A 57,671-nucleotide genomic window follows, 5' to 3' on the forward strand; every position below is an offset into this window, starting at 1 on the left:
GTTTTGATCGGTGCCACGATGCCGCTTTATGATAGTGGACTTCGTGCCGCCCAGCTTAAGAGTGCTGAATCGACACGCAATGCCGCGACTGAAACGTTCCGTAAGGTTCAGCTTGATGCGGTTGCAGAAATCGTTCTTGCATCCAATCTTCTTAAAACGTCTCTGGCTGCTAACAAAGCTGCGGGTGTTCTGGTTCAGACGTCTGCCACAGCATATGATGCAGCGCTTGAATCTTATAAGAATGGGCTAGGCACGATTACGATTGTCAATGAAGCCAACAATGCATTGCTTGATGCAAAGCTGGCGCACACGGATGCTCACGCTGCCTCACTAATTGCGGCTGCGAATCTGGCTTTTTTCACCGGAGCTTTGACATCAAGTTCAAGCGCAGGTGCGAGCTTGCCGGGAGTTTCAGCAGGGCAATGAAGACTGTCTAAAGGCGGGGTGAAATGGCAAAATACTGGGTAGCAGCAGGAATTATTCTGCTTTTTGCGATTGCCGCCTTTGTGTTCTGGTTTCTGATACGACACAAAAAAGGCTGGTCGAGAAACATTTTAGCTCATCTGACATTCGTTGCTGCGATGTTTGGACTTATTATGACGTTCAGGCAAGTCGCTTACATGCTGCTTGTTGATTATAAGATAACGGCGATTACGCCCGAAGTAATCAACACGGTATCGACTTTCGTTATGGCATTGATTGCCATGCAGCAGCTATTCCAGTTGATTAATCGCCTCACGCACAGTCAGATTGCACGTGGAAATGATGTGACTTCTGCGCGTATGGTTGCCCGTATTTTAAAGCTGGCGCTATTTCTCTTCATTATGCTGCTTTTTGGCGAGCAATTTGGGATTGGCCTATCCGGCTTACTTGCTTTTGGCGGTATCGGTGGTATCGCGATTGGTGTTGCCGGAAAAGATGTACTCAGTAACCTCTTCTCTGGGGTGATGCTTTATTTCGATCGGCCGTTTAGCATCGGTGACTGGATAAGTTCGCCTGATCGAAACATTGAAGGTACAGTTGTTGAGATCGGCTGGCGGCTGACAAAGATTAAGACCTTTGATAATCGCCCGCTTTATGTGCCTAATGCCGCATTTTCTACCATCAGCGTTGAAAATCCGGGGCGCATGACCAACCGGCGCATCAGTACGACGATTGGCTTGCGTTATGAAGACGGCGATAAAGTTTCTGGCGTTATTGACGACATAAGATCAATGCTCAAAGCCAATGAAAAGATCGATCAGACACAAAGTCTGCTGATATATTTTAATGAGTTCGCAGATTCCTCACTCAACATCATGGTCTATTGCTTCACAAAAACAACCATTTGGGCGGATTGGCTTGAAGCGCAGCAAGAGGTTTATCTCAAGATTATCGAGATTGTGCATGCTCATGGAGCAGATTTCGCGTTCTCGTCTGAAACTCTTTACATTCAGCCGGATAAAGCCGCCGAACAGAAGCCAGTTGAAGCATAATCATTTTAAAGCAGTCTGTTGAGCTTCAATACTCACTTCCTTTCTAAGGCTTTGGCTCAGCAGTTGTGAGAAGGGAGGCGATAAAGAGAACATTTTTGGAAATGTTTGGAAAAGCTACTCCAACTGCATCATGCCGTAGGTAAAGCTATCTGATTATGCTGCTTCCCGCAAAAGTGTAGCAAAAGCCTCGGCTGGTGTCTTAAATCCAAGACACTTGCGCGGCGTTGCATTGAGATCATGGGCGAGGGCGGTCAACTGCGCCTGGCTAACTTGTGTCAGGTCCGTGTTGCTGGGCAAATACCGTCGGATGCGCTTGTTGATGTTCTCAATCGCACCTTTTTGCCATGGTGAGTTTGGATCACAGAACCATGTTTGAGATCCTATCCCATTCTGTAGATAGGACCACTCTGTAAACTCAGTACCACGATCAAAGGTGATTGATCGGCGGGCCGTTTGGGGCAGGAGTTGGAGTACCCTAATCACCCCATCCATCACTGGTCGGGACTGACGATCATTGTTGCGTAGCAACACAGTAAAGCGGCTTACCCGCTCGACCAGAGACGTCACATTGGCTTTGCCGAACCTCTTGCGAAACTGGATGAGGTCGCACTCCCAGTGTCCGAACTGCTTGCGCCTGGCAACTATATCCGGGCGGTGTAAGATGCTGAGTTCTGGTGGAAAGCGGCGCCCATGATGACGCCGGGCATGGCGTGGGCGTCGTTTGGCACGACGTTCCGGCAGATACTTCCAAAGCCCTTCTTGGCGTCCGTCGGTGGAATACACAAACTGATAGATCGTTTCATGACTGACAGAGATGGGATGCCGCTCCAACCGCATTCTCCCGGCAATCTGTTGCGGTGACCACCCATCGCTGATGTGCTGGATCACGGACTGCCGGAGATGATCATAACGAATAAGTTTTCGTTGCTTCGAGCGACGCTCACGGCATTTCTGGTCAGCAATCGTACAATAATAGCCGTTTAAATCCTCGATCTCATCATCGGTAAACTGATTGCGTTTGAGTTCACGAAAAATGGTCGAGCGATGCCTTCCAAGCCTCTCAGCAATAACGTCAACCGAAAGCTTTGCAGTGCGCCAGCGCGCTATTCTGCGGCGTTCATCCAAATCAATATGCGAATAGGTGCGGTCCATGACAGGTTCCTTGCATTGGATAACTCATTGTTATCATTTGCAAGTCGCACTTCAAGCTAGAACCCACCCCGGCTACATATCCAAATCAGATAATGTAAATTATGGAACTATAAGTTTTGATCGTAACTGAGCTACGCTAGCGAATTCCCGAAAGAGCGCTGACATGGTTACAGTGCATTATTACGCGGCGGCCAATTTAATTGCACCGGCGACCCATTCATTCAGGCTCTTGCCGGCAGCAGCAGCAGCGGCGACGGCTGCGGCATGGTCGGTTGGGTCGATGCGTACATTAAAGCGCCCTGAAAACTGGCGATGCGGCTCAATGCCTTTTTCTTTACAAAGCTCAAAAAACACTTCAAGCGATTTGCGGCCTTCTTCGACCAAATCCTGCACATTGTTGGCGTAAAAATCAGCGCCGCCAATCATACCGATAAACTCACCACGAAACATCTCAATGTCAGGATCAAAGGTGATAACAGCCTTTTCTCCAATAATTTCCATAACATTTCTCATGGTTTTACTCCGTTTTCTTCGAGCCACTTTCTAACGCTGGCTACCGCACCCTTGTCAGTGTCCGGTGAAGGATGTGGTCTATGAAACACCCTGATTTCACCAAAGAGATAGACGCCTATGCGCGAACCTTCGCGTTCACTCACTTCCGCACCCAGTGCAATAAACAGAGCTTCAATCTCACTCCATTTAATCGAACCGCTGACAGGTCGAACGAATATCAGTTCCAATGTTGTTCGATGCCGCTTTTTCATGAGGGTTAGTACCATGAATTGGTACCACATTCAAGGATTTTAATACTAGGTGCCTTCAAGCAAACTCCTATTAAAAAAACCCCGCTTCATGATCGCAGTACCACCAGTTACTGCAGATTGTTCAGCCATTATAAAGAATTAGTCTACAGGATTCTCTACCTCGTCATTCTCAGCGATTGTAACAAAGGCTGTGATGACGCGGGGTGGTGGTATTCAGACAGAACCGTCCGTTCGGCTTTCTGTTTAGCCGCTATGACCGCAAATGCTTTCTGTTTGTCTTGGTTTTCTGCGACCGCCGCTTCAATTGCCGGGCAGACGATGACTGATAGATAGTTTCTCCAGCATTGCCAAGCTATTGAGCTCGCAGGCTGTGCACATCAAAACGCAATGATATCGCCGGGGCGCGTTTATCTACTGATAGGATATTGCTCTCCACGTGAAATCATCGCCTACCGAGTAATACTTCTTAAATCGACTTCGACTTTCGCGGTAAGAAGATAATGTTTCAAGAGTAGTCTTCGATCAGTTCTTCATCAAGAATCTGACGAACAGTCTTATCTGATACTTTTCCCGAAAGACCTTCTTCGACGCGAGTTTCAACCATCGCTTTTAATTCTTGCCAAGCCTTATCGGCCTCGATGTCTCCTGGAAACAACCGTTCTAAAGCATATTGTTTAATGGTTTTTTCTTGCAAAGCGGCAAGAGTTTTCACGCTCTGATGCCGCTTATCGGATATATCAATCGTAAGGCGGCTCATGGGCAATTTCCATATATTTTTACAAATCCAGATTAGCACACTTGTGCAAAAAACACTATGGCGCGAATTTTGAGACGTCGATCCAGAATGTTCAAATCAATTAGCCTGAAAAATTAATAAAGCACATCAAAGTCGAAGATGCGCAGAAGCAGAAAAGAATGAGTTACGGAGGCAACGCTGGCTCAACCAACCGGAGTATAACCGCGTTTCAATTTTTGGCGATGTAAGCGATCAAGTGCAGAGCAAGCCTCATGCGCATTCTCAAATGATTGGCATTTTGATTGACCCAAACTGCCTATGCGTCCCCAGTTACGTGATAGCACCCAGACGCCAAAAAGATCGGGCTCCACAGACAAACCATAAAAACGGGCCATGTTCTGTGATGGATCTCGTCGCTGCAAATCGACGTGCCTTGAAACTGAGTGGTTCATGCAAAGGAATGTGATTCATCGCTGATATAATATCCAATGAATGTTTTGAATCATTCGGCGCCAATGGATTCAAAATAGTGTTGTATTGACGTCGGTGGCATATGCGCCATCTGGAATTTTATATCGCATATGCAGAATAGGACGGCTCAGTTCGCGAACAACAATTTCTTCGTAAATAATACATGGCTGCAAGCAGCATGAGTTTGACTTGCGCATTTGGATGGGCAACAGGCAGATCACATTTGTTACGCAACTGATCTTATTTTTGAATCCATTCGATGTTTCTGCGCTTGCATCTTGCTCACCTTTCCGCATAACGTCTTTGTTGAGGCAGAACGCATCTGCCTTGGGGCGTGGAAACCTCATACTTGCGGTTTTGTGCTGGCCGTTACAGCACTGACTCTTTGACCTTATGGTCGGGGAGCCTGTGGCGTATGCAACAGGCCTCCGGCTAAAGGCCACAGGGATCGTCAAGTACGATTTTCCAACTCCCCGATCACCAAGGGGTCAATGAGCATATGAAGCGGGGGCGTCCCGCAGATGCTCCTGGAAACCGGCTTTAAGACACGCCCTATTCGGCATTTCCAAAGCTTGCGTTTTCTACCCCTTTCGTCTCGGCGGGAGGATAGAATGAATATTTGCATGCCATCACAAAGAGCGGAAATTCATTGCATTACTGCGCTTTTCGAAAATGTCTTTTTAAATCCAGAATACCTGACACCACCACGAGAAAAATGTCACGGCAGCCATCATCCCGACCAATCTTATTATTCGTGCGCAAACGAAATCTGTAACTCATATAATCGGCCAGGGTCGTCAGATATCCGCTCAAACCGTTCAATCTATTCGCCAGACGCGAGGCTTTACTATTATTCACAGAATGCCCTTACGATCACCGGGGACAACGCCCGATGAGATATCAAAGCGTCGGCGAGATTGGTTGTTACTTAAAGCTTTCCCGGTTCCGCGCGTTGTCAACTGGCATGAAACTGGGTGTGGCGTGGTATCTTGCAAATATCAAAGCAACGGATTTTTGCACGCGCTTGCAGGACCTGAATGTCTATATGCAAGGCGCTCCTCCCCTCCAGAATACTGGTTAGGGCCGCAGTAAAACGCACCCAGTCATTTAGTAGTCCCAAAATTCTAAACGGTTGTCGAGAATACCGATCGACCGATCGGTTTCGTGCGTTCTTTTGAGCACTATTCAGACAGCCATTTGCCCGAATATTTCTATGAGGTCATGATGACGATACAAAAATACATAGCCCGCTTCCTTGTCACTTTGACATTGCTCCTCGGCGTCAGTGTTACGCCTGGAATTGCGCAAAATTTTGATGAATTAAAACTGGTATTGAAAGAGGGCTTTAAACCGCTGTCACTACCGCTCCAAACGGATTGGGGATCAATCAGCACTTTCGACCTTCCAAAAAGGTCGGCAAATTCCTTGAGCCCGCGAGATGAGTACTTCAGACGCCATAAAATCAAGATTGAACGACCTGCCGATCCGCTCGACACATTTGGTTTTAAAAATTATATGATGAGCAAAGACGGCACACAGGCGTGCCGGTATCTTGTAGAGCTGATGAAATACACCACCTGCCCACCGCTCAAAGCTGCATTCGTCAACCCACAAAACATCACTGAATTCATCGTCGTGTCAGATGAAATTCGCTCGGGCTATATTTCTAAAACGCTCATCGAGAAAACTCTGTTACCAGGTGCCCTGAAACAACTCGAGGAAACGGCAAGTCAGCAATCGGATGAAGACGGTGTCGTCAAAACTGCCGCGCTCATTGAGCCACCATATTTTGAGCTACCGAGGTATAACCCGCAGATCGTCTATACAATGCAAATGACGTTCCGCAATAATGCTGAAACAGCGCGTTATTATAATCAGAGCGTCTTTGTTCTCACTAGAAATGGCTATCTCGGAGTCAATCTTTTCAACACCAAATTTATGGATAAAAAGCTTTTGCTGCAGTTCATTGACAATCTCATAAAAGTTGCCGAACCCAATCGTTATGCCAGTGCTTCAGTCTTTGATTTTAACAAAGCCGATATAACCGCGGAAGATTTCCTGATGTTTGAGTGATGCTGCTTATCGCGTCAGTATCAAATCGATCATTGGATGCGGTCATCCACAGCATCACGACACGTGACATTTCCAGCTCATCGCCGCTCGCAAAGCACAGCAAGTGAAGCGACACCTTTGAGCATATTCCAACACGACCAGGACGTTTTGATATGATCATTACAGAAGACATCAAAGTTGGCAGCGGTGTTTATCACTTCATGGCCATCACCGGAGCAATTGTTGCTACAGATCAGCGTAGCGATACACATGTGAGCGGCCAAACCAATGTCAGTGTCAATGACGGTCGCGGCAGTGGCTCTCATTCAATATCCTCATCTGTGAACGTGGTGCGTGATGTGTGGTTCAAACAAGAAAATGGGGAAGAGCATCACGTTCGCATCCACCGTGATATGCCCATGCGACCGGGTCATCTGGTCGCCTTAATTGCGGTTGGTGGGCGCTGCATTGAGGGAAATGCGGATACTGAATTGGTCTTCTTCAACAAGGATGCCAACAACAAAACAATATTGAGCGGCACAGCAATCCATAAACGCGTTAACATCCTTTATTGGCTGGGTTGTTTTGTACCAATCGCATTGGCGATCTTCGTTGCCTGGAGCATGTTTATTGGGGTGCCGGTGAACAAGTTCGGTTTGTTCGTGACAATCTTTGGCGGAGGTTTCCTCACCAATCGCGTTTGTAATTACATTCGCCGCCGTCGATTTGACGCCATGCTCAAAGCAAGTGAAGCTTTCATCCAAAGCGTGCGCATACGCATGGAGGCAAATAAATAGCATGAAAGCATGACGGGATCATTTATATCACTTTCAAAAAGTCGCCACGCCAAGCGCTCCAACAGCTCTCCCGGCAATCAAAGGCCGAACTAATCGCGGTCGACCTGTGCTTGGCGCGTGGCGGGCTTTTAGTCGGCCGCCGACATGCCAACAATCTTATTAATGCCGTCAGGAATGCACTTGGGGAGATCGCGTCGAATTAGACGTAGAGCTGCTCGATTATTGTTCAATGTCGCGACGCCCAATCCCGACAAGAGAGGAGACGATCCGGCACGCCAGACCTATCTCACAGGTCTCCCCGTGCCCCCCATTTTCACGATCTAATACTACCCCTGCCCCAATATGGCCAACGATTTATGATTGTATTAGTTTTTATTCTTACGACTTCTCGGGGACAAAGCTACCTCTGTCGCGGTATCTAAGTAAATAATTAACATCATCCCAATCGGGATGATTTATCACATAAGCAAATGAACAATGCGAGAAAAGAACCGATCAGGATCTTTGACCGAGGTATGAATTACTGTTTAGCGCCCCACGCAACCCATCGTAAAGGGTATCTCATTCGCCGTCATCAAAGATAGAACAGCAAGAAAGGCGTTATCTTCGTCAAAATGTCATTTCTTAAAAGAATCAATATTCATAAATGGATCGGAGGAAATAATTTCTTCTGAAGGCAGAAGTTCATGAAGCTTCAAGACTGAAAGTAAGATTGCCTGTGAACCGGTTGCTACACGAAGATCAATATCACTCTCAACGAGACCGGAGAAAATGGTATTTGAATAAAGAGCGCGTGAAAGAGCAACGTTCATGCGCGCAATCCCCATTTCATCCTCCAGACCGTTAATACGGGACGGCGTTTTCCCGCCGGAGGTCAAAGACGCACCGATTGAAACAAACACATGATCCGCTTCTTTGCCCTGAATATCTTCCGGCAAGCCGGCAAATTTCAATCGTGCAGCGTGCTCCGCCCCCATGCATTCAAAAATGGCCGACAACTGCTTTTTGCTAAACGCAACGACAGCCGCAGATCCCCCTTGATCAAGTGCGGCAATAGCCGCATTGGAAACTGCGCGCGCCTCGGCCATCACGACACCATTGATCTTTTTGGACATCGGCACATAGCGCATGCCAGACAAGCGTTTGCCATGTTGAATAGTCTGAACAGCGGAATCGTACCTAAAGATACTGGGCCAAGCCATAAGATCAGCATTCTGCGCGCGGTAATTGCGCATCAGAATAACTTTTGGAATACCAGACCTTTCAGCCCAATCCAAAACAGATCCTTCTTTAGCAATCTGGAAGATATCGCCAACAACAAGAAGAGCGACTTCCGGATCTAAGAATTCATCTCGCATCTCAATAAGAGAGGCTTCATCGATAATCGTTATATGATGACCTTCTCTTTCAAAGGACTTCGTTCTTCGAACAGGCGCACCATCACGGCGCTTGACGATCATATGATCATCAAAACGGTCAATAGAGACATCAATACCGTTCTCTTTCTTAGCCATAGCCGTGCGAAGATTATTCTCAATCACATCAAGAGAACCGCCGCCGCCAATAACCTTAACGGTCGCGCCCGAATAAGTCATTGATGACATAAAGAGGGTAATCATCGTCGTCTTGCCGGAACCAGGACCACCAGCAAGAACAACTGGTGAGCCAGAAATCAACGTCTCTAAAACATTAACATAAGCGTTCGACGGATAAGAAAGACCCTGACCTCTGCGAATATCAAATTTTTCAACACGAATAGTATTATCCGTTATGACGCGACTATCCACAGGCAAAGGTGGACGTTTAGCCTTTAAAATCTCCGGAAATATTTTCGCGCGGCTTTCATCGTATCTCTTTGGATAAACAGGATCTCGAACAACATATTTCGCAATCAATGAGCCGCTCGATGAATAAGCAACACGATGTGAATCAAGAGAAATCACATTCGGGCGATTCATCCAGTTTTTAGTTGCATAATCACGATTGCGATTAAACTTATCGAGATCAACAGAAAGCCTCTCTGGCATAGAATTTACATAAAAATCAGCATTCTTCGGATCTATACCAGACTTATAGAAGTGCAAACGAATAGCCGCGTCAATAAAGTCCGGTTCAGCCATTTTGGCAACCAGACTATAAAAATCAGCATTATCAACGCCGTCACCCACAAGGGCGCCGTCGTCAACAAATTTGTTGCGCACTTCAATTCCCGCAGCTTTGCGGACTGAAACCAGCTCATTTGGCTTGGAAACAACCATTTCCTCACTGTCGCTGGAAACGATATCTCTGCGGACAATCTCTCCTGCCTCAAGAACCTCGGCGTCTTTCAGGACAAGCCTTTCAACGCCGTCAACAATCTCGGTCGCAAAAAGATCGGCAAAAGCTGCCTGCACTCCCGAGATCAAATTGACCTTAGGCGGATTGATCTTCAGCCATGCAAATCCCTTCTGAATAAAGGCATAACGATCATTAAACTGGTCAACATAAGCACGCAAATCATCGATTGAAGAACGCAATTTGGAGCGATGCTTCACCAAACGATGGCCGACATATTTCTGATATTGCTTAGACGTTCCGCTAAATGTCCAAGGATAAGACGTTGTGTAAAGGCTTCCTGGCATACGCTGGGAAAGCTTCTTCACACCCTTATGCGACTTGTTCCAATCACCAATCTGAGTATGTGCTTCAGACGTAAGAGCACGGACAGAATACAGGTCAGACTTTGCCTTGTCAAAGCGAGAAATGCGCGCAGACAAAATCCGCTGGATCACTCCGTATGAGCGATCGAGACGGCGCTGCATCTCTCTTCTGGAGGCCGTCGAGTAAGCCCTTGAGGGCTCAACATCAACGGCACGATTGACCAAAGGCATGCGTCCTACCGCGCTCCAACAACGAATTTCGCAATCATTAAATAGCCAAAATGCGGGAATTTCAGGGCCCAAATTCGGGTTATTTATGGACAAAATACAATAATAGGATACCAAAATCAACCCGGATTGAGTTCAGATTGGTCCAAAACGCATCTCGTCGATTTAAAGAATATCCAAGTAGAGTTAAAAAAGCAATGGATTTATGTATAAAAATTAAAAAGCGGATAGGGAGAGTTTTTATCGAAATGGAATCAGCGGAAAGAATTATCTTTTGGAAAATTTCCGCATCAAAAAAAAATTTCGAAAAGCTATCCGTTTTTTTAAAAATTTCTATTAATGACCTAAGATAAGTTTTTTTACTTATATTTTTACGAATTCTGCTTCAATTTCCGGAATATTTTTTGAAAACGGAAAATCTTACAAGAATATCATAGCTTTCAGCACAGGGCTCTTATGGCCAAAAGAAAGGGCTTCATGAGAAATACTGCGCGGAGCGCAAAGAAAGCCCGGAAAAGTGGGTTTTTGGCCGTTTAAGAGCATAAGTAAAGAGCTCAGTAAACCTCGCAATAAGGGTATCTGTTTTTGATCCATATACTTCGAAAAACGGGATCAAAAAACGGACCTAAAATTAGGTCGATTTAAGAGAAATTGGGATATGTGAGGTGTGTTTTTACCCAATTTCGGAGGGCTCAATACCGCAAAAGTGCCGCTGCGTGGCACTTTAGCTGAATTTCGAAGGGCTGAATAACGCCAATCTGATGCAAGGCTCAGATTGGCGAGAATGACAGGGCTCAATACCGCAAAAGTGGCGCTGCGAGCCACTTTTGCTATTCGTATTTCGGCCCATGAGGAGCTTATTAGTCTGCGTTTTTGGGCGGTTTCTCACCACAAAAACACGCTATCGCGTGGCAGACAAGTACTTACAATTTTAGAGGCTGGCGAAAATTCGCCATTTTTATACTTTGCAAGGATAGACCGGTTGGGTGAGGCTTAGCCTGTTCAACGCAGACTGCCAAGCATCTGTTTACGGGCGAATGCATGTTGGCGACTGAGAGTACTTACTTTAACGTGCGGCAAGCGAGCGATGTGTAAGCTCCTTACAAGCATTTACGATTTGGCGGCATAGTGAAATAGGATTTCCCCGCCTTCATAATTTTGAAAGTGTTGGCTTTTGAAGTGGCTATAGCTGCCGATCCGCCCCCGTTTCGTGTGCCAACCCACATGCCGGAAATATCTGATTGCATGCAGATTTGTTCAAAGCGGAATATGTTTCGAGTTTATGATATTTTTAAAGGCTGATCTGAAACCGGGCATTTTACATAAGGCGCAGTTGGCAAAACGAAGGCGTAAACATCTTACGAACAATTTCAGTTTTTTGCGAGCGATTCAGATTTGTGCCGATTGGCCGTCAAGCCAATTGGGATGTTGCTGAATGAAGCAGCTTATTGATTGAATGATTGATTGGTCGGGACACGTGTTGGTTTGGCGACGGACAGGATTTGCGAGTTGGTTTATTTTTGAAGAGTCGATCTGCGATCTCTTAATAGTTAGATTTCCCGAAAAAAGAAAAGATTGGCGCGCTCAAGAGATTGTCAAAGCGCGCAGTCATTAATTGGTTTGAGTGAGAGGTTTTGCGGTTTCAGCCTTGCTGAGGCCAAGGCATTTGCTCGTCCAAAATTATAAGGAATTATGAAATGCGAATAATTGGAATGTTTGATCAGCGGGGCAATAGCATCGTGGGTCAAATGGAACTGATCGGGCACACGATCGATCTTGTATTCTGGCCGCGTGAAAAGAAAAGCGAATTCAGCCCGGATTACGATATTTATAAAAAGAGCTTTATCGTTGGATCTGCCTGGCGACGAAAGACGCTCGATACAGAGCAGAATTATCTCTCCGTTAAATTCGATGATCCGACTTTTGTCGCACCATTTTATGCGCGGCTGCTCGATAAGGATGCAGACGGCAAATTTGCTCTCATCTGGCAGCGTCCGAAAGCCACGCCTGTTTAAACCGTTCCGGTATTCACTGATATCACCATTGTCATCCGCATGCGTGCGTCTGACCATCTGTCGATAATATTTCCATTCATCGACTGCTCTGAGGCAACAAGGCCATTAACTCCGCCGCCTGAATGAATCAGGCCGCAGGCTATTCCGCCTCCCCTTCCAAGAAGATTGATCGCGCAATCCACCTAATCCTGTCTGGAGCAGACATGCTTCCAGCGTGCTTTCGCGCGCGGTTCGTCAGCACTCACATCAACAACAAAACAAACCAAGAAATAGAAAGACCGAAATTTATGCCTACTGAAAATAAAACTATCCAGATCACCATTTCCTTTGATGCTGGCAATGAGCCGCAATCCGCAAACATGCGCATCCAACTCGGGGAAGCAAGCCTCGTGCTGCCGCTCGCCCCTGGGCTTCGCTTTGAGGGTGAAAAACCACTGAGCATCAGCCTGTCCTTCCCCAACCATTTTATTCTCAATCAGGAAACAATCGATGCAAGCGTTTCGTCAAAATCAGCAATCACCGAAGAAACATCACACACGAAAGCCTCTGAGAACAAAGCAGACAAAAAGCAATTGCTTCTACCGTCTGCCCGTTCACAGACAGCTTCATCAAAATACCAAACACAATGGCCAGTCATCGGCGGTGATGACCTCATCCTCGACACGGCCGATATTCTGAGTTCAAACGCATTCGCGGAGAAATTCAGTCCCGGCATAAAGCGAGACATTTATATCGCTGGCTGCCCTGGTCTCAAGGATCTCAAAAAGCAGCTCAGCATTCCGATCTTCAAAATCGGCGAATGCGGCGAAGGCCGAATTGCTGATCGTATCAAGCAGCAGAGCAAAGACCAGTATGGATCTTATTATCAGATCGATGGTGACTGGCCGGTGCAGGATGAAGGCTATGATGAATATTCAGCTCTTCAGATCTATCTGCCAGAGACCCTTCACGAGAATAGCCCGGTTCGTGCTTTAACGCGCGGTCTGTCGGTCACACTCCCCCAGGGCATGAGCCGACAGCAGTTCAGCTCTGGCTTTCAAAAGCGGCTTGCGTCCTGCAGCTGGCTCAAATGGCGTAACACCGAAGATGCCATTGGGCATTTTGAGCGCAAGAATATCAATCAGGATATTATTGATCGTTACACCGATTATGGCATTGGCGGTCGAACGGACATGACCCAGGCCGTTGAGCTTTACTGCATCCGCAATGAAAACCCCGACGACTGCAAGCGGCTCATCGCAATCATTGAGAATGTCATTCTCGCACATATGGGTTTGATTTAAACAAACAGACAGGCGACAGATAGATTTCTGCCGCCTGTCGTTTACAACCGGATGGCGTTGCAATGATGTTTAATAAATTTGCGGCCACCTTATTGCCGCACCACTGGTGGAGCACAGATAGCCCTTCATTGAGCCGTAGAAGTCGCTCAGAGGGCGATTTAACGTTCGTATGCCGAATTTATCAGTCGTGCATCAATGTCGCGCCAGCGGGCAAAATAGGCGAAATCGATCGGAGTGCCAATACGACCACGGCTCAAAGAAGAGGCTGCCGAAATTGAGCAGTTGAAATCCTGATGCTGCCTTCGTCGTGTACCAATCGAATAATATTGTTGTAATGATTAATGGAAACACAGGTTAATAATGAAACCGCAACTGAGCAATTTCCAAACTCTGAGAATTGCCCGTTCCACTGACACGATAGACCATTCGGTCTTCCTGAGAGATGCGACGCGACCACCAGCCAGTTAAATCGCCTTTTAATGGTTCAGGTTTACCAGTTCCCTGAAATGGTGTTCTCTGACACTGTTTGATCAGTTCATTGATACGGTCGCGCATCTTATTGTTGGTATTTACCCAGTACAAATAATCTTCCCAAGCTTGTTCCGAAAAAACAAGCCTCACTTGATCAACTCACGTTCTTCGCCGTTTCCAGCATCGAGCTCAGCGATAGAAGTGCGCAAACGCGCAGCGTTGTGCGGCGTTGACAAGAGGTGAAGCGTTTCATTTACCGCGTTCCATGTTTCCAAGGAAACCACAACAACGGACTCACCATTCTTACGTGTCACGACGACTTCCTGTTTGTCATTGATTGCGCGGTCCATCACGTTTTTCAGTTGAGCACGCGCGTCCGAGTAAGTCATTACATCCATGACAGCAATCCTTTCGTGTTGCACCAAATACGTACAATATATGGTACAATTTAAGCCAGACTTCAAGCGCGTCAAAAGCTGCATTGACAACGTCACCTGGGGGTATTGGACTTGTCCCGTTTTATTTCCGCCTCTTTATCTCTTTTCGGCGGCTTTTTGCTCGAATTGAGCGGGCGACATTCCTCCAAGTGTCGAATATCTTCTGTGTAGATTGTAAAATCCGTTGATGTATTTGAACGGGGCATCTGTCAGCTGTTTACGTGTTTGCCACGTATGTCGCCAAATCAGCTCCGCCTTGAGTGTTTTGAAGAATGTTTCTGAGACAGCATTATCCCAGCAATTTCCTTTTCCACTCATTGAGACCCGGAATTCGAGCTGCCTTAACCGTTTCTGATAGTCATGAGCACAATATTGACTGGTGTTGTCACGTTAAGTTTATTTGGCCGGAAAGGTCAGCGGCTCGTAGATATTCAGGCGACACCGGCCGCAATTTTCCATGCGTCGAAGGCCTCGAGGCGATGGTATCGAATTGTTTGTGCGGCTCGGCGACGGGACGGAATTGAAAAGCAATTGCGGGTAGCTGAGTACATGGAGACGAACCGTTGCAACATGCCTGGTGATCGGTGGCCTTGCATGGTTCGTTCCCGTTTTCGAAACGACAGATGGCTATTCTCGGCACGATTATTGAGGCCCTTGTGCGACCAATGCTCAAGGCCGGGTGCCACTTCTGCTTTTGCTGCACTGTACGAGCGGAGCTTATCAGTGATGATCCGTTTGGGAGCGAAGCCATAGCGCTTCATTAACGCCACGAGCATTCGCTTTGCTGCCCCTTTATCTCGCCGCTTCTGCAAGATTTCTTCGAGAACGATGCCGTTTTGATCCACCGTACGCCAGAGCCAGAATTTCTTTCCAGAGCATTGGACGACCACTTCGTCCAAATACCAAATATCGCCAGGGCGCGCCTGACGACGCCGCAAGTTGTGTGCGATCTGAGGTCCAAACTTGGCGATCCAACGACGAACTGTTTCGTATGAAACGTCGATACCACGCTCAAGCAGCATTTCCTCAACCTCACGCAGACTAAGGTTAAACTGTAGGTAAAGCCAAACCGCGTGTGAAATGATCTGCGGTGTAAAACGGTGACGCTTGAAGATGATATCTGACGACTGCATCGTCAAAATTTACGCCCAACCCGTCAGTCAGGCAAATGCAGCCCTGTTAACGTGACAACACCCGTGCGCCCCATCCGAGTACGTGGGGCAAATCCGGTAGGATGTTTCTGATTTTGAGTTGGAGACAGAGTTTACTTTACCAGCCACGTTTGTATTTGGTTTATTTTTGGTAGCAGGTGGATTTAGCGGCTGGCTGCTGATTGAGCGTCAGAAAACTGATGATTATCGTTTGCTTGCTTGAATAGAAATGTGGATCGCAAAAAGCCCTGAAGTTTGAAATCAGGGCTTTATTTATTTGATCGGATATCTCGAAATATTCGCCGACCGTTACGCGGCAGGCTTGCGGCCGAGGCCTAATTTAAGCGCGATCTTTGAGCGTTCTTTTGAGTATCCTGGTGCAACCATGGGGTAATCGTGCGGAAGAGAGAAGTGCGCACGGTATTCATCCGGAGTGAAACCATGTGAGGTGCCAATATGACGCTTTATAGACTTAAACGATTTCCCGCAGCAAAGGCATGTAATCTGCTTATCGCTAACCGATTTCTTTACACTTACAAACGGCTTTGGCGCTTCAACGGCAGGTACTTCTTCAGCTTTGATATTAAGCGTGCTGTTTTGCAAGCTTGCGATAGCTGTGTGAACAGATTTGATGGTTTCAATAAGATCGTCAGGTCGCACTGCGTTATTTGACACCCATGCTGACACGATCTTAGCCGTAAGTTCTGCGGTATTGAAATCAGAGTTTTCTATTGAAATGGAATCCGACATTTTTAATGCCCTTTTTATGATTGTAATAATTTTCTATATAAGCCAAATTTTTCAACATGCAATATAATTAAAATAAAAATCGTCGGCCTATTGTCGCATGCGTTAGTTTAAAAGATATTATTGCGTATAAATGAAATAGATAGATGGTCTCTTGATGAATACTATTAATATCGGTTGTCATAATTGGGATTTAACGTACCAAAATATAGATATGATGATAACGAATTCGATATTACCTATCTCTGAAGGACAAACATTTATAAATATTTCATCGGATTTTTTATAAATTCGGAATGTCAAACATATAATTTAAATATCGATTTTGAAACAAGGAGATAATCATGAAAAAGATTGCGATATAAGGACGATTTTACGTCGAGCCAGATGAAGAAAAAAGGAGCCACCTAAAGATGGCTTCATATATAGATTACTAATGGCCTTATTTTGGAACGATACACGGGGTTCAAAATGAAGACCTTTGCTTTCTCACTGGCATTCTCTGCAATCCTGTTCTCATCAGCTTTCGCTTCGTTGCGCTACACCGTGGCGGGATCCTCCAACCAAATACGACAATTGGAATACGATCTATCGACGCTTTCGGCGCTGGAGCGAAGTGCGGGTCAGGGAGGCATTTTCAGTTAGCCTTGCCGAAATCATGGCTGACAATGGCCACTACAGCATCGATAGCACCACGGTTCGTGCCCATATTTCGACAGCGGGCGGAAATGGGGGGTTCATCGACGTGCTCTTAGCCGCTCACGGGGCGGGTTCACCAGTAAACTTCACCGTCTGGCTGATGCCAGAGGAAGATCGCTCGCCTTCCACTGAACGGTTGGCTAGACGGCAGATTGCAAGGCTTATGACAAACTGATCAGCGTACCCGAGCAAGCGCCAAAGGCGCTCTTTGCTGATAAGGGCTACGATGCGGATGCCATTCGTAATGAACTTGCCAGCTGCACTATCGAACCCGTCATTGCTGGCAGAGCAAACCGTCGCGTGAAGCTTGAATATGATCGCACGCTGTAAAAACAGCGTAACTTACTCGAAACGATGTTTGATCGACCGAAAATCAACCGCGCCATTGCCATCCGACCAATTTGCCGGGAGCTTTATCAGCATGGTTCATATTGCTACCGAAAGATACTGGCTCAAATTCGTCCACGCTGCCTGGGTAAGGCAGATGAACTATTAGATTTTTCCATGCAAATAAGTTTGATGTCAATAAATGAAAAACCCACTGCTCTCTTCCCGGAAAACAGCAGGCTTCTTTGTTACATCTTATATTTAGGAGATACAGAGATGTGTTAGTATCTTCAAAAATATTGATATCGATGTCAATAAAGAAGCCCGCTAACAACGGGCGCGCAACGAGTGGGTTATTCATAAATGTTTTTAAGGCAGGTCTATGAATAGGAGAATTTTCGATAAAATTAACGTCTGTTGATTTCCATCCAGAATTAATGGTGTGGGGGGCGGACGAAAACCTGGACTTTTAGCGAGTTAGTTCCTGTATTCCTACGAAGACTGGATTTGAGCAGGAAAATGACAATTAGACTGTCGGTGTGATCAGCAAGGCGTTGCTTGCGGAGTGCTTCCTGATGAAGGTGGAAGACCGAGACACCGTTCACCGCAGGGCGACAAAGCTTGTTCGAGGTGTATGAAAAAAGCGCTCTATCTGGCATTTTTTGTTTATTATTCTTTAATCATAATAAAACGCCAATCGATTAAATGCCCCTATTGCATTAGGTGTGGCTTATTTACTACAGACTTTTTAGCGTGGTGGCCTATTTTGATCTCTAGAGTTTTTCTAATGGGCTTGGAGAGATTAAAATGAAAATTAAAGCGATCTTGTTTGCTTCGGCAGCTATCTTTGCAGGTGTTTCGGCAGCGAATGCAGCTGACGCCATCGTTTATGACGAACCAGCACCGGTTGTTTCTGCACCTGTGTTCTCTTGGACTGGTGGTTATCTCGGCGGTCAGGTTGGTTGGGGTTGGGCGAAGTCCACCTTCGATCTTAACGGCTACAATGTCGGCCACATGAAGCCAGATGGTTTCCTTGGCGGTCTTTACGCGGGTTATAACTTCGACCTCGGCAACAATGTTGTTCTGGGTCTTGATGGTGATGTAACCTTCAACAATCAGAAAGACAGCATTTCTGAGACCTTCACTAATGGCGTAGACACCCTGACACTCGGCGCTGAAAGCAAGCTTCGCACTTCCGGTGCGGTTCGTGCGCGTGCAGGTTATGCATTTGATCGTTGGCTTCCATACGTTGCCGCAGGTGTTGCGATTGGCAGCGTGAAGAATACCGTATCAGCTTCGGGCGTTATCGACGGTGATGCTTTTGATGTTTCAGAATCCAAAAGCAAGACTCACGTTGGCTGGACTGCTGGCGCTGGCGTAGATTACGCTGCAACTGATAACGTCATTCTGCGTCTCGAATACCGTTACAGCGACTACGGCAAAAAGAACTACTCTGTAGTAGACGACGTACTGACAGCTCGTAACAAGTTTAAAACCAACGAAGTTCGTCTCGGCGTTGCCTACAAGTTCTAATAACTGGTGACCTCCAGTTTAATTAAACCGTTCAGAGAAATCTGGACGGTTTTTTGTGGCTTAAATGGGCCTTAATCGACTAAACTTATTGTTAGCCTAACACTATCTAACCTGAAGCGAAGTTCTTTATTGGTAATTCAATTCACAGTAAATAAGCCTTATTTTTCCTGCTGACCAGGCTAAGGACTAGTTGCTTTCCGAGCCAGAATATAACGGCTGCTGCGAGATCTATTGCTGCACGGAGCACGACCGGGCAGCGATCATAACGGGTAACAATTCTTCACCAGTCTTTCAGTCTGCCAAACATGATTTTGATTCGATTACACTACTTGTATCGGCGTTTGTCATACCTGATAGGCTTCTTACGGTTTTTGCGACCCGGGATGCACGGCTTTATCGCTTTGTCTTTTAACCGTTTTCTGAACCAGCCAGCATCATAGCCTCTATCGGCAAGAAGCCAGTCGACCTTCGCTAACGCCTCGATTAAAGTTGCAACTCCGGTGTAGTCGCTGATTTGTCCCGCCGTGACGTGTAACCTGATGGGGCGCCCTTGCGCTCAGTGACGGCATGCAACCTGGTATGCATGTCACCTTTTGTCCGGCCGATCAGTCGTCGATCGCCCCCTTTTTTTACAGTGGGCTTGAAGGCGTGCAGTAAGCTTTCAAATGGTCGCATCCATCATGACCGTCTTTCCAATCGACGATTTGGAAGACAGCCCTTATAATATCTGAGCAAATATCCCCTTGTGACACCAACGGTCCCAAAGATCATAGAGCGTTTTATAAGGCCCGTATTCCCGAGAGGTATCACACCACTGTAACCTATTGCGAAGAATGAAGATACTTCCACTCAAACACGTCTGTCATCAACGCGTGGATGTCCATGGCTCATGGGCAAAAGGGACGAAGGCGCGACAACGGTCCTTCGCTCAGCCAGTAAATATTGCGCATCGTTCAGTCTCCTCAAGCGAAACTGAATAAGTTCTTCATCCTCAAACCAATGGGTCCTGAGTCTGGGTATCATACAATACAAAGCCATCATCTTTCAGCTTGCCGTGCATGATCATCGATGGTCATTTTCATAACCCCAAGTACTTCATGACCGGAGGTGCCGTTTGACCTGTGGCGGACAGGATATGGCGGATTGAATAACGTATCGGTGTTGAACGAGTTTATTGTCCGCCAACCAATTTACATCCCGGTTTCGCGGTTGTCGCCCATATCGGGCTTTTTGCCGGTTACTGATGCAAAGAGCATCTTCGCCGTCGCCATGATTGCACCGGGGCCGTCCCAAAATTCGGCATGGCTCGGAGATACGACAATCAGACGGATTTTTGGATCGTTCTCAGATTCCCAGAACGCCTTAGCGAAAGGCGTCCAAACATCTTTGATTTTCGCGCGATCATTGGACACCTGAGCATTGCCTTCAATAAACAGATAATCATTGGCAGACTCATTCGAAAAAGTGAGCTGCACAGTTGATTGTCCTTGAATGTCGGTGACCTTATCGCTTCGCGCGTCAGTGAGGAAGTAAATTGCACCCTCTTCTTTGCGAACGATCGGAGACATTGGAACCTGTTTTCCATTCCAGCCATAAAAGCAGACGCGGTTGTCTTCAGCTATCTTCCAGGCTCTCTGTGGATCTGAATGGGACATTGGTTTTACCTCTTCTGTGCGTATGGGGGTTCAGATTTATCGAAAGTCGTTTAGCTATCGGCGACAACGACCCAGCATCATGCCAGTAAGCAACCCGATGATGCCAACTGTTGCCAATGTTGCGGTTGCTGCACCAGGATTTTCGCGAGCTGCGTTCAGTACTCTTTCGCCATGGTAGCGAGCGTTCGATGCAACGTCTTCAAATGCGGACGATGCGGACGATAAGGCGTTATCAGCCTTGTCAGAAGCGCTTCCAAGGCGCTCGGCAAGCTGTGAAGAGAGATTGCTCAGTTGGCTACGAAGTTCGCTGATCTGGTCCGCAACTGAATTTTCTGGTTCGTTTGCCATTGAGGTAATTCCTTCTTTAATAAATTGGTCGACAGCATAGGCTGTGTTGCCATCTGAAAACGTATTGCACCGCCTTTTGTTTCACTGAAATCAAAAAAGAAAATCTTATCTGGATGTATATCTCAGCAGGGCGAGCACTCAGTTTGGGCCCTGGAAGCCGCCGGTTCAAACTCTGGGACCCTAACCATATTCATCAGATCATTCGCCACAAGGTTGATTAAGTCTGCCACTTCAGATGAAACCAAAATGAGTCATTTCCCTAATGATTCGGGGATATTTTTGGCTCTTAATTTGGATAAGAGGATATTGGTGCGCGTCGCGCTCGATGCAAATTTACATGTGTTGAGAGGATATTCTCGCCCTGTGCTAAGTCAGGATGACGGCAAGAATTCGCATTTAAAGTAGTTTATCGCGATAGTTGAAAAGGAAGTGTCCAGCGCGAGGGAACAAGACTATGTCGGCATTCTCAATGCAATTATTGGTTCATACCTACCATCGACGTCGTCTTGGTGCAAAATACAGCAACAAAAACGTTGCGATGATGGGTATTGATACGCCGACGAAGTACTGCCCCATGTGGGTTGAAAAGAAATGTAATAGTTGCGCCATGCCACCCCGCCTTAAAATTCACCCCAACGAATAGTCCCCTATCGTTGGGACTATGACAAAAGCAACAAGTTTATTCATCGCAAAGCCACATGGCAATTATGGCCATGGAAACTGAAAAAAGCCCTAATTCAGGGGTGAGTGAGCCGCGGTCATGCGGGTTTTCCATTTTCGACGTTAAGGTTGACCCGTCGTTTCAATAAATCACTTTGGTAGCCACCAAAGAAGAGTGCATGCCAAAGCTGTTGCCAGTACAGCCCCTGCAATGAGCAATACTTGATCTGAAAACGCGAAATTGAGAACTGTCATCTGTGATTTCGCTCCGACCAGATCATAAAGCCAATCAGGGTAAGCAATGCGACCGTCATTAATCCAATGAACCAACCCATAACATTTCCTCCGCCCAATAAACGCGCTTAGCGGGAAAAAGGTTCAATGTGCTATTTAAAATAGAAAGCCCCGGCAGACGGTAGGTCAAATCCGGGGCTCTACACCAAGGCAACTATGACGGGCGACCTTAAATACATCTTCTATATTACAAAAGATGCTAAAAAAGAAAAGCCCCAGCGAGAGGGATCAAGCTAGGGCTGCACCAAAGCATTTGTTTTGGACGACTTTGAATGCGTCAAATCTATTACCGAACGGTCCAATAAATGGAAAGCCCCGGATGAATGGATGTTACATCGAAGGCTGCGTGAAGCCATTTTCACAACATTCCAATGCAACCTAAAAACTAGTTTGGCGCGCGAAGAAGATAAGCGTTGTCAAAGCCCCCACCATGACAATGCCGCGCGTGGAGAAGGACATTCGCATGTCTGGCGCCTGTGCAATCCAGCCGTGTGTCCGGAAAAGAAAATCCCGGACGACTGGTGGTCCATATGTGCCGGGGCAGCGCTGGTTAGATTGTCACACCGCACCCGCGCCAGAAAATTGAAACGCACATAGACACCAAAAAAAACCCCGGTGCATGCGGGCGCTACCGGGGCCGCGCACCGATTTAGCTTGGGGGCTGGGAACGGTGCGCGAATAAAAGCGTAGCTGGTTCGTCAGAACCTGTGAACCCGTACGGTTATAACGATATTTTACTTCGGGAAACAAATGACACGACGCATCAACGCGGCGGGCTTTCAACTATTCAGAAATGAGAAGGGATTAAGCTGACTGCTTATAAAGGATTGGCAGGTATTTGAACGATTGGTTCTGGCCTTAAATCCGCAGTAGGATCGCCAACGGTAGCACCGGGAATGACGATCACAAGGGCATACCGTGACCGGGTTTGATCTCGCGTTGTTGCGGCCGCCAGAGATGATGTGCGACGAATTTGAGCAACAATGCTTCGGGCGCGGGGAAGGGGAGGGGGCTGCCGGTTACAGCCATTCGCCAGGCTTTGAGATAAGCCAGATCTGAAGTCAGCGCACGCAGGGTGTTTTCGCCCATGCCCTCATTGATGAGATGCCGGAGCGTTTCGACATCCGCATCGCTCAGAACCTCCGCCAGCATGTCGCGGCGGTTCATTGGCAGTACAGCTACAAACGTTTCCAGTTTCTGGGTACGTCATTCAATCGTCTTTTCCTCCGCCATCGCTATAATGTTGAAGAATCATGGTGCAGTTTAATGTCGGTCTGCCCGAAATCCTGTCCTTTAAAAAGCAGCGGTGCTTTAGCAATACGGGCCACAACCACCGACAATCCCAACAGGCAGCGGAGCAAGGATTGTTTTACCGTTCGGTGCCATCCAGCATTCACGCCGGTAGTGAATAACCTCAGCGCGCAAAACCACATCTCGCACGTAACAACTTTTGTAGCCTTTGAAGCGTGAGCCGTCTGGAACACTGGCACGAAGAACAATGTCGCGGTCAACACGTTCCACATCCAGTTTTGGTCCACGAGGTTTTTTCTTGCCACCACGGCTGTCGAGAACCTTCGCATCCGTTGCCTTGTCTATCCCTGACGGTTTGAATGGTGGTCGTGGCGGTAGGTTTTTCAGTCGCGCAATCTCATCGCGAAGGAGTTGGTTCTCAACTTTAAGCTGGGTATTTTACAGACGGAGCTCGGCATTCTCCTTACGGAGTGCTGCATTCTCAGCGTCCAGCTTCTCAAGTTGAACTTCTGCACGTTCTGCCTTCTCAACCAGACCCTTGACCAGACTGCGCAACGCGTTCAGTGAAAGCGTGTCAGCATGCTTGGGCGAGGGAAGCGTTCTCTTCGGCATCTCAACAGAGAATCATGATTTGCGAAAATCAGGAAACCTCGGGCTCAAAATGATCGACGAACTTCGGCGTTATGCACAAGTCTTGAGTAAAAAGCATTTCTGACTTTGACTCCAACTCTAAATCAGAAACATCCCACCGGATTTGCCCCGCATACGCTGATAAGCACGCCACGCTCAGCAAGAAGATCTTCTACATCGGCGGTGCTTAACGCAAATCGGTGATAGGCCCAGACAGCGTAAGCAATAATTTCGCGCAGAAAACGAAACCCCTTCAACCGGGGAAAGGAGCTGGGTGATTTCATGCGATATCAATCCCGGAAACGCCAAGCTCAAACAACTTGGCTATACCATTTGACGATGCGCTTATTATACTTCTTTCTGCATTTTTTGTTATCGTCTTAAATGGCTGAGTATCAGTATATCCGAAGGAGGTATCAATGCGAATTTTTTTGATTACGGGTCTGTTGACCATTATGGGAACCAGTGTAGGCCTTGCCGCTTCTTGTGAACAAAGTTTTAGATCAGAAGGCGTTCCCCTTTTAACCCCGACAGTTTACTGCGCGACACAAAGTTTTGAAGGTGTGAAATCTTCAGATGCATTGCAGCGTATGGCACAAGCTATCGCAGCGGATGGGTTTTCTGGCATCACGATTAACAAGCAACTCGCCTCTATTGACGCCTTTCAGGATGGGGCCGGATCAGGCCGTATGCAAACCTTGCGCGTATCTGCGCCATGTTTCTCCAACGTGAAATACCGAGCGATGAAGTCATGATCGGAAAACCGTTCTCATATGCATAAAGAGCGGTCCGATCAAAGCGCATAGTACAGCGGACACCGCGTTCCGGCTCCCATTCCATCCCCTTTGCACGGGCGAACCAATTGTCTTTGTCATAATCGGCATCAATGAATGAAACGCCGTTTTTTCCGCAAAACGGATGTTCTCGTCCTTGCGCAGTAGGTATTCTCGCTCTGGATGGATGTTGGGATTGTAAAAGAAAATCGCATAATTGATGCCAGACGCGAGCATCGCTTCCATAACTTCGCTGGAGCAGGGCGCGCAACATGAGTGCAGGAGCACTTTCTTTTCTCCGCCAGGCGGGATTAATTCGGTCCTTTGAATTTTCATTATCGTGACATACCTCCGAGCCGACCGCAAAGATGCGAACGGATGAACGAACAAAGGCTCCGTACGAAATAATGTACGAAGCGACGGTATCACTCTTACGGAGAAGCCGCTCCTGACACGCCGCCCGCGGCCAGAACAGGTGAACGATCCAGGCAGGTTTCCTGACTTGCGGTTCTTTGCTTTACCCGGCCTTCCCGGCGTATATCGCCAGTGGCATATCGGGTGAGCTCGCCGCCTACAGTTGCGGGGGCAGTTCCGGATTTGAGTTTGACCCGACCGGATTCCCTTTTACCCGGAGTTTCCTCCGGCACCTGAATCGCGATGAGGAACATCACAAGTGCCAGCCTCTGTCAAACTCAAACGATATGCCATGCCATTTCACGATGAATAGATTGGGATGCGTTTTGCAATTTAGTCCTTGATCTTTGATCCGGGTCATCAAGAGGATATGTGTGCTGCCTCACAGAGTTCCTCGGCTGAGAAGAATGTCGGCAAGGGACTTGATGTAGGTGGAGCAATTTCACATCAGGTACCCGCACTCTAAAATGTATCGCTTAAAGATATAAACATTTCTTTATATGCTCTTGACATGGCGTGCATGATGCAAGAATATGGGTTTGCCTAGGTTCTCCGGTTGTCGTTGTGACATACCGGGGCTAAGAGGGAAGCCGGTGCCCCGTTATTCGGGAAAGCCGGCGCTGCCCCCGCAACTGTAAGCGGCGAGCTGTTGTCTACAATGTCACTGGGGTTCAACCTGGGAAGACAGACACTAGCGATGAACCGTGAGCCAGGAGACCTGCCTTGGCAAAATAACGTCCACGGGCGGGGTGTCCCGGTGTGCCGTAGCAAAGACCGCTTAGCGGTCTGTATTGCTATGCGTTCGCTTACCCATGCCCCCAACTTATTGGGGTGAGCTATGTCTCAAGCCGTAATTCCAGTCGCCGCCAAGGGCGAGCCATTTTCCGACTGCCAGCAGAGCACGCGGCATCGCGACTTCACGTTTTGTCTTAAAAGCCAGCGTTTTGATGAACGCTATCATCCTTCAGACAATACGCGCATCACGACAAACTTTGCTAATTTGGCAAGGGGAAAAAACCGTCAGCAAAATCTCCGTAATGCCTTGAGAATGATTGACAATCGTTTCAACGCATTGGCGCATTGGGACAATCCGGAAGGCAATCGCTATTCCGTGGAACTTGAGATTATCTCGGTTGAATTGAACGTCAACGCAGAAGGCAATAAAGATGCTTTCCCTCTAATTGAAATCTTAAAAACCAATATCGTTGATCAAAAGACTGGTGAACGTATTGACGGTATCGTCGGGAATAATTTCTCTTCATACGTTCGGGATTACGATTTCAGCGTGGTTCTGCCGGCTTATAATAAGGATCGCCCCACATTCAGCATTCCGGGTGACTTCGGTGATCTGCATGGAAAACTGTTCAAATGCTTCATTAACTCTAATGTTTACAAAGAGAGTTTTCATAAACCACCAGTCATATGCTTGAGTGCATCCAGCAGTAAAACATATCATCGGACGGGAAATTCTCATCCGATTTTGGGTGTAGAATATCAGCAAAACGAATTGTCTTTGACGGATCAATATTTTCAGAAAATGGGGTTGCAGGTCTGCTTCTTCATGCCGCCGAATAGCGTTGCGCCTTTTGCTTTCTATTTTGTCGGCGATCTCCTCAATGATTATACTAATCTCGAGCTTATCAGCACAATCAGCACGATGGAATCTTTTCAGAAGATCTACCGGCCAGAGATTTACAACGCGAATTCAATAGCTGGATCCAGGTTTCAGCCCAGTCTGAAGCATGAGGACTATTCGCTGACGCGCATCGACTACGATCGTGACGAGCGTAGTCGGCTTGCTGTCGAACAGGGAAAGTTTGCTGAGAAGCACTTCATGACGCCGTATAAGACCGTCCTTGAGCAATGGTCTGCCAATTACACCCTTTGATGAGCCAAAAAATAAGGTTGCCTATTATGAAAAGACTATTGCCCACCTCAACTGCTGGCAGTTTGCCAAAACCTTCCTGGCTTGCAGAGCCTGAAAAACTTTGGTCACCCTGGAAGTTGCAAGGAGAGGAATTAATCGCAGGTAAGCAGGATGCTCTGCGCTTGTCCTTAGACGATCAGCGACAGGCAGGTATCGATATTGTTAGTGACGGGGAACAAACACGCCAGCATTTTGTCACGACGTTTATCGAGCATCTCGACGGCGTTGACTTTGAAAAGCGCGAAACGGTGAGAATCCGCAACCGATACGATGCGAGTGTGCCAACAGTCGTTGGTGCTGTATCGCGCCCGAAGCCAGTTTTTGTCGATGACGCCAAATTCTTGCGTCAGCAGACCCAGCAGCCAATCAAATGGGCCTTGCCTGGTCCCATGACCATGATCGACACGCTTTATGATGCTCACTACAAGAGCCGTGAGAAACTCGCGTGGGAATTTGCAAAGATACTCAATGAGGAAGCCAAGGAACTTGAGGCTGCTGGCGTCGACATTATTCAGTTCGATGAACCGGCATTCAACGTCTTCTTTGACGACGTGAATGGTTGGGGAGTTGCGACTCTCGAAAGAGCAATCGAAGGCCTTAAGTGCGAAACAGCTGTCCATATTTGCTATGGCTACGGAATTAAGGCCAACACCGATTGGAAAAAGACCCTTGGTTCCGAATGGCGTCAGTATGAGGAATCCTTCCCTAAGCTGCAAGAATCCAATATCGATCTCATATCGCTTGAGTGCCAGAACTCTCATGTTCCGATAGACCTAATTGAACTCTTAAGAGGCAAAAAGGTGATGGTGGGGGCTATCGATGTCGCAACTCAAAACGTTGAAACCCCTGAGGAAGTTGCTAACACTTTGCGAAAAGCGCTTCAGTTCGTGAATGCCGATAAGCTCTATCCATGCACAAATTGCGGTATGGCGCCGCTACCTCGTCATGTTGCACAAGGCAAATTAAGAGCTTTGAGTGCTGGCGCAGAAATTATCAGAAAAGAGCTTTCGGCCTAGTCCTGGCTGAGTTGCAAGAGGCCGACATGAATTTTATCAACCATCGCTCCGACAATGTAGACAAAGCTGCGTTTCGTAATGGCATGTCGCGCCTCGGCTCTGCCGTCAGTGTTGTGACAACGATACACGAAGGCAGACGTTATGGCTTTACAGCTTCGGCGGTCTGCAGCGTCAGCGACACGCCCGCGACCCTTCTCGTCTGCCTTAATCGTGCAAGCTCGTGCTTTAAAGTTTTTGAAAGCGCTCGCCATTTCTGCATCAATACCCTTATGCCAGGGCAAGAAAGTATTTCGGACCATTTTGGTTGTTGATTGCCGCTGAGAAGTGACCCACCGGGGTCACTTCTCAGCGGCAATCAACAATTGGGTTAGCGAACCTTTCTAACGCCTGTTTGTGAAATTCAGCCCGAATTGGACCTGGTTATGTTTGATGCTGACCAGGTCCAGCAATGGTATCCTACCGAAACCTTTGCCTAATTCCGTAATTGTGTGGGTTAATCCGAAAGGGAAACTGGCTCAAAGTAAGACAAAACTCGACAGCAATGTGCAAAAATCAGGGAAGAGCGATGACTTCAGGGGTGAACGGCTTCCCGGCTCACGATCTCGCCACGCTCAACATAGCCGATCTTCCACATTGGCTATGCTGAGCACAAACCGGTGAGATGCCCATACGGAATAAGCGATAACCTCACGCGAAAAGCAAAACCCTGAAAAGTGAGGAAAGGCACTCGGTAATTTCATGCCTAGTCAACCCCCAACACCAACCTCAAACAGCCTTGCGATAACTTAAATTCCTATGTTTCACCGCCGTATTCCTTTATTATTTTGGCTACTCTGATCACGTGCTTTTTAAACCAAACTGTTCGACCTTTTTCCCGAGCAACCATATGCTCTTTATTTAATTTAAATGTTTTCATCGATTCAAGGTCTTTCCAGTAGGCAATAAAAAGAGAAAAACCCTCGTTGTCTGCCAGTCCTTCTGCCCCTACAAATCCAGGGTTTTGACTCGCAATTTCCAGCATTCGTTTTTCTACGATACGGAAAGCCCTACTATCTTTGTCAGACATTTGAATTGAGAAGATTACAGCATAATATGGGGGTTTGGGAGTGGTTAAAAATTTATCAGCATGAGAAACACTGGCACCAGAAAAGATCAGAAGACTAGCTAATAGATATTTTTTAAACATTTTACGATCCTTTGTAATTTTTTAATCATTGGAATTGAAAATTAATCCAAGTTATATCTTGTATCTAATAGCTTGTTGTAGTAACTTTAAATAACAATTTATTATAAATATATTTATATTATCTTATATCAATACTTTTACATTTTTATATATTTTTGAATATTTTACGAGCAAATATATTTTTTCATTTATTGGTCATTAAAAATATATATAGATATTTTATATATGTGTTAATAACATGGATATTTCTTTAATAATGGCATATCCGATGAAAAAGGCCGGAAATGTTAAGTAAGTAAAAAAATGCTAAGTATGACAGTTGAAAATTATTCGTATTTACAAACAATTTGTATATTTTTTTGTAAAGCATACTTTTTCATGACAATATTATCCATTTGCTAAAGACGTATTATAGAAATATGTTAAAATTTTACGTTGAAGAGCGAGGGGGAAGGCGCTCCTCTTATAAGGGAAGTCAAGTAATGACCTGACTTCCCCGTGTTGTTTTGCGGCCCGCTTATCGACCAAAGTCAGTATAACTGGACGGCGATGCATCACCAAAACGATGCGCGGAGCCGTCACGATATGTAAGTATCATAGACGGTTTCTTCCGAACCTTTGCATGAGATGCGTCATGTTTAAAGGACTTTAGTAGAAAATTTGGACCGTTCATGCGATCCGATCAAGAGGCATAACAGAATTCAAAACATGCCGCTGCCTCGCAGAAATCGGTGAACTGCATAGCGACCAGGTGAGGCGCCTCAGGGAATTGGAAATCGTGAACACTAGCCTTTGCTTGACAATTTCCTATCTGGCTGTGAAAAAGATGCTCTTGGTAGGGGGCGCTTGGAGATATTCTATGTTCCGTTCGCCACTGTGCTTGTGTTGATCACGTCATTGCGCAACCGGGCGTGTCCGAATGGCGTCATGCGAGGTTTGCGCCGATCATCGTGTCCTTCATCTGCCGTCGTCAGCGTTGTATAGTCAACGCCACACCATCTTGGTTCACACCAGTAATAAACACATTTCCTATCCAGGGCGTCGGCTTATCAGGTTACGTTCTAACAATAATCCGCGATCACCCATGAGTGCGGAAAATTTGTTAATCAAGTAATTAAATAAACACTATCTATATCAATGCTATATGGTATAATTGCTACTTCATACATGATTATGAAATAGCGTATCTTATAAAAGTATTACCAAAAGTATCGTTTAATTAGCCATTTTATATCTAAAATGTGGGGGATATGGCGCTAATGAGATGCATACCTATCATATTGTTTTTGCTGCTATACAACCAAAATATAACGAATGCGCAGAACTTCAATGTTAATTACAATGATTACTTCATGAAAGTAAGTTTGGACGTTGATGATTTTGACGATGACGATGACGATGACGATGACGATGATGACGAGCTTCCGAAGCCTATTCCCGTTAATAGGTCGCTTATAATTGATAACAGAACTGAGTATGCAACATGCAGTGCAAGCCGGGATCGGCCTCGTTGTGATGCCGATAATATAATTGTTGGAAAGTCCAATACGGGTATTTTCAATGTCATCAACAATAAAAATGCATATGCGTCCGGATATATAATTTTAGGTGAGAATGCTGGATCAAATGGGATTGTTAATGTTGAAGATACAGGGTCTTTTATAGAGTTTTCAGATTTATTTATTATTGGAAAAGAAGGAAACGGTACCCTTAACATATCAAAAGGTGGAAGCGCGTCCGATTATTCAAGTGAATCTATCGATGGTAGACATCGTATTATAATTGGTGATCGCTCAACAGGTGAGGGTGCCGTCTATATATCTGGAATAAAATCTAACTTAACAAATTATATCGGTGATACTGTCGTCGGATTAAACGGACGTGCAGCAATAAATGTAAGTAACTCCGGGTCTTTAATTGCTGGAAATTCACTCTCTATTGCTGAAGGTTCTGGAAGTATTGGTGCAGTCCGATTAACAGATCCCGGAACAACACTTGTAGCCGGTAATATACACATTGGCCAAAAAGGGACGGCATCCCTGACGCTTTCAGACGGTGCTATGGTCAAGGTTAGCGATAGTAACGGAATTATTAATTTAGGCGCTCAAACCATTTCCACAGCCGGCTTGAGCTCACAACTTAATTTTGGTTCTGCACACGGACAAAGTCCTGCAAATCCTGGTTTCTTATCTGCCAAAGAAATCAGACTGGGTTATGGTGATAACTCTATAAATTTTAATCATATAGGTCAGTTTAAGCTTAAAGCGAAGCTCTCGGATGCTGGCGCTGGCAGTTACACAATCAACCATTATGCGGGCAATACCACGTTTACCGCTGACAATTCCCAATTTAACGGTACGACTAACATCTATGACGGCAAGCTTTATCTTGGCAACGAAGACGGAGACACTGACAATCTCAACATTTTAGGTGGCAAGGTTAATGTTCTGTCAGGTGGAACATTGGGAGGCTATGGCGCCTTTTCAGGTATCGTCGATGTCGACGGTACGTTAAGTATAGGTGACAATGGCGGTAGTCTTGTATTTCTGGACCAGCTTAATCTCAAGGCGACCTCCAAGGCCATTTTTGATTTTAATAACATGGGATCGCTCAATCCCGATGATAATGCACAAGACACGGCGGTTTTTGTAGATCAGCTTAACATCGATGGTGCCAGTCTTGAGACAAGAGTTGCCGGTGCTGGCATTTATATTCTGTTTCTTTACAACTCGCCTTCCTACGGCACGCAGTTCTCCGATGAGACCGTCGTCTCTACAAAGCCGGATTTTGACATAGGCTCTGCATCAGTTGGTTACGACATACCACAGTCGATTTACCTGAAGGTTCTTGGTGCGGGCCAAACTATGCAGTTCTGGGATGGGACGAAAATGTCAGGTTCGGGCAATGCAGCGGGCGGCGATGGCATATGGAATGCAGTCAATACCAATTGGGTGGATGATTTTGTTATTACAGCGCATGATGTCTGGGGTGAGTCCGTTGGTGTTTTTGCAGGACAGAAAGGAACTGTCAGCGTAGAGGGAACGCAAACGTTTGATACATTAAACTTTATCACCGATGGATATCAGATTGTTGACGGTGAACTTGCGCTTAAAGGTGCAAGCGGCAGTACACTGAATATAGCAACGAGCGTCGCCACAACCATTAGCTCCAGGATTGTCGATGGCGCTTCTGATACACTGAATATTATCGGCAGCGGTAAAGTCATCCTGACCAATGACAATACCTATACAGGTGAGACGCAATTGCTTGGTGGTGTACTTTCTGTATCAAGGGATTCCAACCTGGGCGCTCCTTCCGCCACATTACGTTTTGACGGCGGCACGTTACTGGCTACGACTGATATGGATTTGAACCGACCTGTCATTTTCGATGATGGTAATGGTGCCATTGCAGTAGAAGAAAACGATACGCTGACAACCCTTACATCCTTTACAGGCACGGGCGGTTTCGTCAAGCGCGGGCTTGGCACGTTGAAAATCGCAGCTGAAGGTAATTATTCCGGTGAGACCATCATACGTAGTGGCACATTGACAGTTACGGGTGAAAATCTCCTCAGCCAGGCTTCCGCTTTTACGATTGAAGACGGTGGTACGCTCGCCCTACAAAATTACGACCAGACCTTGTCTTCACTCACCAATGGCGGGCTGACTGACATGGGTGTGACGCCGGGAACCACTTTAACCATTAACGGCAATTATATTGGTAATAATGGTATCATCCGGATGCGCACTGTCTTGAGCGACGACAATTCCATAACCGACAGACTGGTCATCAATGGCAATAGTGAAGGTTTCACCACTCTGGCAGTTGAAAATGCTGGCGGCACTGGAACCTATACTGTGGAGGGGATCAAGCTTGTTGATGTCAAGCAGAACTCTAATGGCGTTTTCAGGTTACAGGGCAATTATGAACATGAAGGCGAACAGGCTGTTGTGATTGGTGCTTATGCCTATAAGCTTCACAAAAATGGCATCAGCGACGCTTCTGATGGTGATTGGTATTTGCGTTCTCTGCGTGATGATCCTAATCCTCAGCCTCTCTATCAAGCAGGTGCTCCTGTTTATGAAGCCTATGGGCAATCACTTCTGGCTTTAAACAGCTTCTCCACTCTACAAGAGCGTAACGGCAATCGTGTATGGGCAGGGAATGGCAATCGAACCATCATACAAGGTGCAGACAGTGTTGATAGTGCCTATGCCGCCATTGAGGAAGCTGGCAATCATACAGAGGGCAATGGTATCTGGGGACGCATTGAAGGCGCGCACAATCATATCAAACCACATGTCTCCGGAAGTGAAGTCAATTTCAATCAGAACATCTATAAAGTTCAGATTGGTATTGACGGCATGTTGCAACAAAACAATACAGGAAAGCTCATTGGCGGCTTAACCTTCCAATATGCATCCGCTGAAACCAGAGTTTATTCAGCCTCTGGCGATGGAACGATCAACACGGACGGTTATCGTGTTGGAACATCGCTTACATGGTATCATGATGAGGGTTATTATGCCGATGCACAGGCACAGTTCAGTTGGTATCGCAGTAACCTGAAGTCGGATATGATTGTCGCAGATCTTGCCCGGGACAATCATGGTACTGGTTATGCCTTCTCTATAGAAGGTGGAAAGCGCATTGCGCTGGATGATCCGTCATGGTCTTTTACCCCACAAGCACAACTGATATATTCGGCCATTCGTTTTGATGATTTCACTGATAGCTTTGGCTCCAGAGCTAAACTGGAACGCGGCGATAGTCTTCATTCCCGTTTGGGACTTGCATTAGCTCATGAGAATGCATGGCAAAACAGCCAGGGCATGACAAACCGCACCCATATTTATGGGCTGACGAATCTTTATTATGAATTCCTCGATGGAACGAAAGTCGATCTGGAACAAACAAGCTTAGCCAATGCAAAAGATCGATTCTGGGCTGGCGTGGGTTTGGGAGGAACATACAACTGGAATGATGATAAGTTTTCGATCTATGGTGAAGGCGTTTACAACACAAGCTTCAACAGCTTTGCAGATAGCTATATGATTAAAGGGCAAGTTGGATTTAAGGTAAAATGGTGACATGACCAACCTACTTTTTTGGAAAGGCTGTTGAGTTTCAGCCGACTTTGACTCACTTTTTCATATAGCAGTATACCATATAACTACGATTATGATGTTGACGAAAAATATCTTGTCTTGGGGCTAGTTGATCCCTTCAAAATGAAAATGTTGCTCAAAATCGTGGGGTAAATCAACATGTGAAAGAAAAAACCGGCAGACGGTACTTCAATTCCGAGACCTTACACCGAAGATATTATGATGGGCGGCCTTGAGTGCGTCTTATGTATTACAGAACGTGCTAGAAAATAAAATCCCAGCGAGAGGTATCAAGCTAGGGTTACACCAAAGCATTTGTTCGTATGACTTTGAATGCATCAGATCTATTACCGAACGGACCAAAAATGGAGAGCCCCGGATGGAGCGATGTCACATCCGAGGCTGCGTGAAAACATTCCCACAACGTGCCCGCGCTGCCGAAAAACGAGTGTAGCTCAAGAAAAAGGAACGCCTTGCCATAGCCCCCACCATGACAAGGCTGCGCGTGGACAAGGACTGTCACATGTCTGGCGCCTCTGCAATCTAGCCGAGTGTTCTGAAAAGAAAAGCCCCGGACGACTAGTGGCTGTGGGGGCTTAATCTATCTTCAGCGAACCTCGAGAACTTCACCAGTACGTCGATCAACGACAACGCGCATGTCGTTGTCTCGGCGGTCTATTCCGCGAACGACGAAGCTGTTACGACGGCTGGAGACGCTTTCAACTTCATCCATACCCTCGGCTCGCGCAATGCGCGCTGCTTGACGCTCACTGATATCACCGCGAATGACTCGGCGGTTGCGGTCCATTCGATTGTTACCATCAGGAATGACCTGAATGCCATTCGGGCCGATTTCAATACTCTGAGAGTTTGCTGGAGCGGTTAAAGCAACAACCGACATGAACACTGCTGCAAATGCTGACATTTTATACATGGCAACTATCCGTTCTTTTGTACGCCCACCGTTGGCAACAACGTGACTAGCCCAACGGAGTTCCGGCCGTGTCTCTCAAAATTGCTAACATCCATAATATAGCGTGAAACCAGTGCGTATGAGCCGAACGGCTTACGCATACGGCGCCAGATTACAGACTACCTTTTGCGGTGAAGCTCATGACCAGGAGAGCAATAATGGCAATGAATAAACCTGCGTAAATTACGCCGTCTGCGTCTGGTAAGAATGGATGATGCATGTGTGGCTCTGTGAACTTATTTATATCAAATATGGATTATCACTAATCGTTACGCTCTATCCACGCACTGAATACGATCAGAACAAGCCAAGCCGTTGATATTGTGGTGATGAAAGTGCCCATCATTTGTCCTCTTCGCCAGATAAACTACCGGATGGCGAAAAGGTTCACGGCTTTGCAGAAAAATGATAGCAACGGTGTCCAGGCTTATAGCGAAATTAGCGTTACCCGTCGCGTACCCCGATTAAACTAATCAGACCACTCTCTGCGAGGATCTGCTGCCTCTCTGCAACGCCACATCAATGCACAAAAAATAGTCACGATAAAACTAACAGTAGCGACTGAAGCCCAAAACTCTGCTGGCATGACGTTCTCCCAAATTCCTAATGAACTGTTAACGTCGTGCTATAGATTTTGATCCATAAAAAAAAGCCCCGGTGCATGTGGGCGCTACCGGGGCTGCGCTCTACTGAAAGCGGGGGCTTTAAGAGCGCAGACTAATCATCTCACAAAAATAGGAAATCACAATGAAATTGCACCTTGGCGATACCCTCCTCTTGATAGATGTGCCGATTAAAAGTCAGAAAAATACTCGCTAAAGTGAAGTAAGTTGAATCCAGTCATCGGCAAAGATAATGTTTCCTGTAAAATCCACTAATTTGTGTAATGGGAAAGGCTTGCTACTCTTTTGTAATAATAATTGTATTATCATGTCGGAAATTGCTTTCACATCACTCTGGTTAAAATGAAAGCGCGAACCTTTGGACGTGTTGCCGAGATTAGTCTTGTCACTATAACCGAACATTTTAATGGTTATTGTGCTTGCCGACGCATTTAGACACCGAGAATACTCGAATTCTCCATAGAAGGTTCTCCCAAGAAAACGAATAGCAAACGTATTGTGACCGAGTTCGTCGGTGCCCCGTATGCTGCCGCAAAACTGTGCTTGACCCTGGGGGAGATCGACCCATTCAAATTTGTCTGACACGGAAACCTCAAACGCTATGAAGATAGCCTATTACGAATTGATTGTACGAATGACAACTTAATCCCACCAGTCCAATTCGCAGAACGCGTATTAGTCAGCGTTCGGGCTGTCACGCTTCGCGATGTCTTTGTGTGGAATGATATTTGGCGCGTATCCAGGCTGTGATTAGAGTACGCCATAACAACCGGGTCGCGACAGGGAAAAACGACCTTCAAGCCATACGGCCCCAACACAGTGTCACAAGAAACGAAAATGCAATGGATAGAACCGTGCCTGCTGGCGCGGCGTTTTTGCTTGACATCATCGCACATACGGAAGTCGGAAGCATAGTCCGCGCATCTTATGACGTAATCTACGGCCACAATCAGGGGAAGCTACCCAAGCAGATCACAAGCTTGACGCTTGGCAAATTTATCGACCCACAGGCTTCATTTTCGAAGGGCTTCAAATCGTCAGCATCCGGTCGATACCGGTTCATGAAAGCCACTTGCACGTTTGGCTCAGGAGCTTGGTTTACGCGGTACCCAGTTCTTCGACCCGGATTTGCAAGATCGCCTCGGCTTTCACTTGCTCATTTGTCGCGGGTGTAACGAGTTCATCGCTGGCAAAATCAGCTGCACTGAGTTGTGCAAGCGTCTTTCGCAGGAGTGGGCATCGTTTCCGGTAGTGGCCGCAACCAAGGGCCCATACTGCGATCTGACACGCGGTGAGCGCGCATGAGCGCCATGGAACACAATCTGACCGGGACTGTGCCTCGCGTCACCAAGCTTTGGCAGTGTCAGTCGGGGATTGCAGGCGCACGAACCGACGAGAAATGGAAGAACGTGGACAAGCGATTTGACGACGACCTCGACCAAAAGATCGAGAAGGTGAGCAGCATCCTGTCCAAAAACAGGTGGCTGGTTATCAGTGGCTTGATAATGGCGTTCGTGGCTTTTTTGATCGAGGGTGGTTTGAAGTCACTGTAAAATATGAAGTTAATCATAAAGTAATGTAGTAAAATAAATAGCTAATAAAATCTATTTATTTGCAATAAATTACAATAAGCATCTTATAAATGGGCTTGGAGTTATTATACATGATGTTCGTTGTTTTTGGGTTTATGGCTGCTGCGCTTGTCGTCGGCTGGTATGGGCGTAGGTGCGTTGCACTATTGCTTTTAGCTATTTTCTTTGTTTTGGCGGTCCATCAATTCCTCTGGGAAATTTATAGTCCTGATTATGGCTACAGAATGCCATGGATACAAACAGAACTGATGCCAATTCAGTCAACAAAGCTTGCTTGAGGAGATAGCTGATATGGTTATTATGGATACGCAAGCTTATAAAGACAGAGGCACACTGGCGGGGTTTCTTTACTTCTACATGCTCGGCATGATGGCTGTCGTTGCGTCAATTCTGACGGCCGCAATGACATTGCAGTACGTTAGCGGTGAACTGCCGTGCCCGTTATGCTTATTGCAACGTGCAGCAATGTTCGGTGTCTGTTTTGGAATCATGCAGCAGTTCCGACACGGCTATTCCTATCGCAACACAGGTATTAGTCTCGGTTTTTCAGTTCTCTTGCTCGTTATTGCCGTACGTCAGACCTTGCTCGACATTTACCCTCGACCTGGACATGAATATGTGGGCAGTGCGGTTTTTGGGATGCACATGCCTGTATGGTCGGTGTTGATAGCGACATGCTTAATCATCGCATTGGCTGCACAACTGGTTGTCTGGGGTGGAAATACTCAGTGGCGTGACAGACCTGTTTCTGAATTTCCGATCCTGAAAACACTAGCCGGTATTTTAAGCGTTTACGTGGTCGTAATTGCAGTGGTGAATTTCGCATCTGTTGGCGTACAATGTAAGTTCAATGAATGTCATACATTCAGCTATCAGTTGCTCGATGAAAATTAAGTGATTACTGAAATTAGTTGAACGATAACTTAAACCCGCTGCGGCGGGTTTATTTTTTTGAAATAGGGAGGAGGACACTAAATCTTAGAGAATGGATTATTGTGTTGCTCGCTCTCTTTTCTGCTGGTGCAGGATAAGAAATAGAAGGCGCTAGCGCCAGAACGGAACTTATTCGCGCTTTGACGGTTGGCCTCTTAGTTAGGTTTATTCTGACAGGAGGAATATCTCGTGAAAAAGTTAAACCCCACCGAGGCGCGGCAGGGCAAAGAAGGCAAACCAGTACTCATTATATTGTTGGTCAGTCTTGCTGCGGCGGCAGTCGTTTGGATCGGGATAGAGATATTCGGCAATGTCATCGAACCGGAAACTCCAGCAAACAGCGAGCACTCTGTCCCGCCTGCTTCCTCCGAGCAAGTGCCGCCAGCCTCCGCCAATTAACTAAGCCAGATGGACTTTTGCGTGCCCTCGATGAGAATTGCGATGGCGGTTTTCAACAAGCGCCTTGATCAAGTTCTTGTAGTGCTGGCGTAGGACGAGAAAAAGCCCCACTGCGCTTACAACGAGCAGGGCTACTTTTTTATTTTGGCAAGTTGGCTGCTGCTTGTTTAATGGTGCTAGCCATCATTTCACAAAGCTTCGCTTCATCAATGCCCTGAGCCTTTGCTGACGTTTGAATGTCCTGCTCCATGCCCATAGCTGAAACTTTTCCTTCTTTACCGAGAGCTTCAGCTGCATCGCCCTTAGAGACGTCAGCGGGAGTTGGAACTAGCGTCATCAACTTTGCCTGAACTTCGATTGCGCTGCCGTCAATAAATCCCTTTTCCTGGCAGTATGAGAGCACGCCAAGTTGATTGCGCGCGGCATTGTAAGCCATTTCCATCTGTTCAGGCGTTGGCTGTTGAGCAAATGCGGAAGTCAATGTTGTTCCGGTAATTGCTGCTGCAATAATTAGACGGCGCATATATTTCTCCATATTTTGCAGTTATAGGTATCATTTTCTAATGAGCTAAATATATGGCCGCAACCTATTGATGATATTTCGTGGAACAATTTTCATTAAAGCTTGATATTCAAAATTTACACCAATTTTTACTTCATAGTAAACTTTGTGGAGAAATTTATACTAAGCGGATGGAAGCCTTTATTCATGCCATTAGAAATTGACATGCCAAAAAACGAGAATAAGTTTTTTTGCTCCTCCTCATTGTCATTTGTGGGTGTGAAATCGATAAAGTCCGCGTCTGGCGATGGTTTCTGCATTTCCTTTGCCTCATCCCATGGAGCGAGAAGCCAGGTTTCAATGTCCTCTGTCGTGCGAAGAATGACGGGCATTGCTTTGGGATGGACCGGCTTAACGACTGCGTTAGGCTCAGTAGTTAGAAAGCCGAATATATCGACTTCGGCCGGCCCTTCCTTTTTCTTCCGCACGCCTTGCCATGTCGTCCAGATGCCAGCGAACGCAAACAGCGGCTTTTCCTCATTCAGAGCGAACCAGTGCAGCGGCTTGCGCTTCGTTTTTGGATCTGGCGTTTGACCGTATTCAAAGAATGAGGTGGCTGGAACAATGCACCGGCTTTCAACGCCTTGCCATCGCCGCCAATGAGGAGAGGTTAGGTTGCGAATGTTCGTGACGCCCGTATCTGCTTCGCCCGTCACGTATAGGGGTGGCGTTGGCATTCCCCGGCGAAGATATGCCAACTCATGCTCCTTCAGCGAGATTTCGGATGACTGGGGCGGGATAATCTGGGTAAACGTCCAATTGAGGATCAACACGGTTCGTCACGTCGCCAAATTTTGGAAACAATCGGCGCATGGCTTCATGGTTTGTCGTGATGTTGTACAGATTGCACATGTGATCCTCCTGCAAGGAAGAGAATAGGGCGTCAATTGATGCCGCCCAACTACTCAGTCCAATTGCGTATAGTTCCAGCGAGGAATTTTTCTTACGCCAAACTGACTTTCACCCTTTGAATTGCAAACTGTGCAACGCATTCGCTTGTGAAGGTCAATGAAAGAGGTGTGCGTGCCAAACTTGCGCAGAATGATCTTGTGCTGAATTGGTCCAATATGGCCACACGGAAAACAGTAACCGTTCAACTTATACCACGACACCATATCCTCGATACGCGTTTCAGGTGGTATTGCTTCTAATTGGCGAGGTTTTGATCGCATTTTTCAAAGTATTTCTCCCATGGTTTAGATTTTTAATCCCATGGATCATGCGTACCGCCGCTATAAAGCCTGATGTACTCGTGCTGGCCTTCTTCCGTTTTGAACATAGCTATTTCGAAGTATTTGATATCATGCCGTGCGCTAACCCAAAGGTGATATCCACCCAGACGCGTGCTGTCATTCAGCATTTGGATAAGATTTGTCCTGTCCAGTCGGTCAAAAAAAGCACGACTTGAAATGGATAATCCTTGTTGATGAGCGTCTTTGGCGGCTCGCCGCGTGATCTACTCATTTTACAAACACTGTCGGCTTCCAGCCACGGGCAAAGCCCATCAACATTGCAAGGCTGGCGTATTCGATTTCTTTGACGAGAAAGTCGCGGTCTTTAGCACGCGACGAACCGTCACCGAATGATGTTCGGTGGCGGGATTTTTCGCAATGACTCGACTATATCGGGCCTTTGCTCAGCAACCGTTGCAACAATTGCTTCAGCAACGGTGAAAATTGCGGAAGGTGAGTTGGGCAACAATTCACTCTTGGCCGTCGCATAAATCACGCTGTTTGCAAGTGAAGCGAGGGGCGAAGTCGGGCTATCGGTTAATACCAAGATCTTGGCATTTTTGGATTTTGCCAACTTCGTAAGATCCAAAGTGCTTTGCGAATATCTGGGAATAGATATTGCAATAACGACGTCTCTCTCCGTGATAGAATTGATAATATTGCTTGAATATGAGCTGGCACCGCGCACAAGAGCGTTTGTCACGCTTTTTTCGGTATAGAGCGCCAAACCTTCCTCAAGATATGATGCGGCATAGTGGCTCGCACCTGTTCCCAATATGATGATGCGATGTGCTTCAATGATAGAACTTATGAAACTCTGGGCCGTTACATAGTCGATGTTTGAGACCGTGTTTTGTACGTTGTGCACATTGTCTATGAGCAATCTGTGAAGGGTTGACGTTTGGCCGTTTAGGCTACTTTCATGGTTTTGATAATCAGCTACTCCGGATGAAATTGACTGATAATCTGATACAATTCGCTCGCGAAACTCACTAAACCCGCTGTATCCTGCGGTTTTTACAAATCGTGTAATCGTTGCGGTGGAACTGCCGCTTGCCTCCGCGACGCCGTCAATTGACATAGCCACAACATCTAACGGTCGCGCCAGAACGAAATCGGCAATCTTCTGATGGGACTTGCTCAGAGACGGATAAACCTCAGCCATTCGCTGAGCAAATTCTGACTTGGGACTCAAAGTTGTGGCCATTGATTATTTCCGCCGTTGACGTCTAGAAATTTTCATATAATCTAAAAATGAAAATAATCACATCAAAAAGATGTCTACTCCAAGGGAACGAATATAGTTATGTACAAAAAGCTCGTGATAGCTAGCCTTTTTGCGTCCACAGTTCTGTGTGGTGCAGCAAATGCCCAGACTCTTAAAGTCGCGCTTTCTTCGGAAGCGACTGCTGTTGATCCCCATTATCATGATCTGACGCCGAACAATGCGCTGGCGGCGCATATTTTCGATAGTCTGACCAGGCAGGATGAGAAGCAGAAGTTGCATCCGGCTCTGGCTGAATCATGGGAGAACGATGGCAAGAACAAGTGGACTTTCAAGCTGCGTGACGGCGTCAAATTCTCTGATGGAACACCCTTCACAGCTGATGACGTGCTGTTTACCTTTTGCCGCACATTAAAAAATGAAACCGCAGTTTCTGGTTCGTTTGCGGATATTACAGCAAATTTTGAATCGGTCGAAGCACCTGACGCTAAAACCCTGATCATCACGACAAAAGTTCCTGAGCCACTGCTTGCAACCTTTATGGGGACGGTCGGAATTTTAAGCTCGTCGATTGTTGATCATGGGAAAATTACTTTTGATCCAGCCAATAATTGTGGTGTCACGGGTGCCTGGCCAGTTGTTGGTGACTTTAATGACGGTAAAAAGACGATCGGAACTGGGCCTTACAAGCTGAAAAGCTATGTAAAAGGATCCACGATCGACTTAGAGCGGAATGATAATTACTGGGGTGATAAAGAGCCTTGGGAAAGCGTACGTTTTATTCCTGTCCCGAATGCCGGAACGCGATTGGCCGGTCTGCTTGCCGGAGATTATGATCTTGTCGAAAATCCAGCGGCGCGTGATCTGAAGCGTATTAAGGACGACAAGCGTTTCGTTGCTGAAGTCACTCCGACTACCCGCGTCATTTATTACCAGCTGGATGTGGGTCGTGAACAAAGCCCCTTTGTCAAATCTGCTGACGGCAAAAATCCTTTGCAGGATGTTCGTGTGCGTGAAGCCATGTCGCTGGCGATTGACAGACAAGCAATTATCGCCCGTCTGATGGATGGCGCCGCTGAGCAGGCAAATGAGTTCCTGCCGAAGGGCATGTTTGGTACACTGCCGGACGCGCCGGAGCTGCGTTATGATCCTGCTGCTGCTAAGAAGCTCCTTGCAGAAGCGGGCTACCCAGACGGATTTGAACTCACCCTCTCAACGACAAATGATCGTTACATCAATGATAGCCAGATTACGCAGGTTGTTGCGCAATATCTGACGCAGATTGGGATTAAAGCCGATGTTGATGCAATGACACGTGCATTGTATTTCCCGCGTCGCTCTAAGAAAGAATTGAGTGTTGCACTGGGTGGATGGGCCTCGACGAGCGGCGAAGCTTCGTCGTTCCTGCGTCAGTGGCCTGCATCACCTAATGAAGCGGGTACGATGGGCGGTTCCAATTATGGAAGTTACAAGAATCCTGCTTTCGACAAGCTGATTTATGAGGCTGTGGAAACGATGGACGACGATAAGCGTTCTGCGCTTTTGCAGCAGGCGACGACTGAAGTGCTGAAGGATTATGCGTTTATTCCGTTGCATTTCGAAAGTGGCATCTGGGCTCATAAGGCCGATATCGATTTCACCGGCCGTTCTGATCAGTTCACCCTTGCAATGTCAGCGAAGCCGAAGAAGTAATTATCTTCTTTAGAATTGCGTGCGCCCTATCGGGCGCATGCAAAAACCTCTCAATACAGTTCGGGTAAAATGTGATGACTGTATATGCTTTGCAGCGCTTGATCCAGAGCGCGCTGGTACTGCTGGCGGTTTCGGTAGCCGTATTCTTTGCCATTTATGGCATTGGTGATCCAATTGAACTGCTGGTACCACCACAGGTTAGTGCTGCCGAAAGGCTGGCATTAATTAAGAGGCTTGGACTGGATCTGCCGGTATGGCAGCAATATTTCACCTTTCTTGACAATGCTCTGCAAGGCGATTTGGGGACGTCCTTTGTCCATGGCGTGCCGGTTGTGTCCCTCATACTTGGGCGTCTTCCCGCCACATTAGAGTTGGTACTCTTGTCTATGACGCTTGCTACAATCGTCAGTGTACCTTTGGGACTGTATGCGGGTCTGAATACTGAAAGTCGCTTTTCGCGGATTGTTTTGGCTGGAACAGTCATCGGCTTTTCTCTTCCTAGTTTCTGGAAGGGAATGATGTTGATTTTGCTGTTCAGTGTGGTTCTCGGCTGGCTTCCAACTGCAGGAAGAGGCGAGACGGTTGCCCTCTTCGGAATTCAGACAAGCCTTTTTACCCTCGATGGCTTGCGCCATCTTATTCTACCAACACTCAACCTTGCTGTCCCGACATCCGCCCTGTTGGTGCGACTCGTTGCTGCTGGCACGGCCGAGGCCACAACGCAGGACTATGTTAAGTTTGCCCGCGCCAAGGGCGTGCGTCATAAACGTATCGTTTTTCGGCATATCATGCGCAATATTCTTATCCCCGTTGTAACCGTCGCGGGCATTGAATTCGGTAGTCTGGTTGCCTTCTCCACCATCACGGAAACGGTGTTCTCCTGGCCGGGCATGGGTAAACTTCTGATCGATAGTATCTATCAGCTCGATCGCCCGGTTGTGGTTGCCTATGTCATGTTGGCGACGCTGCTTTTCGTCGGTGTCAATTTTCTCGTCGACGTCCTTTATGCAGCCCTCGACCCAAGAGTGAAGCTTTCGGGAGAGATGGTATGAACAAGCCCGTTATTCCCGAAGCTGCTAACACATCTTTGCGCAAGCTTGTCCTCAAGCGCATTCGCAATAAACCCACGATGCGCGGTGCTGCTATTCTTCTTGCATGTATGGTGCTGCTAGCGATCTTGGCACCATTTATTGCGCTTCAAGATCCCTATGACCTTGGTTCGCTGAGTGTCATGGACAATCGGCTTCCACCCGGTTCAGCCAGCATGACTGGAATGACATACTGGCTTGGCACTGATGCGCAGGGGCGCGATATGGTCAGTGCAATCCTTTACGGCCTTCGCACAAGCTTGCTTGTTGGACTTCTGTCGACACTTGGTGCGATGATCATCGGCGTTACCGCTGGATTATTTGCAGCGCAAAGCGGTGGAATTGTTGATACGCTCATCATGCGTTTTGTCGATTTCATGCTTGGGTTTCCATCGATCCTCGTAGCCCTCGTGCTTTTGGCATCTGTTGGGCGCGGAATAGATAAGGTGATTTTCGCTATCATCGTGGTTCAGTGGGCGCAATATGCGCGCCTGATGCGTGCTTCTGCGATGGTTGAACGGCGCAAAGAATATATTGAGGCCGCAGTCAATTTCGGTCTTCCAACACGCCATATCATGCTGGCGCACCTGCTGCCGAACTCGGTCGGCTCTGTGCTGGTCATGTCCACAATCAGTATTGCGGGTGCGATAACGCTTGAAGCTACCTTGTCGTTTCTCGGTGTCGGTGTACCCGTAACACAGCCATCTCTTGGTTTGTTGATTGCGAATGGTTTTGAGTATCTGCTTTCAGGTGAATACTGGATCGCTGTTTTTCCCGGCGTAGCACTTGTTCTGCTGATTATTTCGCTGAATTTTGTGGGTGATCGTGTTCGCCGCAGCTTTAATGTGAGAGCCAACGCATGACAGCACTTCTTGATATAAAAGGTCTGCGCACGGTCTTTCACTTACTCGGCGGGGCATGGTCCGCGGTTGATGGGGTCGATCTTCAGGTCGAACGCGGCGAAGTTCTTTGCCTCGTAGGAGAATCCGGTTCCGGAAAATCGGTAACGGGCTTTTCGATTGTTCAGTTGATTGATGCGCCGGGAGAGATTGTTGAGGGCAAGGTACTTTTCAACGGAACCGATCTTCGGATGGCCTCAGAGGAACAATTGCGTTCGATGCGCGGTGACCGTATTGCGATGATCTTTCAAGATCCGCTGTCTACGCTCAATCCGGTCCTTACCATCGGAGAGCAGATGCTTGAAGCAATTTTCGAGCATCGGAGCTGTAGCCGTGAGCAAGCACGCGGCGAGGCTATGCAGGCACTGACACGAGTTGGCATTTCTTCACCGGAAGCGCGATTGAAACAATATCCGCACGAGTTTTCAGGTGGCATGCGTCAGCGTGTGGCTATTGCAATAGCTTTGCTCAATAGTCCCGATCTTATTATCGCCGATGAGCCGACGACCGCGCTGGACGTCACTATACAGAGCCAGATCCTTTATGAGGTTCAGAAACTGGCGCGCGAAACCGGAACAGCGGTTCTATGGATCACGCACGATCTTGCAGTCGTTGCCGAATTGGCTGATCGAGTTGCGGTTATGTATGCCGGGCAGATTGTCGAAAGCGGTTTGGTGGATGATGTGCTTGATCGCCCTATGCATCCCTACACGCTTGGCTTGCTGAGCTCCTCAACAGGCATGGTTCGTCCGGGTGAGCGACTTCACCAAATCAATGGTAATGCGCCTCGTATCGATGCGCGACCATCCGGATGTCCATTCCGAACGCGCTGTGATCACGTCATCGACGTTTGCACCAATATATATCCAGAAAAGCAGAGTGTTGGAGATCATATTTTCCGTTGCCACAACCCGGTTGCGAGCTTGGAGGTGATCTCGTGAGCGATATTTTGTTCGAGATGAAAGGCGTTCGCAAACACTTTGAATCCAGAGTGACGGCCGCCGAGAAAATCCTCGCTCTTGCCGGAAAAAAGCAGCCCAACAGGCTGTTACGCGCTGTAGAAGGTGTTGATCTTAGCGTCAAAAAGGGTGAGGTTCTTGGACTGGTTGGAGAATCTGGTTGTGGTAAGTCCACCTTGGCACGTATAGCAACCGGCATCCATAAGCCGACGACGGGCGATGTCTTCTATAAAAATAAAAACGTCGCTGAATTGCGTGACCGCGAAAAGCTCGACTTTCTGCTGAAGGTGCAGATGATTTTTCAGGATCCGTTTGCTTCGCTTGATCCCAGGATGAAGGTTCATGCGATTGTCGCGGAAGCGCTGAAGGTTCACAAGCTGATGCCGAAAAGCGAGATACCGGCCATGGTTGACCGTGCATTGGAAGAGGTCGGTCTTGATGTGGCTTATCGTGAACGCTATCCGCATCAGTTTTCTGGTGGTCAGCGACAGCGTATCGGCATTGCGCGTGCGCTTGCCGTTAAACCAGATTTCCTGGTTTGTGACGAACCTGTTTCGGCGCTTGATGTCTCCATCCAGGCACAGGTCATCAATCTGTTTATGGACCTGCGCGACCGATACGGACTGACATATCTGTTCGTCAGTCACGATCTGGGGGTGGTGCGTCACATCAGTGACCGTATCGCGATCATGTATCTTGGCCGGATTGTAGAGATCGGATCGGCTGCGGATGTTTTTGCAAACCCTGCACATCCCTACAGCGCGGCCTTGCTCAATGCCAGTCCTTCGGTCAAGCGGCGCAAGCGCAACTTCGAGCCGCTCAAAGGCGATTTACCGTCGCCTCTCGCACCGCCTAGCGGTTGCCCTTTCCACCCGCGTTGCGCGCAAGCCATGCCGGTTTGCAGCGAACATCGCCCTGAACTTAAAGAAGTTTCTGCGCATCAAAGCGCGGCATGTCATTTGCATAATTCGGAGTTACAATGATCACCTCATCGCTCAGTCCAGAAGTCGGGAGAAGTGCGCTCCCATTTATTGATCGGTATCAGCCTGATCGTCCGCTGGAAGTGAACTTTTATCGGCCAGAGAATTATCAACCGCAAAACCCTGTTATCATTGTCCAGCACGGTATGCTTCGTAATGGTGATGAATACCGGGATTTCTGGATACCCGCAGCCGAAAAGCACGGATTGCTCATAGCTGCGCCGACGTTCTCAGATGCCTATTTCCCTATGGCTGAAAGCTATAACAATGGACTTGTCCGTCGTGCAGATGCAAGCGTTCGAGATCACTCTGAATGGCTATATAGTGTACCGGGAAGAGTTTTTGCCGCTTTGCAAGAATCGGGCGCAACCAATCAGAAAACAGCTTTTCTATATGGCCATTCGGCGGGTGGGCAATTTGCGCATCGCTTATTAGCGACGCAGGAAACCTATCCGTTTCATGCGGTGATTGCCGCCAATCCCGGTTGGTACACGCTGCCGGATTTTGATCGAGAGTTTCCCGAAGGCATGGGGGGTATCGGTTTGTCAAATGATCAGCTAGCGCGCTGGTTTGCATACCCCATGCATATATTCGCGGGCGATCAGGACATTGTAGAAGATGATCCGAACCTCCCATCACAGCCAGAAGCTCTGGCGCAGGGCGCTTCACGTTTCAAGCGTGCACATTTTGTCTATGCATTCGCGAAGGCACATGCCCAAAAGCTTGGACTGCCATTTAACTGGAAGCTCATCGATATTGAGGGCGTTGGTCATGATGGCGCTGCCATGTCTCGTGCTGCGGCTGCATTCTGGTTTGAAAATAGAATTCCACCAGCCGATCAACTCGTATTTGATGAAGCAGCGCAGCTTTAGAAGCAGAGATTGGACCAGTCAATGAGTGCAAATAACCGTAAAGAGCTCTGGCAAAAAGTCGACGATCAGAAGCAGCGGCTTATCGAGTTAAGTGATCGCATATGGGGAATGCCGGAGGTCTGTTACACAGAGGTTCGCTCTATGGCCGAGCATAAAGCGGAACTTCTGCATCAGGGCTTTCGCGTTGTGGAGGGCATTGCGGATATTCCGACTTCAGTCATTGGTGAAGCAGGAGAGGGCGGCCCTGTTATTGCGTTTCTAGGCGAATATGATGCGTTGCCCGGACTTAGTCAGGAAGCGGGCGTTTCAGAGCATCGGCCGATAGAGGCAGGTGGTCACGGTCATGGCTGCGGGCATAATTTGCTTGGCTCCGGCTCGATGCTCGCTGCAATTGCTTTGAAGAACTACCTTGCAGAAAAAGGCATTCCGGCGCGTGTGCGCTATTATGGTTGTCCGGCTGAAGAGGGTGGTGCCGCCAAAACGTTTATGGTGCGTGCCGGTGCTTTTGATGATGTCGATATTGCGATATCATGGCATCCATACAGTTTCTGGGAGGTCGCTCCCGCACTTTCACTAGCCAATACGCGCGCTGATTTCACGTTCAAAGGACGCGCAGCGCATGCAGCCGCAGCTCCACACCTTGGGCGAAGCGCGCTTGATGCGCTTGAGCTCATGAGCGTAGGTGTCAATTACATGCGTGAGCATATGCCGTCAGATGCACGTGTTCATTCAGCGATTCTTGATACGGGTGGCATTGCCCCCAATGTCGTGCAGGCTCATGCTCGCGTTCGATATTCCATTCGCGCAATGGAGTTGCAGGATATGAATGATCTTGTTCATCGTGTGCATAAGATTGCACAGGGTGCTGCCATGATGACAGAAACAACTGTCGAGATGAAAATCGTTAGTGCCGTTTCGAATACTCTCGACAATAAGCCGCTGGAAAATGCGCTTTACAGTGCGATGGATGAATTGGGATTGCCCGATTTTGACGATCAGGACCGTGCATTCGCAGGTGAAATTCGTAAAACATTCTCTGAAAAAGATATTACTTCTGTCTATAAAGCGATAGGCATGCCCGTAACAGACGAGCCACTCGCCAACTTCCTCACGCCACAAAATACCAATCGCAAACCCTTTATTGGTTCTACGGATATTGGCGATGTGAGTTGGGTTGTACCGACAGTTCAGGTTCACGCACCAACAGTGGCGATAGGTACCCCGTTTCATACCTGGCAGATTGTTGCACAGGGAAAGTCACCCGCTGCACACAAAGCAATGGTCCATGCTGCAAAGGCAATGGCTGCCACTGGATTGAATGCGATTACCGATCCGCTTCTGTTGAAAGATGCGAAGGAAGCATTGGCCGAGCAGACGTCCAGAACGCCTTATATTTGTCCGCTCGGTGACGATGTGAAACCGCCGTTGGATATGTCCCGGGGATGACGTTCCGTCGATCATGGAAATAGCCGATGAATTAATCATCAACAGATGATGAGTTGGTAAAGGTTACGTTATGTTCGTAACCTCATAGAAAAAGTAAGCTGATTAATGGTAGCTGGAACATATGGTAAAAGGTGAATTTTGCTATATTTGCTGTGTTGCCTTGTTCACCACGTGTCAAAAAAGGGACCAATCTGGACCGACCAGTTTCTAAAATTCGTGCGATATTGGGAAAGGCAAGCCGGTGAGACCCTGCAGATTTCCATCGAGAAAATGCGAATTATTGTTGCATGTTTTCGCTGGAACCTTGAAGCTTTAAACCATACGACAGAAGTCGGTCTGCCGGAGAGTGAAAGGGGTACAGTCTGACATCAGGAGGATTAATTTGCTTGTTGCCATTTTCCACAAGTATGTGACGATGCGCGGTCTTTCGAGAAGCTGCGATAAAACGCATTAGCGAAGACCGCGTCCGGTCACGTGTTCAGATGAACCAACGGTTTTGAATAGCTTGCCGCAACCACTGAAGTGTTATGCCACCGAAAGATGAGTATCGACAAAAGAACGTGCATGCTTTGCAAGTTCAAACCCATCAGACCAGGTATCACGCCAGATTGCGAGATCGTTAGAAAGCCCTTCTGCGATGACTGCCGAAGAGAAGGATTCAAACGTAATCGGTCCGTGATACTTTATGTCAGCAAGGGCATGAAAGAAGCCGGTGAAGTCGATATGTCCTGATCCCAGATAGCCGCGATGGTTCTCACCAATATGGATATATCCGAGCCGCTCACCCACTTCGTGCAATGGACGAATGAGGTTATCTTCCTCAATATTCATGTGATAGGTATCGAGGTGAATTACCGTGTTATCCGCCCCGATATCATCGGCCAGTGACAGGGCTTGCCTTGCCGTATTAACGAGATGGGTTTCATAGCGGTTGCACACTTCTAATCCCAAAGTAACGCCAAGCTTGTTGGCTTCACTTGCAAGGTCTCTGATAACAGCAACAGCATTATCACGCCCTTTTGCACTTGCGGGCTTTCCATACTTCCCGAGCGCCGAATAGAGCGCGCCAGTCAAAAGTTTTCCGCCAAGGCTATGCGTGGCAATCAGCGAATGATGAAGAAGTTCCGCACCTTTGCGAACGACAGACAGGTCATCGCTTGAAACATCGGCATCAAATGCTAATCCACGCGAGCACACAATCGAAAGGTTAGAAGCGCTTAAAACCGAACGGGCATGATCGACATCGAGATTATCGAGATCATGCAATGAGAGCTCAAGCAGATCATAACCCGTTTCAATGCTGCGCTTTGCAGCCAGTTCAATTGAGGCCTTGGATGTATCGCCGGTCCATACCAAGGCATGAACACCAATCTGGTTGCTGTAGCTTTTCATTATGCGCTCTCCCTCGCACAGGTTTCGACATCGACCCAGCCGTGTGCCGCTTCGTTGGAGCGGATACAGGCATCGATGAAATAAAGTCCGTTAAGTCCGTCTTCGATTGTCGGATATGCAATATTGCTTGGATCGCTCTTGCGCTGCTGATGGCTGCGAATTGCATTGGCAGCCGACTTATAAATGTTACCAAAGGCTTCCATAAAGCCTTCCGGATGACCGGGAGGGACACGCGCTGATTGCGTGTTGCCGTGGGTCGCCCCAGCGCCTGCGCGCGTTAGCATGGCGCGTGGCTGCCCTGATTTGCAATACCAAAGGCGGTTCGGGTCTTCCTGCGACCACTCAAGTGAGCCTTTGGTACCAAATATGCGGCAATTCAAGCGGTTTTCGTTGCCGATCGCCACCTGACTGATCCAGAATTGCCCTTTTGCACCATTGTCATAACGCAGCAGAATCGAAGCATTATCATCAAGCCTGCGTCCTTTGATAAACGAAGTAAGATCAGCGCAAAGTTTATCCGGCGTCAGCCCTGTTACGTAAGATGCGAGATTATAGGCATGCGTTCCAATATCACCGATTGCCCCACCTGCGCCCGCCTTTTGAGGATCGGTCCGCCATTCAGCGGCCTTGGACCCCTGCAGTTCGACAGGTTCGCTGAGCCAGTCCTGAACATACTCGCAATTGACAAAGCGTATCTCGCCCAGTTCTCCGGAAAGCACCATGTCGCGCATCTGCCGCACCATGGCGTTCCCGGTGTAATTATGTGTCAAGAAAAACATGCCCGGCGCATTTCGTACAATGTCAACAAGCGCGACGGCATCCTCTAATGCAGAGGTCACAGGCTTATCGCAAATAACGTGAAATCCCGCCTGCAAGCAGGCTTTGACGGCATCAAAATGCAAATGATTGGGCGTAACGATAGCGACCGCCTCCGCACCATCAGGCCGCGCTTTCTCACCCTCAATCAGCGCTTCTACCGTATCGTAAACCCGATCATTTGAGACACCCAATGCATTGGCAGATCGCAAATTGCGCTCAGGATCGGAACTGAAATCACCGGCGACCAGTTCAAACTCATTATCCATCCGTGCTGCAATACGATGCACGTTTCCGATCAGCGCACCTTCTCCACCGCCGATCATAGCCAATCGAATTTTCTGCATAATTTTCTCCCGATCAATCTGTTCCGGTTTTTGAGATTTGTTGAGCCACAGATTCCCGCACGCGCATATCCGTCATATGCGCCACATGCGAGAGCGGTCGCTCAGGCTCCCCGATACGCTGCATAAGAAGCTGCCACGCGCTATCCACCATCGCATCAATCGGCTGTGCGACCGTGCTGATAGTTGGCTTGAGCACTGTCATCCAGTCCGAGTCGTCAAAGCCTAACAGCGATATATCGCGGGGTATCTCAAGCCCCGCCTGTCTTGCGGCCTTGATAGCACCAAGTGTTGCAATATACGCCGATGCAAACAAGGCTGTCGGTGGCTTCTGACTAAAAACCTGTTGCTCTAAAGAATGCCTGCACTCTTCTATCGTTACACCGGCATAAATCACTTTGACATGGTTCGAGAGCCCAGCCTCGGTCATCGCTTTTTTGTAGCCCTCAACGCGCTGGTTCATATGAACCAGACTGTCCCGCGTTGCGAGAAATGTTATTTCCTTATGTCCCATTTCAATAAGATGGGCAGTGCCAGCATGGGTGGCGGCACTATTATCGATAGCAACCGTATCGAAATCCGGCAGTTCGGCACCGCGATCCACCAGAACAGTCGGCACAGAGCGGATTAGCGAATTGCCACCGGATGAAATTTCCTCATCACTGAGAAAGATAATCAAGCCATCCACCTGTCGCGCAATCAGCGTATCGATCAAATCAGCCTGTGTGACCGACAGTTCATTGCTGTTCATGAGCAGAAGTTGCATACCATCCTGCATTGCAACCGTTCCCGCCCGCTGCACAAACTCCGAGAAGAACGGATTGGTTATATCTGGTACAATAATTCCGATGGAATTCGTACGCCCCTGCCGCAGGCTCGAAGCGACGAAGTTCGGTTTGTAGTTCATCTCGGCAACGGCTTCGAGAACCGTTTTCCGCAAATCCTGATGAACGAATTTACGTCCGGTCAGCACATTGGAAACAGTGCTCGGTGCGACGCCTGCATATTTCGCCACATCCTGAATAGTCACAGGCTTTTCGGTCTTTGGCGGGGCCAGCTTTTTAGCCTTTGGCGGGGATTGTCGTGTCATGTTGGCAGGCAATCGCTCCTGTTACTTCCTGTTGGCAATCAAACGGTCAAGAGTAACCGCTACAATGATCAGGCCGCCCATGACAACTAATTGATAGAATGTGGGCACCCGCATCAGATTGAGACCATTGCTGATCGTACCGATGATAAGCCCGCCGATTACAACAGAAGGAATACGGCCCTTGCCACCAAAGAAACTGGTTCCGCCAATAATCGCGGACGCAATGGCGAAAGTTTCAAAACCCGTACCGGCTGCGGGTTCGGCCGCACCAAGACGGGCCGTGCTTAATACACCCGCAAGACCCGCACAAAGACCGGAAATCATAAATACGATCAGCGTATGTTTTTTAACGTTGATACCGGAGAAAAACGCAGCTTCACGATTACCGCCAATAGCATAGATATTTCGGCCAAGCCTTGTCTGCTGCGTTAAATACCAAAGGATTGCGGCCATCCCGAAAGCTACAATCACAGGAACAGGAACCCACAAAATCGTACCTGCAAAGGTTTCCGTGAAGCTGTAGGGGAAGCCAAAAACCGGACTTGCACCGGAAATAATCAGCGTTATTCCGCGGAAAATGGCATTTGTTCCCAGAGTGATAATAAACGGATGTAGTCCGGTAAAATTGACCAGAAGGCCGTTGAATGCGCCGAGCGTCAAGCCAACGCCAGCACCACCGATCAGCGCCGCGCTATAGGGATCAAAACCTGCAAGCAGCAGTTTGCCAGTCACAATACCCGCCAATGCCAGAATGGAACCGACCGACAGATCAATGCCCGCGATCAGGATCGGGAAAAACTCGCCCAGCGCTAGCAAGATCGTGATCGAGCTTTGCAGCATGATCTGGACAAGATTCTGCCGACGCAGAAAATACTCAGGCGAAAGGACACTAAACAGAACGAGAATAACAACCAGAATGCACAGTGTGCCGTATCTGTCCCAGTTCTCCTGAAACTTTTTCATGATGCTGCTCCACCGATAGCGTGGCTTAAAAGGATTTCTTCATTTGCGTTGTGCCCATCAACGATGGTCGCGATGCTGCCATCGCGGTAAACTGCAATGCGGTTACAGACCCCAAGCACTTCTGCGAGCTCTGACGAAACCACGATGATTGCTTTGCCCTGCAAGGCCAGTTGCCGGATGATTGCGTAGATTTCCGCTTTGGCACCGACATCGATACCGCGCGTCGGCTCGTCAAAGATGATCAAGTCAGGTTCGGTCGCTATCCACTTGGCGACAATCACCTTTTGTTGGTTGCCGCCAGAAAGCTCAGTTACCATCTGATCGACGGATGAGCTTTTCACATTGAGTTTTTTACGTTCGATCTCGGCAAGTCTTCGGTCATCGCGCTTGCTGACAACGGCACCCATGCCATCCAGAGGAGCATCTTTCACGCGCTTGGAAAGGACTATGTTTTCAAGTATGGAAAAATTCTGAAAGAAACCCGTTTTTCTGCGGTTCTCAGTAATGAAAGCCATTCCATTTTTCAGAGCCTGAGACGGGGACCGGGGCGTAACATCGCGGCCATTGAGTTCAATTTTACCAGAAGCACGTTTATCTGCACCAAACAGGCACTCCATCAGTTCCGTGCGGCCTGAACCTATCAGACCAGCAAAGCCAAACACTTCGCCATGACGCACTTCAAAACTCACGTCCCGAACGCGATCATTGGAGGCGGAAGTAACGTTGCTGACTTTCAGAACAACCGGCGACTCATCATCCAGCGCCGGATTTGTGTAATTATGTATCAGCGCACGGCCAACCATCATCTGAACCAGCTCATCATTTGTATAATCTGCGATCATACCCGTGCCATTGGAGCTACCATCTTTAAGCACCGTAAAGCGGTCACCAATCTGGCGCACTTCATCGAACTTGTGCGAGATGAACAGTACCGCCATGCCTTCCTCACGGAGCTGGTTCACCAGTTGCAGAAGGCTCTGAATTTCAACTCGCGTGAGTGAAGATGTCGGCTCGTCCATTACCAGAACTCTGACATTTCCCATCAAAGCTTTGGCAATTTCGAGAATTTGTTTATGGGCAATCGGTAGATCACCTGCCGGGCGATCCAGATTGATATTGATTTTCAGCCGGGCAAGAATGGCTTGCGCACGCAAACGCATCAGTTTCCAGTCTATGCTCTTCAATAGAAGCCTGCGTTTAATCGGCAAATTACCGACAAACAGATTTTCGAGTGCTGACAGCTCGTCGATGATACTGAGTTCCTGATAGATAATCGAAATGCCAGACTGAGCTGCCTGCCCCGGCGTAAGACGGGTATGTGTTTGGCCATCAATGGTGATTTCACCGCCGGTCGGCGCGAACACACCCGACAAAACCTTCATGAGAGTGGATTTGCCAGCGCCGTTTTCGCCAAGCAGCACATGCACCTCACCGGCATGAATATCGAGATCAACGCCCTTCAATGCCTGAATACCACCAAACGATTTGGCAATATTGCGCATCTTAATAAGAGGACATGGCAATTCGTGGCCAGAATCCGGCATGAAACCCTCCCCGGTCAACGATGAGTTAGGAAAAGGATGCGGTAGAACTCTTCACTTTTCGTGTTTTGCCGGAAAAGCTCTAACCGCACCCGATTTTTCTTACTGTTTGGTCACCAGCACAGATTCAATGTTAACCTGAGGCGCATCTGCATCCGGCGCAATCAACTTGCCGGATTTGACAGCTTCAACAGCAGCAACAAGTGCATCTGCACCGATTGTTGCAGGGTTCTGGGCAACTGTCGCATCAAGACGTCCGGCCTGAACAGATTCACGCGCTTCCGGCGCACCATCTGTTCCAACAACAATCACTTCACCGGTCTTGCCAGCATTCTGTACGGCCTGCACCACGCCCAGCGCCATTGTGTCATTGGCACAATAGAAAGCTTTCAGATTAGGTGAGGACTGCAGAATATTGGCTGCAACATCGAGCGCTTTCAAGCGATCCCAGTCCGCAGGCTGGCTTGCAACCAGCTTGATATTGGATGCTTTGCTGAAAGCATCAGTTGCACCAGCTTTACGGTCTTCACCCGATGCAACACCAGCCTTACCTTCAATGATTGCAACTTCGCCACCGTCAGCACCCAGCTTTTCGATGATAAAATTAGCGCCATTTGCACCAACCGCCTTATTATCGGTGGTGATGAAAGCCTGAATGTTGGCACCCGCCTGCTTGAGAGCCGCGAGATCGACCTTTTCATCAATATTGATCAGCGGAATGTTCTTTTTATAGGCTTGAGCTGCTGGCTGTACGAGATTAACCGGAGAAATCGGGGCAAACATAATTGCCTTATAATCGCGGTTCAACACATCCTCGAAAAGCTGCAACTGCGCCTGCGTATCATCTTCGGTCGGAGAGGCAAAAATATCCACCTCGACGCCCAGTTCCTTAGCTTTGTCCTCAACGCCCTGCTTCATCGATTGCCAGAATGGATTGGACAGGGTTTTCAGAATAACAGCATAATCAGCTGCCTGCACGGCAGATGCATTTATGAATGCACCGACCGCAAAAACGGCTGACAATAATAAAGTTTTACCGGCTTTCATGTTCATTCTCCTCCATAGAACGTGAAAATATTGGCAGACTTGTTTTTATGTTATGAGATCGTCACCGGCTTGGACCGGAGTTTCGCAGCCGTTGCCGGATCAGCCCGGCGGCACAATTGCGGCGGCAGACCTTTCATGATCAGCTCAGCGTCTGCGACAGTCATTGAACCGATTTCATAGAACGCATCACGCGTTCCGCCTGTACGATGCGCGGAAAGCAAAAGCCCTTCGATAGAACGTACCGGATCACCGAATGCTACAGGTTCATCCGGGAAAACATCGGTCGCGGCCTGAATACGTCCCGATTTAACTGCCTCCAGCATGGCCGGAAAATCCACAACCGCAGCCCGGCTCATCAGCAGAAACTTTGCGCCCTTTTGCATCATTGCAAACTCGCGCGAACCAATAAGACCCTGATTTTCACTGGTTACACTGGCAAAAACCAGAATGAACTGGCTCTGCTTAACCACCTGATCGAGAGATGCCGGGATGCAATCTGCTCGCTCAATGATTTCTGTCGGCAGCCACGGATCATAAACCAGTGTTTTGTTGCGGAACGGACGAATGAGATCACGAAACTGCCTTCCAAGATCGCCAAAGCCGATGATACCGACGGTTGATCCCATAAAGCGGACTGTATCGACATTCCCTTCAAGGCCGTATTGTTCAGTTCCCACACGCATTTCCCGGTCTGCGGTGGTAATTCCACGCGCCAGATCCAATGCCATTGCAAGAGCTGATTCAGCAACCGGCCCTGCGAA

At 47.7% G+C, this 57,671-nt stretch carries 47 protein-coding genes, 8 pseudogenes and 2 riboswitches (1 of these 57 running past the window's edge); of the genes and pseudogenes, 24 read left to right on the forward strand and 31 right to left on the reverse strand.

All coding sequences use genetic code 11. The features are described 5' to 3' along the window. On the forward strand, positions 1-426 hold a 426-nt coding region (locus J2782_RS16085; protein WP_310014425.1), incomplete at its 5' end, for a TolC family protein. Positions 427-449: 23 nt separating this feature from the next. Then, positions 450-1,475, forward strand: a complete 1,026-nt coding sequence (locus J2782_RS16090; protein WP_310014427.1) for a mechanosensitive ion channel family protein — start codon at positions 450-452, stop codon at positions 1,473-1,475. 153 nt (positions 1,476-1,628) lie between these two features. On the opposite strand, the gene J2782_RS16095 is transcribed toward J2782_RS16090, so the two are convergent. The 5 genes from J2782_RS16095 to J2782_RS16115 all read right to left on the reverse strand — a co-directional run bounded on the left by J2782_RS16095 (position 1,629) and on the right by J2782_RS16115 (position 4,579). After that, a complete protein-coding gene (locus J2782_RS16095; protein WP_310014430.1) occupies positions 1,629-2,627 on the reverse strand; it encodes an IS30 family transposase in 999 nt (332 codons plus the stop codon). Positions 2,628-2,807: 180 nt separating this feature from the next. After that, positions 2,808-3,128, reverse strand: coding sequence for a type II toxin-antitoxin system HicB family antitoxin (locus J2782_RS16100; protein ID WP_310014431.1), 321 nt, complete (start codon positions 3,126-3,128; stop codon positions 2,808-2,810). A gap of 8 nt (positions 3,129-3,136) precedes the next feature. Next, on the reverse strand, positions 3,137-3,391 hold the full coding sequence (locus J2782_RS16105; protein WP_310014433.1) for a type II toxin-antitoxin system HicA family toxin: 255 nt from the start codon (positions 3,389-3,391) through the stop codon (positions 3,137-3,139). Positions 3,392-3,896: 505 nt separating this feature from the next. Then, complete coding sequence (locus J2782_RS16110; protein WP_310014436.1) at positions 3,897-4,148, reverse strand: antitoxin; 252 nt, start codon at positions 4,146-4,148, stop codon at positions 3,897-3,899. Between the two features lie 182 nt (positions 4,149-4,330). After that, positions 4,331-4,579 (reverse strand): WGR domain-containing protein, encoded by a 249-nt coding sequence (locus tag J2782_RS16115; RefSeq protein ID WP_310014438.1) that lies wholly within the window; start codon positions 4,577-4,579, stop codon positions 4,331-4,333. Positions 4,580-5,819: 1,240 nt separating this feature from the next. Here J2782_RS16115 and J2782_RS16120 point away from each other — a divergent pair. Further along, positions 5,820-6,671 carry a hypothetical protein gene (locus J2782_RS16120; protein ID WP_310014440.1) on the forward strand — a complete coding sequence of 284 codons (852 nt, stop codon included), beginning with the start codon at positions 5,820-5,822 and terminating at the stop codon, positions 6,669-6,671. Between the two features lie 152 nt (positions 6,672-6,823). After that, positions 6,824-7,447 carry a hypothetical protein gene (locus J2782_RS16125; RefSeq protein WP_310014442.1) on the forward strand — a complete coding sequence of 208 codons (624 nt, stop codon included), beginning with the start codon at positions 6,824-6,826 and terminating at the stop codon, positions 7,445-7,447. A 617-nt stretch (positions 7,448-8,064) separates the two neighbouring features. On the opposite strand, the gene J2782_RS16130 is transcribed toward J2782_RS16125, so the two are convergent. After that, a complete protein-coding gene (locus J2782_RS16130; protein ID WP_310014445.1) occupies positions 8,065-10,431 on the reverse strand; it encodes an AAA family ATPase in 2,367 nt (788 codons plus the stop codon). Between the two features lie 1,580 nt (positions 10,432-12,011). Between J2782_RS16130 and J2782_RS16135 the strand changes: the two genes are divergently transcribed. After that, on the forward strand, positions 12,012-12,329 hold the full coding sequence (locus tag J2782_RS16135) for a DUF736 domain-containing protein (RefSeq protein ID WP_310014447.1): 318 nt from the start codon (positions 12,012-12,014) through the stop codon (positions 12,327-12,329). Positions 12,330-12,616: 287 nt separating this feature from the next. Beyond that, complete coding sequence (locus J2782_RS16140; protein WP_310014450.1) at positions 12,617-13,612, forward strand: hypothetical protein; 996 nt, start codon at positions 12,617-12,619, stop codon at positions 13,610-13,612. 354 nt (positions 13,613-13,966) lie between these two features. Here the strand turns inward: J2782_RS16140 and J2782_RS16145 are convergent, their stop codons facing one another. The 5 genes and pseudogenes from J2782_RS16145 to J2782_RS16165 form a co-directional block, all read right to left on the reverse strand. Further along, positions 13,967-14,233 (reverse strand): Txe/YoeB family addiction module toxin, encoded by a 267-nt coding sequence (locus J2782_RS16145; protein WP_310014452.1) that lies wholly within the window; start codon positions 14,231-14,233, stop codon positions 13,967-13,969. After that, positions 14,230-14,481 carry a type II toxin-antitoxin system Phd/YefM family antitoxin gene (locus tag J2782_RS16150; RefSeq protein WP_310014455.1) on the reverse strand — a complete coding sequence of 84 codons (252 nt, stop codon included), beginning with the start codon at positions 14,479-14,481 and terminating at the stop codon, positions 14,230-14,232. Before J2782_RS16150 ends, J2782_RS16145 begins: the two co-directional genes overlap by 4 nt. Positions 14,482-14,616: 135 nt before the next feature. Then, positions 14,617-14,907: pseudogene (locus J2782_RS16155) on the reverse strand (IS3 family transposase); the annotation flags it as partial. 44 nt (positions 14,908-14,951) lie between these two features. Beyond that, the gene (locus J2782_RS16160; protein ID WP_310014775.1) at positions 14,952-15,653 is read right to left on the reverse strand and encodes an IS6 family transposase; all 702 of its coding nucleotides are present in this window, start codon (positions 15,651-15,653) and stop codon (positions 14,952-14,954) included. Between the two features lie 327 nt (positions 15,654-15,980). Further along, entirely contained in the window at positions 15,981-16,421 is a 441-nt protein-coding gene (locus J2782_RS16165) for a Ros/MucR family transcriptional regulator (RefSeq protein WP_310014456.1), read from the reverse strand. 526 nt (positions 16,422-16,947) lie between these two features. On the opposite strand from J2782_RS16165, the pseudogene J2782_RS22965 reads away from it, so the two are divergent. Beyond that, positions 16,948-17,613, forward strand: a pseudogene (locus J2782_RS22965) (IS5 family transposase); the annotation flags it as partial. Between the two features lie 638 nt (positions 17,614-18,251). Beyond that, positions 18,252-18,977 (forward strand): outer membrane protein, encoded by a 726-nt coding sequence (locus J2782_RS16180; RefSeq protein WP_310014462.1) that lies wholly within the window; start codon positions 18,252-18,254, stop codon positions 18,975-18,977. Positions 18,978-19,119: 142 nt separating this feature from the next. On the opposite strand, the pseudogene J2782_RS16185 reads toward J2782_RS16180, so the two are convergent. From J2782_RS16185 to J2782_RS16215, 6 genes and pseudogenes are all read right to left on the reverse strand, one after another. Beyond that, positions 19,120-19,927, reverse strand: a pseudogene (locus tag J2782_RS16185) (IS5 family transposase). 240 nt (positions 19,928-20,167) lie between these two features. Then, on the reverse strand, positions 20,168-20,632 hold the full coding sequence (locus tag J2782_RS16190; protein WP_310014463.1) for a pyridoxamine 5'-phosphate oxidase family protein: 465 nt from the start codon (positions 20,630-20,632) through the stop codon (positions 20,168-20,170). Positions 20,633-20,686: 54 nt separating this feature from the next. After that, a complete protein-coding gene (locus J2782_RS16195) occupies positions 20,687-20,980 on the reverse strand; it encodes a hypothetical protein (RefSeq protein WP_310014465.1) in 294 nt (97 codons plus the stop codon). 1,863 nt (positions 20,981-22,843) lie between these two features. Further along, positions 22,844-23,101, reverse strand: a pseudogene (locus J2782_RS16200) (integrase); the annotation flags it as partial. A 156-nt stretch (positions 23,102-23,257) separates the two neighbouring features. After that, positions 23,258-23,797 (reverse strand): annotated as a pseudogene (locus tag J2782_RS22970) (IS66 family transposase); the annotation flags it as partial. A gap of 155 nt (positions 23,798-23,952) precedes the next feature. Continuing rightward, a pseudogene (locus J2782_RS16215) lies at positions 23,953-24,099 on the reverse strand (IS6 family transposase); the annotation flags it as partial. Positions 24,100-24,234: 135 nt separating this feature from the next. Between J2782_RS16215 and J2782_RS16220 the strand changes: the two are divergent. Beyond that, the gene (locus J2782_RS16220; protein WP_310014791.1) at positions 24,235-24,570 is read left to right on the forward strand and encodes a hypothetical protein; all 336 of its coding nucleotides are present in this window, start codon (positions 24,235-24,237) and stop codon (positions 24,568-24,570) included. Here J2782_RS16220 and J2782_RS16225 read toward each other — a convergent pair. Next, positions 24,467-24,924, reverse strand: a pseudogene (locus J2782_RS16225) (epoxyqueuosine reductase QueH). The gene J2782_RS16220 and the pseudogene J2782_RS16225 sit on opposite strands and share 104 nt — an antisense overlap. A gap of 134 nt (positions 24,925-25,058) precedes the next feature. Beyond that, positions 25,059-25,254: riboswitch (cobalamin riboswitch) on the reverse strand. 276 nt (positions 25,255-25,530) lie between these two features. Beyond that, positions 25,531-25,742: riboswitch (cobalamin riboswitch) on the forward strand. Positions 25,743-25,840: 98 nt separating this feature from the next. On the opposite strand from J2782_RS16225, the gene J2782_RS16230 reads away from it, so the two are divergent. From J2782_RS16230 to J2782_RS16240, 3 genes are read left to right on the forward strand one after another with little or no spacing between them, the layout of a single operon-like run. After that, entirely contained in the window at positions 25,841-26,890 is a 1,050-nt protein-coding gene (locus J2782_RS16230; RefSeq protein WP_310014470.1) for a DUF1852 domain-containing protein, read from the forward strand. Positions 26,891-26,916: 26 nt separating this feature from the next. Beyond that, the gene (locus J2782_RS16235; protein ID WP_310014777.1) at positions 26,917-27,945 is read left to right on the forward strand and encodes a methionine synthase; all 1,029 of its coding nucleotides are present in this window, start codon (positions 26,917-26,919) and stop codon (positions 27,943-27,945) included. Positions 27,946-27,971: 26 nt separating this feature from the next. After that, positions 27,972-28,256, forward strand: a complete 285-nt coding sequence (locus J2782_RS16240) for a flavin reductase (protein ID WP_310014472.1) — start codon at positions 27,972-27,974, stop codon at positions 28,254-28,256. A gap of 482 nt (positions 28,257-28,738) precedes the next feature. Here J2782_RS16240 and J2782_RS16250 read toward each other — a convergent pair whose 3' ends face one another. Then, the gene (locus J2782_RS16250; protein WP_310014474.1) at positions 28,739-29,131 is read right to left on the reverse strand and encodes an antibiotic biosynthesis monooxygenase family protein; all 393 of its coding nucleotides are present in this window, start codon (positions 29,129-29,131) and stop codon (positions 28,739-28,741) included. Between the two features lie 1,352 nt (positions 29,132-30,483). On the opposite strand from J2782_RS16250, the gene J2782_RS16255 reads away from it, so the two are divergent. Further along, a complete protein-coding gene (locus tag J2782_RS16255) occupies positions 30,484-34,224 on the forward strand; it encodes an autotransporter family protein (RefSeq protein WP_310014475.1) in 3,741 nt (1,246 codons plus the stop codon). A 625-nt stretch (positions 34,225-34,849) separates the two neighbouring features. Here the strand turns inward: J2782_RS16255 and J2782_RS16260 are convergent. Further along, a complete protein-coding gene (locus J2782_RS16260) occupies positions 34,850-35,176 on the reverse strand; it encodes a PepSY domain-containing protein (RefSeq protein ID WP_310014477.1) in 327 nt (108 codons plus the stop codon). A 1,963-nt stretch (positions 35,177-37,139) separates the two neighbouring features. On the opposite strand from J2782_RS16260, the gene J2782_RS16265 reads away from it, so the two are divergent. From J2782_RS16265 to J2782_RS16280, 4 genes are all read left to right on the forward strand, one after another. Next, positions 37,140-37,391, forward strand: a complete 252-nt coding sequence (locus J2782_RS16265) for a hypothetical protein (RefSeq protein ID WP_310014479.1) — start codon at positions 37,140-37,142, stop codon at positions 37,389-37,391. Positions 37,392-37,501: 110 nt separating this feature from the next. Beyond that, the gene (locus J2782_RS16270; protein WP_310014480.1) at positions 37,502-37,708 is read left to right on the forward strand and encodes a hypothetical protein; all 207 of its coding nucleotides are present in this window, start codon (positions 37,502-37,504) and stop codon (positions 37,706-37,708) included. Positions 37,709-37,721: 13 nt separating this feature from the next. Beyond that, on the forward strand, positions 37,722-38,324 hold the full coding sequence (locus J2782_RS16275; RefSeq protein ID WP_310014482.1) for a disulfide bond formation protein B: 603 nt from the start codon (positions 37,722-37,724) through the stop codon (positions 38,322-38,324). A gap of 228 nt (positions 38,325-38,552) precedes the next feature. Then, on the forward strand, positions 38,553-38,762 hold the full coding sequence (locus J2782_RS16280; RefSeq protein WP_310014483.1) for a hypothetical protein: 210 nt from the start codon (positions 38,553-38,555) through the stop codon (positions 38,760-38,762). A 139-nt stretch (positions 38,763-38,901) separates the two neighbouring features. Here J2782_RS16280 and J2782_RS16285 read toward each other — a convergent pair whose 3' ends face one another. The 4 genes and pseudogenes from J2782_RS16285 to J2782_RS16300 all read right to left on the reverse strand — a co-directional run bounded on the left by J2782_RS16285 (position 38,902) and on the right by J2782_RS16300 (position 41,763). Continuing rightward, positions 38,902-39,297, reverse strand: a complete 396-nt coding sequence (locus J2782_RS16285) for a pore-forming ESAT-6 family protein (RefSeq protein ID WP_310014484.1) — start codon at positions 39,295-39,297, stop codon at positions 38,902-38,904. Positions 39,298-39,503: 206 nt separating this feature from the next. Beyond that, positions 39,504-40,176: pseudogene (locus J2782_RS16290) on the reverse strand (SOS response-associated peptidase); the annotation flags it as partial. A 352-nt stretch (positions 40,177-40,528) separates the two neighbouring features. Then, complete coding sequence (locus tag J2782_RS16295) at positions 40,529-40,684, reverse strand: hypothetical protein (protein ID WP_310014487.1); 156 nt, start codon at positions 40,682-40,684, stop codon at positions 40,529-40,531. Positions 40,685-40,899: 215 nt separating this feature from the next. Next, positions 40,900-41,763 carry a MurR/RpiR family transcriptional regulator gene (locus tag J2782_RS16300; RefSeq protein ID WP_310014489.1) on the reverse strand — a complete coding sequence of 288 codons (864 nt, stop codon included), beginning with the start codon at positions 41,761-41,763 and terminating at the stop codon, positions 40,900-40,902. A 99-nt stretch (positions 41,764-41,862) separates the two neighbouring features. On the opposite strand from J2782_RS16300, the gene J2782_RS16305 reads away from it, so the two are divergent. From J2782_RS16305 to J2782_RS16335, 7 genes are all read left to right on the forward strand, one after another. Then, positions 41,863-43,473, forward strand: a complete 1,611-nt coding sequence (locus J2782_RS16305; RefSeq protein ID WP_310014490.1) for an ABC transporter substrate-binding protein — start codon at positions 41,863-41,865, stop codon at positions 43,471-43,473. A gap of 74 nt (positions 43,474-43,547) precedes the next feature. Continuing rightward, the gene (locus tag J2782_RS16310; RefSeq protein WP_310014491.1) at positions 43,548-44,525 is read left to right on the forward strand and encodes an ABC transporter permease; all 978 of its coding nucleotides are present in this window, start codon (positions 43,548-43,550) and stop codon (positions 44,523-44,525) included. Beyond that, a complete protein-coding gene (locus J2782_RS16315; RefSeq protein WP_310014493.1) occupies positions 44,522-45,424 on the forward strand; it encodes an ABC transporter permease in 903 nt (300 codons plus the stop codon). Before J2782_RS16310 ends, J2782_RS16315 begins: the two co-directional genes overlap by 4 nt. Continuing rightward, positions 45,421-46,401: an ABC transporter ATP-binding protein gene (locus tag J2782_RS16320; RefSeq protein ID WP_310014495.1), complete on the forward strand. Its 981-nt coding sequence runs from the start codon at positions 45,421-45,423 to the stop codon at positions 46,399-46,401. Before J2782_RS16315 ends, J2782_RS16320 begins: the two co-directional genes overlap by 4 nt. Next, entirely contained in the window at positions 46,398-47,402 is a 1,005-nt protein-coding gene (locus J2782_RS16325; protein WP_310014497.1) for an ABC transporter ATP-binding protein, read from the forward strand. The genes J2782_RS16320 and J2782_RS16325 overlap by 4 nt, the downstream gene beginning before the upstream one ends. After that, complete coding sequence (locus J2782_RS16330; RefSeq protein ID WP_310014498.1) at positions 47,399-48,271, forward strand: alpha/beta hydrolase family protein; 873 nt, start codon at positions 47,399-47,401, stop codon at positions 48,269-48,271. The genes J2782_RS16325 and J2782_RS16330 overlap by 4 nt, the downstream gene beginning before the upstream one ends. Positions 48,272-48,292: 21 nt before the next feature. Continuing rightward, positions 48,293-49,717, forward strand: coding sequence for a M20 family metallopeptidase (locus J2782_RS16335; protein WP_310014500.1), 1,425 nt, complete (start codon positions 48,293-48,295; stop codon positions 49,715-49,717). 525 nt (positions 49,718-50,242) lie between these two features. On the opposite strand, the gene J2782_RS16340 is transcribed toward J2782_RS16335, so the two are convergent. The 7 genes from J2782_RS16340 to J2782_RS16370 all read right to left on the reverse strand — a co-directional run. Beyond that, positions 50,243-51,109 (reverse strand): sugar phosphate isomerase/epimerase family protein, encoded by an 867-nt coding sequence (locus tag J2782_RS16340; RefSeq protein WP_310014501.1) that lies wholly within the window; start codon positions 51,107-51,109, stop codon positions 50,243-50,245. Beyond that, positions 51,109-52,272: a Gfo/Idh/MocA family protein gene (locus tag J2782_RS16345; protein WP_310014502.1), complete on the reverse strand. Its 1,164-nt coding sequence runs from the start codon at positions 52,270-52,272 to the stop codon at positions 51,109-51,111. The genes J2782_RS16340 and J2782_RS16345 overlap by 1 nt, the downstream gene beginning before the upstream one ends. A gap of 13 nt (positions 52,273-52,285) precedes the next feature. Further along, complete coding sequence (locus tag J2782_RS16350) at positions 52,286-53,359, reverse strand: LacI family DNA-binding transcriptional regulator (protein WP_310014503.1); 1,074 nt, start codon at positions 53,357-53,359, stop codon at positions 52,286-52,288. Positions 53,360-53,380: 21 nt separating this feature from the next. Continuing rightward, the gene (alsC, locus tag J2782_RS16355; protein WP_310014504.1) at positions 53,381-54,322 is read right to left on the reverse strand and encodes a D-allose ABC transporter permease; all 942 of its coding nucleotides are present in this window, start codon (positions 54,320-54,322) and stop codon (positions 53,381-53,383) included. Beyond that, the gene (locus J2782_RS16360; RefSeq protein WP_310014505.1) at positions 54,319-55,866 is read right to left on the reverse strand and encodes a sugar ABC transporter ATP-binding protein; all 1,548 of its coding nucleotides are present in this window, start codon (positions 55,864-55,866) and stop codon (positions 54,319-54,321) included. The genes alsC and J2782_RS16360 overlap by 4 nt, the downstream gene beginning before the upstream one ends. A gap of 99 nt (positions 55,867-55,965) precedes the next feature. Then, positions 55,966-56,910 (reverse strand): D-allose transporter substrate-binding protein, encoded by a 945-nt coding sequence (alsB, locus tag J2782_RS16365; RefSeq protein WP_310014506.1) that lies wholly within the window; start codon positions 56,908-56,910, stop codon positions 55,966-55,968. Positions 56,911-56,960: 50 nt separating this feature from the next. Continuing rightward, positions 56,961-57,671: the 3' portion of a hydroxyacid dehydrogenase gene (locus J2782_RS16370; protein ID WP_310014509.1), read on the reverse strand. It continues 315 nt past the right edge of the window; the window shows 711 of its 1,026 coding nt (coding positions 316-1,026); the start codon falls outside the window, past its right edge — the gene reads right to left on this strand; the stop codon is at positions 56,961-56,963.

The sequence above is a fragment of the Brucella pseudogrignonensis genome, assembly GCF_031454375.1.
GTDB lineage: Bacteria > Pseudomonadota > Alphaproteobacteria > Rhizobiales > Rhizobiaceae > Brucella > Brucella pseudogrignonensis_A.

Bases quoted from the DNA above. Each gene is read 5' to 3' on its own strand.
- J2782_RS16100 (WP_310014431.1), bottom strand. From the start codon at position 3,128: ATGGAAATTATTGGAGAAAAGGCTGTTATCACCTTTGATCCTGACATT.
- J2782_RS16125 (WP_310014442.1), top strand. From the start codon at position 6,824: ATGATCATTACAGAAGACATCAAAGTTGGCAGCGGTGTTTATCACTTC.
- J2782_RS16220 (WP_310014791.1), top strand. From the start codon at position 24,235: ATGCGAATTTTTTTGATTACGGGTCTGTTGACCATTATGGGAACCAGT.
- J2782_RS16295 (WP_310014487.1), bottom strand. From the start codon at position 40,684: ATGCTGAATGACAGCACGCGTCTGGGTGGATATCACCTTTGGGTTAGC.
- J2782_RS16315 (WP_310014493.1), top strand. From the start codon at position 44,522: ATGAACAAGCCCGTTATTCCCGAAGCTGCTAACACATCTTTGCGCAAG.
- J2782_RS16335 (WP_310014500.1), top strand. From the start codon at position 48,293: ATGAGTGCAAATAACCGTAAAGAGCTCTGGCAAAAAGTCGACGATCAG.
- J2782_RS16160 (WP_310014775.1), bottom strand. From the start codon at position 15,653: ATGCAGTCGTCAGATATCATCTTCAAGCGTCACCGTTTTACACCGCAG.
- J2782_RS16310 (WP_310014491.1), top strand. From the start codon at position 43,548: ATGACTGTATATGCTTTGCAGCGCTTGATCCAGAGCGCGCTGGTACTG.
- J2782_RS16345 (WP_310014502.1), bottom strand. From the start codon at position 52,272: ATGCAGAAAATTCGATTGGCTATGATCGGCGGTGGAGAAGGTGCGCTG.
- J2782_RS16090 (WP_310014427.1), top strand. From the start codon at position 450: ATGGCAAAATACTGGGTAGCAGCAGGAATTATTCTGCTTTTTGCGATT.
- J2782_RS16305 (WP_310014490.1), top strand. From the start codon at position 41,863: ATGTACAAAAAGCTCGTGATAGCTAGCCTTTTTGCGTCCACAGTTCTG.
- J2782_RS16110 (WP_310014436.1), bottom strand. From the start codon at position 4,148: ATGAGCCGCCTTACGATTGATATATCCGATAAGCGGCATCAGAGCGTG.
- J2782_RS16265 (WP_310014479.1), top strand. From the start codon at position 37,140: ATGAGCGCCATGGAACACAATCTGACCGGGACTGTGCCTCGCGTCACC.
- J2782_RS16195 (WP_310014465.1), bottom strand. From the start codon at position 20,980: ATGGCAAACGAACCAGAAAATTCAGTTGCGGACCAGATCAGCGAACTT.
- J2782_RS16105 (WP_310014433.1), bottom strand. From the start codon at position 3,391: ATGAAAAAGCGGCATCGAACAACATTGGAACTGATATTCGTTCGACCT.
- J2782_RS16300 (WP_310014489.1), bottom strand. From the start codon at position 41,763: ATGGCCACAACTTTGAGTCCCAAGTCAGAATTTGCTCAGCGAATGGCT.
- J2782_RS16190 (WP_310014463.1), bottom strand. From the start codon at position 20,632: ATGTCCCATTCAGATCCACAGAGAGCCTGGAAGATAGCTGAAGACAAC.
- J2782_RS16115 (WP_310014438.1), bottom strand. From the start codon at position 4,579: ATGAACCACTCAGTTTCAAGGCACGTCGATTTGCAGCGACGAGATCCA.
- J2782_RS16180 (WP_310014462.1), top strand. From the start codon at position 18,252: ATGAAAATTAAAGCGATCTTGTTTGCTTCGGCAGCTATCTTTGCAGGT.
- alsB (WP_310014506.1), bottom strand. From the start codon at position 56,910: ATGAAAGCCGGTAAAACTTTATTATTGTCAGCCGTTTTTGCGGTCGGT.
- J2782_RS16360 (WP_310014505.1), bottom strand. From the start codon at position 55,866: ATGCCGGATTCTGGCCACGAATTGCCATGTCCTCTTATTAAGATGCGC.
- J2782_RS16260 (WP_310014477.1), bottom strand. From the start codon at position 35,176: ATGTATAAAATGTCAGCATTTGCAGCAGTGTTCATGTCGGTTGTTGCT.
- J2782_RS16140 (WP_310014450.1), top strand. From the start codon at position 12,617: ATGCCTACTGAAAATAAAACTATCCAGATCACCATTTCCTTTGATGCT.
- J2782_RS16320 (WP_310014495.1), top strand. From the start codon at position 45,421: ATGACAGCACTTCTTGATATAAAAGGTCTGCGCACGGTCTTTCACTTA.
- J2782_RS16150 (WP_310014455.1), bottom strand. From the start codon at position 14,481: ATGGATGTAATGACTTACTCGGACGCGCGTGCTCAACTGAAAAACGTG.
- J2782_RS16250 (WP_310014474.1), bottom strand. From the start codon at position 29,131: ATGTTTAAAAAATATCTATTAGCTAGTCTTCTGATCTTTTCTGGTGCC.
- J2782_RS16235 (WP_310014777.1), top strand. From the start codon at position 26,917: ATGAAAAGACTATTGCCCACCTCAACTGCTGGCAGTTTGCCAAAACCT.
- J2782_RS16095 (WP_310014430.1), bottom strand. From the start codon at position 2,627: ATGGACCGCACCTATTCGCATATTGATTTGGATGAACGCCGCAGAATA.
- J2782_RS16270 (WP_310014480.1), top strand. From the start codon at position 37,502: ATGATGTTCGTTGTTTTTGGGTTTATGGCTGCTGCGCTTGTCGTCGGC.
- alsC (WP_310014504.1), bottom strand. From the start codon at position 54,322: ATGAAAAAGTTTCAGGAGAACTGGGACAGATACGGCACACTGTGCATT.
- J2782_RS16350 (WP_310014503.1), bottom strand. From the start codon at position 53,359: ATGACACGACAATCCCCGCCAAAGGCTAAAAAGCTGGCCCCGCCAAAG.
- J2782_RS16165 (WP_310014456.1), bottom strand. From the start codon at position 16,421: ATGTCGGATTCCATTTCAATAGAAAACTCTGATTTCAATACCGCAGAA.
- J2782_RS16230 (WP_310014470.1), top strand. From the start codon at position 25,841: ATGTCTCAAGCCGTAATTCCAGTCGCCGCCAAGGGCGAGCCATTTTCC.
- J2782_RS16340 (WP_310014501.1), bottom strand. From the start codon at position 51,109: ATGAAAAGCTACAGCAACCAGATTGGTGTTCATGCCTTGGTATGGACC.
- J2782_RS16330 (WP_310014498.1), top strand. From the start codon at position 47,399: ATGATCACCTCATCGCTCAGTCCAGAAGTCGGGAGAAGTGCGCTCCCA.
- J2782_RS16275 (WP_310014482.1), top strand. From the start codon at position 37,722: ATGGTTATTATGGATACGCAAGCTTATAAAGACAGAGGCACACTGGCG.
- J2782_RS16120 (WP_310014440.1), top strand. From the start codon at position 5,820: ATGATGACGATACAAAAATACATAGCCCGCTTCCTTGTCACTTTGACA.
- J2782_RS16135 (WP_310014447.1), top strand. From the start codon at position 12,012: ATGCGAATAATTGGAATGTTTGATCAGCGGGGCAATAGCATCGTGGGT.
- J2782_RS16240 (WP_310014472.1), top strand. From the start codon at position 27,972: ATGAATTTTATCAACCATCGCTCCGACAATGTAGACAAAGCTGCGTTT.
- J2782_RS16255 (WP_310014475.1), top strand. From the start codon at position 30,484: ATGAAAGTAAGTTTGGACGTTGATGATTTTGACGATGACGATGACGAT.
- J2782_RS16285 (WP_310014484.1), bottom strand. From the start codon at position 39,297: ATGGAGAAATATATGCGCCGTCTAATTATTGCAGCAGCAATTACCGGA.